The following is a 56,249-nucleotide window of genomic DNA, read 5'->3' on the forward strand; positions in this document are numbered from 1 at the left end:
CGTCCTGTCGGTCACCGGACGACTCGTCCTCACCGGGGCCCGGCGCCGGCTCCCGGTCACCACCGTCGTCGCCGCCGTGTTCGCGATCCAGGCCGTCGCCGTCCTCGCCATGCCCGTGGCCGCCTCGACCCGGGCCGGGGCAGTCGTCACCGTCATCGGATTCGGGCTCGGCTTCGGCATCGTCAGCCTCGCCACGCCCGCCCTGCTCGCCGACCGCTACGGCTCCGTCGCCTACGCCACCATCGCCGGACGACTCGCCGCGCCCGTCACCACGGCCAAGGCCGCCGCACCCCTGGGTGCCGCCGCGCTCGTGCACCACGGCGGCTACCACGTCCTGCTGGCGTGCGTCGCCACCGCCTGCCTCCTCGCCGCCGCCGGCATGGTCGCCGTGCGAGGGAGCACCCGCCGCGAACCGATTGACTTTCGATAGGTAGCGAGCGAGAATCGATGCATGGTCACAGCGCAGCGGGCGGTGCTTCCGCTCAGGGTCTTTCTGGTGGTGTTGTTCGGGGTGTTGGTCATGTTGCAGACCTTCTCGTTGCCCGGGCAGTTCGCGTACATGGCGCAGGAGTCGCCGGAGCAGGCGTACCTGCGGTGGCCGCTGACGGCGGTGTCGGTGTTCTGGGTGGTGTGCGTACAGGTGGTGATCGTGTGCACCTGGAAGTTGTTGACGTTGGTCAGGGACGACCGGATCTTCAGTGAGGTGTCGCTGAAGTGGGTGGACGTGATCGTGTGGGCCATCGCCGCCGCGTGGGTGGTGCTGGTGGGGGTGTTCCTCTACGTCGGGTTCAACGCCGACGACCCGGGAGGGCCGCTGCTGCTGTTCCTGATCGTGGTGGGTGTGGCGGTGTTCGGGCTGTTGATGGTGGTGATGCGTGCCCTGCTGCGGCAGGCCACGACGCTGCGCACCGACATGGAGGCGGTGATCTGATGCCCATCGTCGTGCGCATCGACGTGGAGTTGGCCAAACGCAAGATGAGCGTGGGGGAGTTCGCCGAACGGGTCGGGCTCACCCCGGCGAACGTGGCCGTGCTGAAGAACGGCCGCGCCAAGGCCGTCCGTTTCAGCACCCTGGAAGCGATGTGCCGGGTCCTCGACTGCCAACCCGGAGACCTCCTCGAATGGGTCGACGAATGATCGAGGTCCGTGGGCTCACGAAGCGCTACGGCGACGTCCTGGCCGTCGACGATCTGAGCTTCGACGTCGAGCCGGGGAAGGTCACCGGCTTCCTCGGGCCGAACGGGGCGGGGAAGTCCACGACGATGAGGATGATCCTCGGTCTCGACCGACCCACCTCGGGACAGGCCCTGGTGAACGGCCGGACGTTCGCGACGCTCACCGAACCACTACGGGAGGTCGGCGCGCTTCTCGACCCCGGCTCCGTGCATCCCGGCCGTACCGGACGCAGCCACCTCCGGGTGGCCGCCCGGACGAACGGCATCCCGGAGCTGCGGGTGGAGGAGGTGATCGAGCAGGCCGGCCTCGGCGGCGCCGCCCGCCGTCGGATCAAGGGCTACTCGCTCGGGATGCGCCAGCGTCTCGGGATCGCCGCGGCACTCCTCGCGGACCCCCGCGTGCTGCTGTTCGACGAGCCGGTCAACGGGCTCGACCTCGACGGCGTCCGCTGGATCCGCGCGCTCCTGCGACAACTCGCCGACGAGGGACGCACCGTGCTGGTCTCCAGCCATCTGCTCAGCGAGATGCAGCAGACCGCGGACCGTCTGGTCGTCATCGGCCGCGGTCGTCTGATCGCCGACGCCACGACGGAGGACATCCTGCGCGGCCTGGGGCACCGTCAGGTGCGGGTCCTCAGCACGCAGGCGGATGCGCTTCGCACCCGGCTCCAGGAACGCGGCCTCACCGTCGAGCGCGTCGACACCCACGAGTTGCAGGTCCGTGACACCACCGCCGAGGACGTGGGTGCTGTCGCCCACTCCTTCCACCTCCCGCTGCACCACCTCTCCGAGGGCCAGCAGTCCCTCGAGCACGCCTACATCGAGCTCACCAGCAACCACGTGGAGTTCCGCGGCCAGGCGGGCCATTCCCGGACGAGGACGGAGGCAGCGACGTGACGGCTCTGTCGACCACCCCTGCCCTGCGCGGTACGGCCGGGGACGCCTCCACCGGCCGCGCGTTCACCCGCACCTGCGCTGCCGAGTGGACCCGGCTGTGGACCGTCAGGACGACCTGGTGGTTCCTGGCGGCGGCAGCCGTGGTGATGGTGGGGCTCGGAGCCGTCGCCGGCTTCGACGCGGCCGCGGACCCCGTACCTCCCCAGGGCGACCCGGCCTGGCTGGTGTCGAGGATCAGCGCCATGCCGGCGCAGTTCGCCCTGCTCGGTCTCGCCCTGATCACGGTCACGTCCGACTACGCCACCGGCGGGATCGTCCCGAGCCTGCAGTGGACGCCACGCCGCACAGTTCTCTTCCTCGCCCGCGCCATCGTGACGGCCGCAGCCGCCACGAGCTTCGGTGTGCTGCTGGGGCTCGCCTCCGCGCTCGCGGCCTTCGCCGCGGCCCGACCGGGACTCAGCCTGCCCCTGGACGAGGGTCTCGAGGTGTTGGGCACCGTCGCCTTCGTCTTCGCGGCCGGCACCCTCCTCGCCGTCGGGCTCGGCTTCCTGCTGCGCAACACGGCCGGCGCCCTGGTCACGGTGTTCCTTCTGATGCTGGTCCTGCCGGTGCTGCTCCCGCAGTTCGGCTACGAGTGGATGTCCGAGCTGGCCCGGATCCTGCCCGGGACCGGCGCGGCGTTCCTCCTGCTCGGGGAGGTGCCACGGATGACGACGGTGTCATCGGTGACCGTCCTGCTCCTCTGGGCTGCCGGCACTCTCCTGCTGGGCTGGCTGCGACTGATGCGCGACGACGCGTCCCGGTAGCCCGCACGCGAACGGTCGCGGCACTCCGAAGATGCGCCCACGTCGATTACCCGACGTAGTCATCTTGGAGATATTGCCTGGTCACGTTGCTACTTAGCGTGAGTCCGTTATCAAGTCGGCCCCCGGTGCCGGCACCGGTCGAACGCCTCCAGGTGGTCGGCGGGCGTCGCGCCGGGGCCACGGACAGGAGAGCGACATGCGTGATCAGAAGAATTCCCGGCGGTTCGGCGCCCGTGCCTGCGGGCTCGTGCTCGGTCTTGCGGTGGCCGCTGCGGTGGTCGTCCCGGCGAGCCCGGCGGCCGCCGCGGTCCCCGGCCTGGTGCGGATCTCCGCGACCAGCGCCAGCACCTCGAACGACTTCCATAGCGTCACGGCGACGTGCCCGGCCGGGAAGGTGTTGACCGGGGCGGGCTACGAGGTGAACGGGGCGACCGGTGAGGCGGTGGTCGACGACTTCCGGCCCAACGGGGGAGTGGCCGCCGCGCCGACCGCCGTGACGGTGGGCGCGTACGAGGCGGAGGCATTCGCCGGGAACTGGTCGGTGACGGCGTACGCCGTCTGCGCGAATCCGCTGGCCGGCCTGGTGCGGATCTCCGCGACGGGCGCCAGCACCTCCAACGACTTCCGGAGCGTCACCGCGGCCTGTCCCGCCGGGAAGGTGCTGACCGGCACCGGGTTCGAGCTGAACGGGGCGACCGGTGAGGGAGTGGTCGACGACTTCCGGCCCAACGGGGGAGTGGCCGCCGCGCCGACCGCCGTCACGGTGGGCGCGTACGAGGCGGAGGCATTCGCCGGGAACTGGTCGGTGACGGCGTACGCCATCTGCGCGAATCCGCTCGCCGGCCTGGTGCGGGCCTCCGCGACCAGCGCCAGCACCTCGAACGACTTCCGGACCGTCACCGCGGCCTGTCCCGCCGGGAAGGTGCTGACCGGCACCGGGTTCGAGCTGAACGGGGCGACCGGTGAGGCGGTGGTCGACGACTTCCGGCCCAACGGCGGTCCGGCGGCCGCCCCGTCGACCGTGAACGTCGGCGCGTACGAGGAGGACGCCTTCGCCGGCAACTGGAGCAGCACCTCGTACGGCATCTGCGCCACGGCGTAGTCGTCCCCGACGACCGGTGGACCCTGCCCGCTCCCGTCGGGTGGGGTCCACCGGACCGCGTCCACGTCGTGGTTGGATGGCGGAGTGCAGTTCACCGTGACAGACGTGCCGGAGCGGGAGCGTTTCGAGGCGCGGGAGGAGACCGGGTCGCTGGCCGGCGTGGTCACCTACCAGCTGACCGGCAGCGTCATCGTCTACACGCACACGGAGGTCGGTGCGGAGTTCGAGGGTCGCGGGGTCGGCTCGACCCTGGCCCGTGCCGTGATGGACGACGCCCGGGCCAGAAGGCGCACGGTGGTGCCGATCTGTCCGTTCCTCAGCGGATGGCTGGAGAAGCACCCCGAGTACGACGCCATCGTGGCCCGGTCGACGCGCAAGGTGAAGTAGCGCGCGGCCGGGCAGTGCGACGAGGCGAGGGAACCCCGCGCGGGCTGCGGACGGTGGTGGCGGCAGCGGTCGTCGTCGCCGTCACGGCGGTCCCGGCCCGGGCCGGCGCGACCCCGTCGCCCGCGCCGAGCCCCCCGACGCGGGTGTGCGACGTGCGGGGAGGCCCGCTGACCGAGATCTCCGGCATGGTCGCCACGGACGACGGGTTCGTCGTGGTCAATGACGGCGTCGACGACTCCGACGGTCGCCGGATCTTCTTCCTGGACTCCGAGTGCTCCGTCGTACGGTCGGTGCCCTACCCCTCCCGGCCCCGGGACACCGAGGATCTCGCCATCGGCGCCGACGGTACGGTCTGGGTGGCGGACATCGGCGACAACGGCCGCTCCCGGACGACGATCGCGGTGTGGAAGCTCCCGCCGGGCGCCGAACGGCCGGTGCTGTACCGCATGGCCTATCCGGACGGTCCGCACGACGCCGAGGCGTTGCTCGTGACCGGCGACGGCCGGCCGCTCATCGTGACCAAGTACTCGGCCGCCCTGTACGCCCCGACCGCCGCCCTGCGACCGGGAACCACGGTGCCCCTGGCGAGGGTGGGACAGGTCCGCCTCCCGGCGTCGACGACCAGCAACCCGTTCGCGGGGGTCGGCCGGACCGCGGTCACCGGCGCCGCCACCGCCCCGGACGGACGCAGGGTGGTGCTGCGCACGTACGCCGACGCCTTCGAGTTCGACGTCGTCGGCGGCGACGTGGTGGCGGCGCTGACCAGCGGGGTCCCGCGGGTCACGGCCCTGCCCGACGAGCCGCAGGGGGAGTCGATCACCTACAGCCGCGACGGGCGGTCCCTGCTCACGGTGTCCGAGACCGCCAACCAGCCGGCGGGCACGCGACCCGGCATCCTGCGCTACCCGCTCGCCGCGGCCGTCGCGTCCACGGCACCGCCGGCCACGCCCGCGTCGAGCGCCGCGGCCGACGACATCGACCGCGGCGGCGGCGTTCCCGTTCCGCTCGTGCTGGCCGGAGCATCCGGACTGGCTCTGCTCGCCATCGGTCTGCTCGTCGTGACTCGGATCCGGCGGGCCAGGTCGCGGTAGCCGTCCGACGGCACCTCCCGCGCCTGCGGCCGTCGGCGGCGCTCCGGGGGTCGGTTCAGTCGGCGAGACGGATGCGTACCCGGCGGTTCTGCTTGCCCTTGCTCTCCACCTTGACGACCTGCAGCCGCCCCACCTGACCGATGGAGGCGACGTGCGTGCCGCCGTCGGCCTGCACGTCGAGGCCCTCGATGTCGACGATGCGGACCTCCTCCTCGTCCGGCGGGATCAGATTGGTCTGGGTGCGCACGATGTCGGGGATGGCCAGCGCCTCCGCGCGCGGAAGCACCCGGACCGACACCCGCCGGTCGGTCACCAGTTCCTTGTTGACCGCCTCCTCCAGCAGCGACTTGAAGCCCTCCGGGACCTGCGGCAGGTTGAAGTCCATCCGGGCCTCGCCCGGCTCCATGTTGCCGCCGGTGACCAGCGCGCCGAAGTCGCGGAACACCACGCCGCAGAGGACGTGCAGCCCGGAGTGGGTGCGCATCAGCATGGTCCGCCGGTCGTCCTCGACCGCGCCCTGCACCTCCGTGCCGACCGGGGGCACCGGATCGCCCTCGGCGGGGATCAGGTAGAGGTCGTCACCCTTGTGGGTGCCCAGGATCCGGGTCTGCACCCCCTGCCACAGCAGGACGCCGTGGTCCGGCGGCTGACCGCCGCCCCCCGGGTAGAAGGCGGACCGGTCCAGCACGATGCCGCGGTCGGGGTCGACGTGCACGACCCGGCACGTCCACTCGCGCAGCGACGGGTCGGTGAGATCGAGACGTTCCGTGCGTCCATGGTGGGAGATGCCCATGAAGGCGCAGCGTACTACCGGCCGTCGCTGCCGGTGAGCCACCAGCCGCCGCGTCGCCGGCCGGTGTTCGCTCAGAACAGCGTCGACTGCCCGACCGGCGTCGGCTCGGGCAGCGGCTCGACCCCGGGCAGGCGCGCCCGGACCTCCCGGTGGAAGCCGCGGGCGAGGTCGGGCGCGTCCGCGTTGTCCGGGGTGTGCACGAAGACCGTGGGGGAGCGGCCCTCACGCAGCCAGCCGCTCACCACGTCGAGCCACCGTTGCCAGCCCTCGACCGTCCGCGCGGGATCGTCCCGGCCCAGGTACCGGACGATCGGCCGGTCGGTCAGCGCATCGGTCCGCAGCGGCGTACGCGGCTTCCTGGTCCAGGCCTCCCGTTCCGCGTCGCTGGTCGGCGGGGCGCGGAAGAACGCGGTGGTGTCGAAGGGGATCCACTCCGCGCCGACCGTGGCGAGCGTCTCCTCGAGTGTCCGCACCGCCCGGGGGTCGTCGAAGAAGGCGGGATGGCGCACCTCCACCGCGTACCGGTGGTCGGTGGGCAGCCCGCGCAGGAATCGGGCCAGCGCCGGCACGTCGGCGGGGGCGAACGAGCCCGGAAGCTGGATCCAGAGGGCGTGGGCGCGCGGGCCGAGGGGTTCGATCGCGTCCAGGAAGACGCGGAGTTCCTCGTCGGCGCCGGTGAGCCGACGTTCGTGCGTGACGACCTTCGGCAGCTTGAGCACGAAGCGGAAGTCCGGGTCGGTCTGCCGCGCCCACGACGCCACCGTCTCCCGGGACGGGGTCGCGTAGAAGGTGGTGTTGCCCTCGACCGCGGTGCACCAGGCGGCATAGGCACGCAGCCGTTCGTGCGCGGGCAGCGGGTGCGCCAGGAAGCGTCCCTGCCAGGACCGGTGCGTCCACATCGCGCACCCCACATGCAGGCGCATCACCTCTCCCACCGCTCGACGGATTCACCCGCCGCACGACGGAGCGAGCGGTGCCGGGCGAGGTCCTCGCGGGCCGGCCCACCCGGCCGGAGGCGCTCGGCCGACCGCGCCGCCGGCTGGGCGGGGACCCGGGGTGCCTCCCCGGTCTCCGTGACCAGGTCCTCGGTCTCCTGGACCAGGTAGTGCGGGCGGCGCTTCGTCTCGTAGTAGATCCGGCCGATGTACTCCCCGATCACGCCGAGGATCGTCATCTGGATGCCGCCGAGGCCGATCACGCTGATGATGGTGGTGGTGTAGCCGGGAACGTCGATCCCCCGGCTGATCGCGTCCTCGACCACCCAGGCCATGTAGACCACCGCGAGCAGGGTGAGGAACAGGCCGCCGTAGATCGCCAACCGCAGCGGCCGGTTGTTGAACGACAGCAGCCCGTCGAACGCGTAGTTGAAGAGCTTGCCGAACGTCCACCTGCTCCGCCCCGACTGTCGGCTCTCGTTGCGGTGCGCGACCACCACCGTCCGGAACCCGATCCACGAGAACAACCCCTTGGAGAACCGGTTGTACTCCGGCATCGCCAGGACCGCGTCCACGGCCAGTCGGGACAGCAGCCGGAAGTCACCCGCCCCGTCCAGCAGCCGTACGTCGATCCACCAGTTGACCACCCGGTAGAAGGACCGCGAGGCCACCATCCGCAGGAACCGGTCCCCACGACGGTCCCGGCGGGCGATCACCTGGTCGAAGCCCTGGCGGTACAACGCCACCATCTCGGGCAGCAACCGCGGCGGATGCTGGAGGTCGGCGTCCATGATGATGACCGCGTCCCCGACGGCCCGCTCGAGGCCGGCCAGCATCGCCGCCTCCTTGCCGAAGTTCCGGCTCAGCGACGTGTACCGCACGGACGGGTCGGCGGCGGCGAGCCGGCGCAGCGCCACGAGGGTCCCGTCCACGCTGCCGTCGTCGACGTAGACCACCTCGACGTCGACGTCCGACAGCTCCGCGGTCGCGGCGGTCACCGCCGCGTGCAGGCGTTCCACCGACGCTTCCTCGTTGAAGCAGGGCACCACCACGGACAGGAGCATGGCGCTCACCCCGCCCGACCCGCGCCGCGACGCCCCGCGTCCGCCGCGTCACAGGTGATAGACCAGCACACCGTCGATCTCCTCCCGGGTGATGCCCAGGCCGTCGACCGGCCGGGCCGCGATGCCCTCCCACGGCGTCCCGGCGGCCCAGCCCGGCAGGGCCACCACCGAGCGCACTCCGATGCTCCGCAGGTACGCTACGCTGCCCGGATCGGGAAAGGCAGCCGTCGCGGCCTTGGTCTGCGCCTGGGTGGCGGGCTCGAACCCGGCCAGCCCGTTCGTCACGCGGGGGAAGCCGTCGGTCGTCCACAGCATGAAGATCAGGTCGTACGCGCCGCCGGTGGCGGGAAGCACCACCATCGGTTCCTCCGCCGCCCGCATGGCGGCCGGCGGTGGCGGCACCACCGGATGCGGCGTCCGGTTGACGCCCTCCAGCGCGACCATGGCCAGCGGCACCAGGAGGACCACCGACGCCAGGAACCGCAGCCGGCCCCGGGTCGACCACCGCCGTACCGCCTCGGCGAGCACCGTCACCGTGCCCGCCGCCAGTACCGCCAGCAACAGGCTGGTCCAGTGCATCATCCGGCCCGGCGTGCGCAGCGCGTCCCACCCCGGCAGGTGACGGGACAGCGTCAGGTAGCCCGGATCGCCGTCACCCAGGGTGGCGCCGAGGCCCAGCAGCACCGTGCCGAGTACGCCGAGTCCCAACGCGACGCGGTGCCGGACCGGGTACACCGAGACGACGAGCCCCGTGACGGCCAACCAGAGCAGGGTCATCCCGGGCAGCAACGCCATCTCCGGCGGCCAGGACAACTGCTCCCGGGCCGCCGCGTGCCGCTCACCCCACAACCACGAATCCGCCGGAGCCGTGATGAAGCCGATCAGCGGCGGTGACAGGCTCTCCGTCCACGCCAGCGACCGCTCGGCCTGGGGGTTGAGGTCGACGACACGCAGGTAGACCAGGCCCAGCAGCAGCGTCACCGCGCCGAAGACAGCCCCACCGGCGAGATCCGCGGCCAGCAACCGCCGCCCGAACGGGGGCCGCTCCCGTCGCCGCCACCACGACAGGCCGTAGGCGCCGATCCCGACCAGGACCGCGACCAGCAGGACGTACACCAGCGGCAGGCCGATGCCGAAGCCCAGGCTGATCTGCCAGGCGGCGACCAGCCACCCGGCCAGCGCCCAGCCCGGCCGCCGGCGCTCCGGACGGTATCCGTGCCGCAAGGACCAACCGTGACCGCGGGCCAGCATCGCCAGGCACAGCGCGATCCCACCGCTGGACAGGATGTTCAGGTGACCGGCGTGCGCCAGGCGCCACGGCGCGAACGCCCACGCGACCCCGGCGACCACGCCACCCCACCGGCCCGCACCGAGTTGCCGGACCAACGCGTACGCCCCGACGAACGCCAGCGCGTGCACCAGCACGTACATCACGTTGTACCGGACCAGGGCGGCCTCGAAGCCCGAGCCGAGCATTCCCGCCGGGGCGTACCCGAGGAGGGTGTCGCTGTAGGCGTACGTGTACGTCTCGGGGAAGAACGTGTTCGAGTTCCAGAGGCCGAACGGATTGCCGAGCACGGCGTGCCCGGCCCAGGCCATCTGCCACGCCTGCAGCGTCGGATCACCGATGTCGCCGGGGATCGTGCTCGCCGGATGCCGCATCGTCGGCCAGGTCAGCGCCACCGCCAGCAGGAGTCCACCGAGCACGGCCAGCGTCCACTCGTGCCGCAGCCAACGCCATCGGCCCCGCCGGGAGTGGACCCGGGCGGCGGGCGCCCGGTCATGGTCGGTGACCTCGGCAGGTGGCAGGGCGTTCGTGGACCCGGTGGACATGAAGATAGAGGATTCCCGATGTGAACCGCCGTGTCGATCCCGGTCCGGGATGTGGGCGCGTACCCGGGTCACCTGAGCGCGGACAGTCACGCGTACCGCCCGCTCAGGTGACCCGGGAGGGGCCGCCCGGCACCCGCTCCCAACCGCGTCGTTCGGCGAGGTCGCGCAGCCGGCTCATGGCGTCCCACACGTCCACGTGGCGGGTGTAGAGGGGCGCGGCGCCGAGGCGCAGCCGGTCCGGCGTGCGGTAGTCGGCGACCACCCGCCCGTCACCCGCCAGCGCCCGCGAGATCCGCAGCGCCTCCGGGTGGTGCAGCGAGACGTGGTTGCCGCGCCGGTCCGGGTCGCGGGGGGAGGCGACCCGGAAACCGTACGGGGTGAGCCAGGCGTCGGTCAGGTCCACGATCATCTGCCCGAGGCGGCGGCCCTTCGCGCGTACCCGGTCGATCCCGGCCTCGGCGAGCACGTCCAGGGACGGGTCGAGCGCGGCGAGGGCGAGGATCGGTGGCGTACCGACCAGGAACCGGTCCAGGTCCGGCGCCGGCTCGTAGCCGGCGCCCATCGTGAACTGGTCGCGCTGGCCGAACCAGCCCTGGATGGGCTGGCGCAGCGTCGCCTGCAGCTCCTGCCGCACGTACAGGAAGGCGGGGGCGCCGGGGCCCGCGTTGAGGTACTTGTAGGTGCAGCCGACGGCGAGGTCGGCGCCGGTGGCGGTCAGCTCGATCGGTACGGCGCCGACGGCGTGCGACAGGTCCCACAGCACCACGGTGCCCGCGCGGCGGGCGGCGTCGTTGACCGCCGCCATGTCCTGGAGCGCCCCGGAGCGGTAGGCGACGGAGGAGAGCACCACCAGCGCGACGTCGTCGTCCAGGGCCGCCCGCAGCTCGTCGGTCCGCAACCCCTCGTCGAGGTCGGACGGCAGCGTCCGCACGGTCAGCCCCCGCGCCTCGGCCAGGCCCTGGAGGATGTACCGGTCGGTGGGGAACTCCTCGGCGTCGACCAGCACGGTGCGGCGGTCGCCGGCGGCGTCGAGTGCGGCGGCGGCGAGCTTGTACAGGTTCACCGAGGTCGAGTCGGAGACCACCACCTCCCCGGGTCGGGCGCCGAGGGCGTGGGTGGCGAGCCGGTCGCCGAGCCGGCGGCCCCAGTCGATCCAGGTCGACCAGGAGCGGATGAGCTGCTCACCCCACCCCTGGCGGACGAGCCGGTCGAGGTGCTCCGGGGTGGCCGCGGGGAGCCGCCCCAGGGAGTTGCCGTCGAGGCAGATGAGGTCGTCGTCGGCGATCACGAACCGGTCGCGCAGGTGCGCGAGCGGGTCGGCCGCGTCGAGTTCCTTGGCCTCGGACCGCGGGAAGTCCTCGCGCACGTGCCGCTCCCTTCCGTCCGGTCGGACGATCCAGTCGCCGAAGGTAGCCGACCGACCGCCGGGCCGACCGCGCGCGTGCCGCCGGCCCGGCGGTCGGTCAGACCGGCGCCCGGTGGTCCGCCTCGAAACGGGCCCGGGTCAGGAACGCCAACCGGGCCCGCTTGTCCGGCATGTCGATCTCCTCGTCGAGGGTGAAGCCCTCCCGCTGGAGCCGGCGCAGCGCGCGGTCGTTGCGGACGTCCGGCTCGGCGACGATCCGCCGCGCGGCCGGGTCGCGGAACAGGGAGCGGAACAGGGCGGGGGCGATGGCGGTGGTGAGTCCCCGGGGCGGGTCGTCGCCGGGGGCGAGGAGCAGGTGCATCCCGACGTCGCCGGGCTGCACCTCGTAGCGTTCGCCGACCGGGTCGGCCTCCGGCTGGTAGCTCTGGAACAGGCCGATCGGCGCCCCGTCGAGCATGATCAGGAACGCGTGGTGCGTGGGCAGTCCGTCGACGAACTCGTAGATCTCGCGTACCTGCTCGACCGTCCACGAGCCCATGCCCCAGAACGTCGCCCGGGGTTGGGTGACCCAGCCGTGCACCAGGTCGGCGTGGGCGCCGGGGTCGAGCACGACGAGCGACAGCTCGCCGAAGCCGGGGATCGCCTCGCGGTAGGTCATGGTGCCTCGTCTCCGGTCGTCGGGGTGAGCTGTCGCGCGTCGGTGACCACGGGGATCAGCCGGCCGTCGGCCCACAGGGGGAGTTGGTCGTCGAAGTGCGGGTCGCCGGGGCGTCCGGACGCGCCGAAGGGGACGATCCAGCGGCTGGCCCCGCGATCGGTGAGGTCCCACACGTACCGGGCGACCGGCCCGCGCCAGCACTCGTCGGACACGCCCGGTGTGCTGCTGGTGGCGAGCACGCAGTCGGTGTCACCGGACAGGTCGACGCGCGCCCGCATCGCCGCCACCGCCGCCTCGACCTCCGGCGCCACGCCGAGGTGGACCGGCCGCAGCAGGTGCCGCCGTCCCCACACCGACGGCGGTCCGCCCGCCGCCACCTCCTCCAGCGCCGCGGCGGCGACCGGCGCGACGTCGCCGTCGAGGCGGTCCAGGCCGGCGACCACACCGTCGAGGGCGTAGCCGATGCGGGCCGCCGGGTCCGTCCACGGGGCGAACAGCTCGTCGTGGGCGCGGGCGCCGAAGAGGGGCCGCAGGCGCGGGTGGTCGTGCAGCCGGCGGGCCAGGGCGGCCCGCCAGGCGGCGTACGCGCCGGCGTCGGCGTCGCCGGCCCGCATCCGCCCGTCCCAGGCCGCGAGCCGCTCCCGCAGCGCCCGCGCCGGCCCGCCGAGGCCGTCGGGGTCGAGCCGGTCGAGCAGGCCGCGCAGCGCCGTCGCGGGCAGCCGGCTGTCCATGTGTACGACGTCCGGCTCGACGCCGTCGGCCACGAGACCCGCGATGCGGCGCGCGCGGTGCGGCGGGGCGAAGTCCGTACCCAGGTCGGCCACGTCGGGGCGCCGGTCGTTGGCGCACACGGTGGGACCCTCCACCGGGGCGTCGGCCAGGGGCGCGTACCCGCCCCGCCACCGGTAGCGCGGGTCCCAGCCGGGCACCGGCTCCCGCCGACACCGGTCGTCGCGGACGGGCACCAGCCCGGCGACGAGCCGGCGTACCCGCCCGCGCCGGTCGGCGGTGAGCACGCTGTTGACGGGCTCGACCCAGACCCGCAGCGCCTCGACGACGTCGTCGGTGGTGCGGGCCCGTAGCAGCGGCAGCAGCGCGCCGAAGCCGAGGTTCCCCTCGACCCGGCTCGGCGTACGCAGGCTGATCGCCTCACCGGTGCGGCGGTCGTGGTCGACGACCGGGCCGCGGGGCGTCTCGATCACCTCCACGGATTCCGGCTCGCCGCCGCGGACGTCGATCCGCTCGACGTGGCGCCGCGCCGGCACCCAGCCGTCGGCGTCCCGGACCAGCAGCCGTTCGCCCTCGCGGCGCAGCTCCTCCCGGTAGAGGTCCTGGTAGTCGGCCATCGCGTTGGTGATCGCCCAGGCGACCTCTCCGGCGTGTCCGAAGTGGGGGAGCCCCGGGACGCCCGGGAACGCGAGGCCGACCACGTCGAACTCGGGGCAGGCGAGCCGCACCTGCTGGTAGACGCCGGGCAGCTCCAGCATGCGGTGCGGGTCGCCGGCGATGACCGGTGCCCGGCCGGTGGCGGGGTCGCCCGGCACCGCCCAGGCGTTGCTGCCCGATCCTCCCGGGTCCTCGGTCGCGAACAGGTCCACCGCCTCCGGGCCCAGGGTCGCGGCGACGTGCGCGCGCCACAGCTTGGTGGGGAACGTGCCGAAGAGGATGTGCTGGACGAGGAAGACCCCCAGCGGTGACCACGGTTGCCACCGGCCCGGCCCACGGCTGATCGCGGCGAACTCCGGCGCCCCGGCGGCGCCCTCCGCGAGCCCGTCGTTGACGCCGTCGACGTACGCGGTGACCCATCGGCGGGTGGGCGCGTCGAGCCGGTCGAAGCACCGGCGTGCGGTGTCGTCGAGACGTGCCCGTCGGGCGAACCGGTCCCAGGCCACCGCATCGGGGCCGAGGTGTTCGGCGAGCCGGCCCTCCGACCGCCACCGCTCGGTCTCGATCTGCCAGGCCCGGTCGGTGGCCGCGACCCGCCCCTGGAGGCGGGCCAGGTCGTCCACCGTGTCGGCCCGCAGGTGCGGGATCCCCCACGGGTCCCGGTGCACGCCGTTCATCATGCCTCCTTGACTTCGCTTTAGGTTAGGCTAACCTAAGCCCCGTTGTGATCAAGCGACACGGTCGCGTCACGGGGCGTGCCCGTCCCGGTCCACCGTGTCCTCCCGTGACCGAGAAGGACTGCCATGAGCCTGCCCGGAACCGCCGTCGGGGCACCACCCCCCGGCCCGACCACCGGCTCGGCCGCCGCCCGCGCCCACCTGTTCCACGCCGGCTCCGCCGAGCGGTACCGGCGGGTGCTGGCCGACGGCATCGACCGGGTGGCGACCCGGGTGGCCACCGTCGACCGCCCCGGCACCGGCGTCACGCCGGACGACCTCGCCCCGCGTGTCGCCGGCATCGACCTGGACCGGCCGCTCGCCGACACCGGCGCCGCCCTCGACGAACTCGGCGAGGTCTACCTGCGGGACGCGGTCTGGTTCCACCACCCCCGGTACCTGGCCCACCTCAACTGCCCGGTGGTGATCCCCGCCCTGCTCGGCGAGGCGGTGCTCAGCGCCGTGAACTCCTCCCTGGACACCTGGGACCAGAGCGCCGGCGCCACCCTGATCGAACGCCGGCTGGTCGACTGGACCGCCGCGCGGATCGGCCTCGGCCCGGACGCCGACGGTGTCTTCACCAGCGGCGGCACCCAGTCCAACCTCCAGGCGATGCTGCTGGCCCGCGAGGAGACCTGCGCCCGCCTCGGCCGTCCGGCCGATCGGCCGTCCCGCCCGGAGATGTTGTCCCGGCTGCGCGTCATCACCTCCGCCGCCGGCCACTTCAGCGTCCAGAAGGCCGCCACGCTGCTCGGCCTCGACGCGGACGCGGTGATCACCGTGGCGACCGACGCCGACCGGCGGATGCGGACCGACGACCTGGCCGCCGCACTCGACCGCTGCGAGCGGGCCGGCCTGGTGGTGATGGCCGTCGTCGCCACCGCCGGCACCACCGACTTCGGCAGCATCGACCCGCTGCCGGAGATCGCCGACCTCTGCGCCGCCGCCGGCGTGTGGCTGCACGTCGACGCCGCGTACGGCTGCGGGCTGCTGGTCTCGCCGACCCGCCGGCACCTCCTGCACGGCATCGAGCGGGCCGACTCGGTCACCGTCGACTACCACAAGTCGTTCTTCCAGCCGGTCAGCTCCAGCGCCCTGCTGGTCCGCGACCGCCGGACGCTGCGCCACGCCACGTTCCACGCCGACTACCTCAACCCGGCCCGCATGGTCGAGCGGCGCATCCCCAACCAGGTGGACAAGAGTCTCCAGACCACGCGCCGCTTCGACGCCTGCAAGCTCTGGCTGACCCTGCGCGTCATGGGCCCGGACGGGATCGGCGCCCTCTTCGACGAGGTGTGCGACCGCGCTACGGGCGCCTGGCGGATGCTCACCGAGGACCCCCGCTTCGAGGTGGTGACCCGGTCCCCGTTGAGCACCGTGGTCTTCCGCTACCTGCCGACCGGCCCGGACCGCGTCCTCGCCGACGACGCCAACCTGTACGCCCGCGAGGCCCTCGCCGCCTCCGGCGCCGCGCTCGTCGCCGGTACGACGGTGGACGGCGCACACCACCTCAAGTTCACCCTGCTCAACCCCGAGACCACCCTCGACGACGTCGCGTACGTCCTCGATCTCGTCGCGGCTCACGGGCGCGCCTACGTGGACGCCCGCACCGCCGCCCCGCTGTCCTGCCCGGTCGGCTGACACACCGGAGACCACCATGACGACGCACGACCTCATCGCCGTCGGGCTGGGCCCGTACAACCTGGGCCTGGCCTGCCTGACCGCGCCGATCACGGACCTCGACTGCCTGTTCCTCGAAGCGCGCGACAGCTTCGACTGGCATCCCGGCATGCTGCTGGAGTCGACCCGCCTCCAGACGCCGTTCATCGCCGACCTGGTCAGCCTCGCCGACCCCACCTCGCCGTACTCCTTCCTCAACTACCTTAAGGAGACCGGCCGGCTGTACCCGTTCTACATCCGGGAGAGCTTCTTCCCGCTGCGCGTCGAGTTCGACGACTACTGCCGCTGGGCCGCCGGCCAGCTGCCCAGCGTGCGCTTCGGCCACCGGGTCACCACCGTCGAATACGACGAGGCCGACGGCGCGTACGTGGTGCGGGCCGACACCGCCGACGGGACGGTCACCCACCGGGCCCGCCACCTGGTGCTCGGCACCGGCACCCCGCCGCACGTGCCGGACGCGTGCCGGGGGCTGGGCGGCGACGCCGTCCACAACTCGCGGTACCGGGAGAACCGGGCGGCGCTGCGTACCAGGCGCAGCGTCACCGTGATCGGGAGTGGGCAGAGCGCCGCCGAGATCTACCACGACCTGCTCACCGACATCGACACGTACGGCTACCAGCTGAACTGGGTCACCCGGTCACCGCGGTTCTTCCCGCTCGAGTACACCAAGCTGACGCTGGAGATGACCTCTCCGGACTACGTGGACTACTTCCACGCCCTGCCGGAGGAGACCCGCTACCGGCTGGAGGCCGAGCAGAAGCCGCTGTTCAAGGGCATCGACGCCGACCTCATCAACGACATCTACGACCTGCTGTACGCGCGCAGCGTCGCCGGCCCGGTCCGCACCCGGCTGCTGACCTGCACCGCCCTGCGCGCCGCCGCGTACGACGAGGCGAGCGGGACGTACACGCTGGGGCTGCACCACGTCGAGCAGGGACGGGACGCCACCCTGGAGACCGAGGGTCTGGTGCTGGCCACCGGTTACCGGTACCGGGTGCCCGAGTTCCTCGAACCGGTCCGGGACCGGATCCGCTGGGACGGCCACGGCCGGTTCGACGTCGCCCGCAACTACAGCATCGACCACACCGGCCGGGGGATCTTCCTCCAGAACGCCGCCACCCACGCGCACAGCGTCACCTCACCCGATCTCGGCATGGGCGCGTACCGCAACTCGTGGATCGTCCGCGAGGTGACCGGCCGCGAGCACTACCTGATCGAGAAGAGCATCGCCTTCCAGGAGTTCGGCGTGCCGGCGGGAGCCGTCTCGTGACCGTGTTCACCCGGGTCGACGACCGGCTCGGCGAGTTCGCCCTGCGTACGCTCGATCCCGACGCGGACGCCGCGCTGCTGCACGGCTGGGTGACCCACCCGAAGGCCGTCTTCTGGATGATGCAGGACGCCGACCTCGCGCGGGTCGCCGACGAGTACCGGCGGATCGCCGCCCACCCGCACCACGACGCCTACCTCGGACTCTGGCGCGGCACCCCGGCGTTCCTCGCCGAGCGCTACGACCCCGCCCACGTCGAGCTCGTCGGGCTGCACGCCGCGGCCGACGGCGACGTCGGCATGCACTTCCTGTGCGCGCCCACCGACACCCCGGTGCACGGCTTCACCCGGGCGGTGATCACCACCGTGCTCGACTGGATCTTCGCCGACCCCGCCGTGCGGCGGGTCGTGGTCGAGCCCGACGTGCGCAACACGGCCGTGCACGCGCTCAACGCGGCCGTCGGGTTCGCCGTCGTCGGCCCGATCCGCAAGCCCGAGAAGGACGCGCTGCTCAGCGTCTGCACCCGCGAGCAGTTCCGGACCGCCACCCGAGGAGACGTACCCGCGTGAACGCAGGAGCCGACCATCTGACGCCCGAGCGCTGGGCCCGCGCCAACCGGCTGCTGGTCCGCAAGGCCCTCGCCGAGTTCGCCCACGAACGTCTGATCGCCCCCGAGCACACCGGCGGCGGCCGGTGGCGCGTGCGCAGCGACGACGGCGCGGTCGAGTACCGCTTCGCCGCCCGGGTGCTCGCCCTCGACCACTGGCAGATCGACGCCGACACCGTCACCCGGCACTCCGGTGGCCGGGACCTGCCGCTCGACGCGGTCGACCTCTGCCTGGACCTGCGCGGCGCACTCGGCCTCAGCGACACGGTCCTGCCGGTCTACCTGGAGGAGATCAGCGCGACGCTGGCCGGCACCGCGTACAAGCTCGCCGCGCCGCCGATCAGCGCGGCCGACCTGGCCGAGGCCGACTTCCAGACCATCGAGACCCGGATGACCGAGGGCCACCCGTGCTTCGTCGCCAACAACGGCCGGATCGGCTTCGGGGTGGACGACCACCACCGGTACGCCCCGGAGTCCGCCGCCGGTGTCCGGCTGGTGTGGCTGGCCGCCCACCGCGACCACGCCACCTTCACCTGCGCCGCCGACCTGGACTACGACACCATGGTCCGCGCCGAACTCGACGACGACACCCGCACCCGCTTCGCGGCCACCCTCACCGGACTCGGCCTGGACCCCGGGGACTACCTGCTGCTGCCGGTGCACCCCTGGCAGTGGGAGAACAAGCTGGCCGTCACCTTCGCCGGCGAGGTCGCCCGGCGCCGGCTGGTCCACCTCGGCGAGGGACCCGACACCTACCTCGCCCAGCAGTCGATCCGCACCTTCTTCAACGTGACCCGGCCGGACCGGCACTACGTGAAGACCGCCCTGTCGGTGCTCAACATGGGCTTCATGCGGGGACTGTCGGCCGCGTACATGGAGGCCACCCCGGCGATCAACGACTGGCTCGCCGACCTCGTGCAGGGCGACCCGGTGCTCAAGGGTGCCGGGCTGTCGATCCTCCGGGAACGGGCCGCGATCGGCTACCGCCACGGCCAGTACGAGGCCGCCACCGACCGGTACTCCCCGTACCGGAAGATGCTGGCCGCGCTGTGGCGGGAGAGCCCGGTGCCCGGCCTGGAGCCGGGCCGGCGGCTGGCCACCATGGCGTCGCTGCTGCACACCGACCACGACGGCCGTTCCCTGGTCGCGGCGCTGATCGCGCGGTCCGGCCGGACGCCGGCCCAGTGGTTGCGCCGCTACCTCGACGCCTACCTGGTGCCGCTGCTGCACGCTCTCTACGCCCACGACCTGGCCTTCATGCCGCACGGCGAGAACGTCATCCTCGTCCTGCGCGACGCGACGGTCGAGCGGGTGATCTTCAAGGACATCGCCGAGGAGATCGTCGTCATGGACCCGGACGCCGACCTGCCGGAGCGGGTACGCCGGATCGCCGTCGCCGTGCCCGACGACGAGAAGATCCTGTGCATCTTCACCGACGTGGTCGACTGCTTCCTCCGCCACCTCGCGGCCGTCCTGGTCACCGAGGACGTCTGCGACGAGGACACCGTCTGGCGGACGGTCGCCGAGTGTGCCGCCGACTACGCCGACCGGGTGCCGCACCTGGCCGACCGCCTCGCGCGGTACGACCTGTTCGCACCCGAGTTCGCCCTGTCCTGCCTCAACCGGCTCCAACTGCGCAACAACCGGCAGATGGTCGACCTCGCCGACCCGTCCGCCGCGCTCCAGTTCGCCGGCACCCTGGCCAACCCGATCGCCGGCTTCCGACCGCCCCGCTGACCGGCCCACCGGCGGCCCGGCCGGGGTGCCGATCCGCGCCTCTGATCGACAAGCGTCGACGACCTCCATAGACTCCGGTCGCTTCCGTACCACGAGTCCAGGAGGTTGCCCGTGTCGTGTGAACCCCGACCGCAGTCCGCTCCGATCCCGCGTCGCCCCCTCCGTACGCTGACCCGCCTCGGTGGCGCGGCGCTGCTGGCCGGCGCGCTGCTCGCCACGGCCGGGACCGCCGCGGTGGCCGCGCCCGACGCCCCGGCGACCGTTCCGGTGGCCTCGGGCGAGCCGCGCGTCACCCCCGGCCCGTGCGCCTACACGGCGACCCCCGAGGAGCCGGCCGCCCGGCCGGTCCCGCTGCCACCCGACCCCCGCCGTACGCCGGACCAGGGGACCGTCCGGGTGACCCTGTGGACCAACCACGGCCCGATCGGGCTGCTGCTGGACCGGGAGGCGGCGCCGTGCACGGTGCAGAGCTTCCTGCACCTGACCCGGCACCGCTTCTACGACCGGACCTCCTGCCACCGGCTGACCGCGTATCCGACGCTGAGCGTGCTGCAGTGTGGCGACCCCTCCGGGACGGGTTCGGGCGGACCGGGCTACCGCTACGCCGACGAGCTGCCGACCGACCTGCCGCCGGCGCCCACCGACCCGACGGGGGTGCGGCGGCTCTACGCCCGGGGCACCCTCGCCATGGCCAACGCCGGTCCGGACACCAACGGCAGCCAGTTCTTCCTGGTCTACGCCGACTCGGCCCTGCGACCGAACTACACCGTCTTCGGCTCGGTGGACGCGGTCGGGCTCGCCACGCTGGACCGGATCGCCGCCGGGGGAGTGGCGCCGACCGACGAGGACCCGGCCCCGGTCGACGGCGCGCCCGCGCTGCCGGTGGGCATCTACAAGGCGTTCCGGCACCACGGCCGCTGACGGCGGACATCGCGGCACCACGCCGGGTCGGCGTCGTCCGGCCCGGCGTGGCTCGTCCCGACCCGCCGCCCTCGCCGTCCGCGGCCGGACAAAAGCGTAACCGATGGGTTACGCTTTCGGCGTGGACGAGGTGGCGGCGGCGATCGCGGATCCCGTACGACGGGAGATCCTCGTGCTGCTGCGCGACGGGCACCAGTCGGCAGGTGACATCGCCGACCGGTTCCCGATCAGCCGGCCGGCCGTGAGTCGCCACCTGCGGGTGCTGCGCGACAGTGGCCTGGTGCGCGACGAACTGGTGGGCCGGCAACGCTTCTACCGGCTCGACACCGCGCCCCTCGCCCGGCTCACGGAATGGCTCGCGCAGTTCGACGCGCCGTCCGGATGGGCGCACCGCCTGGACGCGCTGGAGACCGAGGTGTACCGCACGCGCCGCGAGCGCCAGGCCCGCGACGCGACGGACCGGACAGGAAAGAGGACGGCATGACGACGACGCCCGGCGGACGACTGGTCCGCACCGGAAAGGGCACCGACCTGGTGCTCACCCGCCGGTTCCGCGCGCCCGCGACCGACGTGTGGGCCAGCATCACCGACCCGGAGCGCAGCGCCCGCTGGTTCGGCCGGTGGGAGGGCGACGCGGCCCCGGACGCACCGTCAAGGTGCAGATGGCGTTCGAGGACGACGCGCCGTGGAGCGACCTGCTGATCGAGGAGTGCGAACCGCCCCGGCGCCTCGTCGTGTCGATGGTCGACGAGCACGGGTCCTGGCACGTGGAGATGCTGCTCGCCGAGGCGGGCGACGCGACCGAGTTGACGTTCACCCACCACCTCGACAGCGACGAGGGCGTCGGCGAGGTCGGCCCCGGCTGGGAGTACTACCTGGACCTGCTGGTCGCCGCGCACACCGGCGAGCCGAGGCGCGACTTCGACGACTACTACCCGGCCATGAAGCCGTACTACGAGGGACTCCGCCAGGGCTGACCGGTACGGCGGGTTCAGGCGACGAGCAGTCGGAGGCCGAGATCCGCCGCGTCGAGATCGACGAGGTCCCGGTTGCGTTCCGCCCACCGACCGGAGGCGAGGTCGGCGCGGAGGCGGTGCACCGCCCTCTGCTCGGCGTCCGGACCGACTCTGGCCCAGACCGACAGCCCGCGACGGACGGTCTGGTCCAGGTATGCCTCGGGCCGGCGCCAGTAGGCCTCGAAGAAGCCGTCGACGCAGTCCCACGGGACGGGCACCGGCTCCACGCGGGCTCCGATCGCACCGGCCAACCCGGTCAGCGAAGGCCGGCCGACCATGAGGTCGGCGACCTCGGGGAGGTAGTCGCGGGTGAGCCAGAACCGGCCGATCCAGCCGGCGTCCGTGGTGTCGTGCGTGAGCACCACCACGCGGCGGGCGACACGCCGCATCTCGCGCAGGCCCGCGATCGGGTCCTGCCAGTGATGGATGGTGGCGACAGCCATCGCCGCGTCGAAGGACCGGTCCTCGAACGGCAGGCTGTCCGCGGCGGCGGCCACGCACGGCGCGGCGCCGGCGGGGCGCTGATCCCGCATGAGCGCCGACGGTTCCACCGCGGTGACGGCACGGTCGGCGGGTTCGTAGGAGCCGGTACCGGCCCCGACATTCACCACCGTCCGCGCGTCGCCGAGCGCGGCCCAGATCTGTGCGGCGATCCGCGGCTCGGTGCGCCGCGTCACGGTGTACGTGGCTCCGATGGTGTCGTACAACTGGCCGCTGGACATGTCCGTCTCCCCGCCTTCACCGGGCCCGCGCCGCGCACGGGCCGGACGTCGCTGCCCTGGAGACTAGTTCCCCGGCGCACCAACTCACCACGACGTCACCCCCGTCGGAGCGGGGTCGGTGGGCCGTGACCACGTCCCACCGACCCCGTTCGCCTACGGCGTCGGGTACTCCGTCACGTACACGGGTGCGCCCACGCGGGTCGTGTCGGCGGGACCGCCCACACCGTTGACGACGTGGTCGATCGTGCCGGCGCTGAGGTTGACGGTCATGATGTGCCGCAGCCGGACACCGGGCGTCTCCGGGACCTCGAAGCCGTTCTCGGTGTGGATCGACGGGTTGTTCTGGTTGAACACGTAGACCCCGCCGCCGTGCAGGGTGTGCGTCCGCACGTGGTCGCCGACCTTGTAGCCGGCCCAGCCCTGCACGTCGCCGTTCATCCAGTCCGCCTGCGTCGGCGGGTCGTACGGCAGTTCGTTCTGGTAGAGCACGGTGGTGCCCCGTTCGCCGTTCCAGACGGTGTTGTGGCGCTGGAAGTGCTCGACGAAGAGCCCGGTGGCGGTCACGTCGTCGCCGTTGATCACCGCGCCGTACCGCCCGGTGTTGGTCCGCCAGCGGTCGGTGTCACCGTTGACGCCCTCGGTGAATCCCTCGACACCGTGGTCGCCGCGCCACACCCAGGTGTGGTCGATCAGCACGTGGTCGGCGTTGACCTGCAGCGCGGTGTCGGCCCGGCCGACGTGCGGACCGCCGACCCGGAAGTACACGTCGGACAGCGTGAGGGGGTTGACCGGCGTGCTGGCGTTGCGGCCGTGCTCGCGGCCCACCCGCAGCAGCACCGGCGACTCGGTGGCGCCGGCGTCGATCGTGACACCGGCGACGACCACGCCGGGGACCCCGGCGACGTCCAGCGGGATCGCGCCGTCGACGGCGGTCAGCGTGGCGTGCCCGAGGCCGAGGACCACCGTGTCCGGTCGCCGCACGTGGATGCTGCGGTCGACGTCGTAGACACCGGGGGTGAGCAGGAGATGCTTGCCGCGGGCCAGCTCCCGGTTGATCGTCTTCACCGGGTCCGACGGCCGTGCTACGTGGAAGTCCGACAGCGGGATGGTGCGTCCCGGGGTGATGCCACCGGACCAGCTGGTGCCGCGGGTGTCCCGCGCGGCGGCGGGAACCCGTACGGCGTACCGACCCCGCTCGTCGACGAACAGGTACGGCTTCTCGCGGCTCAGCGGGGTGGTGGGCAGCGTCGTGTACGGCGGGTCGGGGAAGGTGGCGTCGTCCGGGGCGCCGACCACGCCGGAGAAGACCTGGTTCCACACGCCGTTGGACCAGCCGGCGACCTCGCTGTTGCGGGTCAGCCACTGCTGCTGGGACCCGTTGACGGTGGACGGAAGTTTCGAGTCGGCGATGAAGCCGCCGCTGGCGTACTGCGGACCGGCGGTGCAGTAGTCCATCAGGGAGAACGTGCCGCCGCTGACCGCCACCCGGCGTACCGACACCGCCTGGGAGACGGCCCAGAAGTTCGCCGAGGACCGGCAGCCGTCCTGACCGGCGGCGTTGACGTTGATCGAGAGGTTCGACAGCGTGCGCCAGAAGTTGACCAGGGCGATGCAGTTGCCGGTGCCGCCGTCGGCCAGGCACCGGTTGTAGACCTCGACCTTGCCGTTGATGACGACGTCGGTGGGGGAGGCGCCGAGGCCGGAGATCTCGGTGTAGTAGCCGACCTTGATCTGGAGCGGCTGCTCGGGGGTGCCGTACGTGCCGGGCTTGAACAGGTACGCGTACCGCTCGGTGCCCATCTCGTTGTCGACCTGCCGGGCGTGGGTGGCGTCGAGGGTGGCCTGGATCTGGTCGACCGGCATGCTCGGGTCGAAGACGGTGACGTGCGGCCCGAGGTCGGTCGGCGCGCCGGGACGCGGGTACGCGCTCGCGGCCCCACCGACCGTCGGGGTGACGGCGGCGAGCACCAGGCCGAGCACGAGCGCGCGGGCCACGCGCCGTCGGGCGGGACCTCCCGGCGGGGAGGGGTGGTTCGTCATGGGTGGTGGGTCCTTTCGCTGGCGCGGGCGGCTGAGAGAGCGCTCTCTCGACGAGTCGGCCGCCGTCGGGACGGGGAGGAACGTGGATGGGGTCTTTCTACCCCGTCCGGCGGTCCCGCGCCAGGTCGGGGTGCCCCGATCCGACCGACCACACAGGCCATTGATTAATTGCCATTTAACAATTAATGTCCCCGACATGCCGCTCACCAGGGCGGACACTGTTGGGAGGAAACGTGACACGACCGCGTTCTGTCCTCGCCGTGGCGGGGGCAGCCGCAGCGGCCCTCGCGGCGACGACCGCGCTGACCGCACCGGCGTCGGCGGCCCCGGTGCCGTCGGCGGCGGCACCGTCCGCCGACAGCACCACCGGCGAGTACATCGTGAAGTTCCGGGCCGGTGCCGACCGCGGCGCCGCCCTCCGCCAGCTCGGCGGACGGTTCGGGATCAACCTGACCGAGGTCCGCCAGCTCGCGACCGGCGCCCACGTGGTCCGGGCCAGCGGGCGCACCACCGGCCTCCTCCGGGCGCTCGCCCTGCGCGGCGACGTCGAGTACGCCGAGCCGGACACCCCCATGTACGCGCTGTCCACCCCGAACGACCCGAGCTACCCCCAGCAGTGGCACTACTACGAGGCGACGGGCGGCATCAACGCCCCGACGGCCTGGGACACGGCCGCCGGCACCGGCGTGGTCGTGGCGGTCCTCGACACCGGCCGCACCGCCCACCCGGACCTGGACGCCAACACCGTGGCCGGGTACGACTTCATCAGCACCTCGACGAACTCCCGGGACGGCAACGGCCGGGACGCCAACCCGCAGGACGAGGGCGACTGGAACGCCACCGACGGCGAGTGCGGCCTCGGCTCGAAGGCCAAGAACTCCAGCTGGCACGGCACCCACGTGGCCGGCACGATCGCCGCGGTGAGCAACAACGGCGTCGGCGTGGCCGGTGTCGCCCCCAACGCCCGCGTCCAGCACGTCCGCGTGCTCGGCAAGTGCGGTGGCTCCACCTCTGACATCGCCGACGCCATCGTCTGGGCCTCCGGCGGTTCGGTTCGCGGCATCCCGGCCAACCCCACGCCGGCGAAGGTCATCAACATGAGCCTCGGCGGCAGCGGCGCCTGCAGCCGGACGTACCAGAGTGCCATCACGTCGGCGGTGCGCCGCGGCGCGACGGTCGTCGTCTCGGCCGGCAACAGCAACGCCAACGCCAGCGGCTTCAGCCCGGCCAGCTGCGCCGACGTCGTCACCGTGGGGGCGCTCGACCGGGAGGGCAACCGCGCCTTCTACTCCAACTACGGCACCGCCGTCGACGTCTCCGCGCCCGGTGGCGAGGTGCGGCGGGAGACCGACCCGGCCGGCACGAAGACCACGCCGGAGAACGGCGTGCTGTCCACGATGAACGCCGGCACGACCACGCCGGGCAGCGCCAGCTACACGGCGTACATGGGCACCAGCATGTCGGCGCCGCACGTGGCCGGCATCGCTGCGCTCATGCTCGGCAAGCGGCCGACGCTGACGCCGTCGGGCGTCGAGTCGGCCCTCAAGGCCAACGCCCGGGCGATCCCGGGCACCTGCTCCGGCGGATGCGGTGCGGGCCTGGTGGACGCCGCCGCCACCGTCGGCGCCGTCTGACCCCGCCGGCTCCTCCGGCGTACGCGTAGCGCACGGCACCCCTTCCGGCTCCACGACGGGCCGGGAGGGGTGCCGTGTCCGCGGTCAGCCCTGACGTGCCTTCTGGCGCCGGTCGCTCTTGTTGATGACGAAGGTGCGCCCACGGCGGCGTACCACGATCGAGTTCATCTTGTTCTTCAACCCCCGCAGGGAGTTCCTGACCTTCATCGCCTTCCGTCCCATCTCCGGTGATCCGGGCAGCGGTCGCCCCGTGCGGGACCCCGGCCGTCGGTGCCGGCGTCCGGTCCCCGCACGCCTACCCGCCGACGTCCGGGTCACACCGTCGGAGTCCCGACCGGATCCCGGTGGGGGACGGTCAGGCCGCAGCCGGTCGGATGACGGTGAACACCGCACCCGCCGGGTCGGCGAGCGCGGCCACCCGCCCGGTCGGCACGTCGTTCGGCGGCACCACCACCCGGCCACCGCGACTCCCGGCCCGCCCGGCCACCTCGTCCGGGTCGGCCACCGCGACGTAGACCATCCAACCGGTGGGCAGCACGCCCGCCAGCGGCGGGGGCAGCGCCAGCCGGCCGGCGACCGGCCGTCCACCGGCGACCAGCAGCGCGTACGAGTCGTCGGGCGCGCCGGGCGGCACGGTGGCGTGCAGGGCGAGGGCGTCGGCGAGGAACCGGTCGGCGTCGGCGGGGGCGGAGGTCATGTACTCGTACCAGGCGGGCCGTCCCGGTCCCGGCGCGACGACGGTGTCGCCGGCGTCGAGCCGGAAGGCGCCGCCGAGGGGGTCGTGCACCTCGTCGCCCTCGACGCGCGCCCCGGCGCGGGTCGCCGCCGCGCGTGCGGCCCGCGCGTCGTCGGTGGTGAACCGGGTCCACCAGCGGGCCGGACCGGCACCGGCGCGCAGCCCGGCCGCCGGTACGCCGTCGGCGTGGGCCGTGGACCCGTCGGCGTCGTACGTCCAGCCGAAGAGGTCGGTGTAGAACTCCCGGGCGGTGCCGAGGTCGGGCGTGACGAGGTCGATGCCAGAGGGGACGACGACCGGGGTGGGTGCTGCGTTCACCAGATCTCCAGGGGTCAGGGGTCGCGGGGACGGGGCACGGCGGCGGTGTGCCGCCGGTCGCGCAGGTGGTCGAGCAGGTCCTCCAGCGGGACCGGGCGGCCCAGGTGGAAGCCCTGGCCGGCGTCGACGCCCAGCCGCCGCAGCGCCGGCACGAGCTCGGCCCGCTCGACCGACTCGGCGACCGTGCGCATGCCCAACCCGTGCGCGGCGCGGACGACCGCGTCGATGAGCACCGGGTCCGCGCCGCCCCGGTCGGCCTGCCGGACGAAGTCGCCGGCGATCTTCACGGTGCTGAACGGCAGGTGCTTGAGGTAGGAGAACGAGCCGAACCCGGCCCCGAAGTCGTCCAGGCTCAGCCGGCAGCCCGCGTCCCGCAGGGCGCCGGCCAGGTTGCGGACGGCCGCCACGTTGGTGATGGCGGCCGTCTCGGTGACCTCGACCCCCAGCCGGCCCGGTTCGACGCCGGCCGCGCGCAGCACGCCCACCACCCAGTCGCCGAAACCCGGCGACTCCATCGACCGGGCGGAGATGTTGACGTCGAAGCAGGTACCGGCGGCGGCGACGGCCGGGTCGGCCAGCGCCGTCGTGGCGGTGGCGACCACCCACCGGTCGAGGTCGCCGATGAGGTCGTCCCGCTCCACCGTGGGCAGGAAGTCGGCCGGCGGCAGCGGCGGCTGCCGGCCGTCGTGCAGCCGGATGAGCAGCTCGTGGCTGACCACCGCGCCGGTCGTCAGGTCGACGATCGGCTGGGCGTCGAGGTGCATCCGGTGCTGGTCGAGCGCGTCGCGGACCCGGGTCACCACGTTGACCCGCTGCACGGCGTGCCGGTACTGCTCGGGCAGGTAGAGCCGGGCCCGGTTGCGGCCGGCGTCCTTGGCCTCGTACAGGGCCAGGTCGGCGTGGGCGAGCAGCGTGTCCCGGGTGACGCCGGGCCCGACCGGTGCGGCGCCGATGCTCAGGGTGACCCGCAGCCCCGCGCCGGCCAGCGGCACCGGCGTACGCGCGGCGACGTCGCACAGGCTCTCCGCGACGGCCAGAGCGTCACCGGCCGGGGTGCGGGGGAGGACGACCGCGAACTCGTCACCGCCCAGCCGGCCCAGCACGGTGCCCGTCGGCAGGTGGCGTACGAGCAGCCGCGCCAGGACGCGCAGCACGTCGTCGCCCACCACGTGCCCGTGGACGTCGTTGATGTCCTTGAAGTTGTCGATGTCGATGAGCAGCAGCGCACCGGGCGACTCCCCGGCCGCGCCGATGAGGTCGTCGAGGCGGGCGAGCAGGGCCCGCCGGTTCGGCAGGTCGGTCAGCGGGTCCCGCTCGGCCAGCCGGATCAGCTCGTCCTGGACCTGCCGCATCTCGGTGATGTCGTGCGCGGTGCCCAGCACCCGGACGGGAGCGCCGGACGGATCGGTGAACACCTCGCCGTAGCACTCGAAGACGCGCAGCGTGGTCCGGTCCGACAGGTACATCCGGTGCGTGTAGGCGAACGGCCCGCCGACGCCCAGCGCCGTCTCCAGTGTCCGTCCGATCAGGGCGACGTCGTCGGGGTGCAGCAGTTCCCGGTACGACGCGTAGTCCAAGGCGGTGCCCGGCGGGAAGCCGAACATCTGCAACAGCACGTCGGACCAGATGACGTGGCCGGTCGCCACGTCCCACTCCCAGGTGCCCACCTTGGCCAGTTGCTCGATGTGGGCCAGCCGCCACCGGTAGTTGCGTCCCCAGTCGCGCTCGCGCCGCTCCACGCTGACGTCGCGTACCTCGTACAGGCGCAGCGGCTGCCCGTCGTGACGCACGTCGTGGCAGCGCACGCGCAGCCACCGGGTGTCGCCGTCGGCGAGCGGCCACGGCACGTCGACCGCCGGGCCGTCGGGTTCCGCCCGGGACAGCGGCAGCTCCTCCGGCCGTACGCCGAGGCGACGGGTGGCCACGTTGGACCAGAGGCAACGACCGTCGGGGGCGATCACGGTCAGGGCGGTGGAGGTGACGTCGGCGGCGACGGCCGGCAGTGTGCTCACCTGTGGCCACCCCAATCTCCGCCGGTCGCGCGGCGCTGTCCCGACGTCGACGCACGGTCATCCGATCGCGACGCGGAGTCTACCCACGAGAACGGCCGGACGGCGTGCCGTGTGCCTGGCACAAACAACCACCGGCGTCCATCTCCGGCAACCCGCCATACGGGTGTCCGTCGGCGCGGTGGCGCATATGCGTCCGACACGTGGCGTCCGGTGGCGGCCCCGGGGGATCATCGGGGACAGCGAGGCGGCGGTCGAACGAATGAGGTGTGCCGTGGTTGTCGAACCGAACGACGCCCGTGCGGGACAGTCGTACGCGATGGAGGTCGCCGACGGCTCGTACCGGTGGTATCTGGTGGCAGCGAGGCGTTCCCGCCGCTCGCACCGGATATCCGAACTCACCACTGTGCTGTTCTCGGCGGCCATCCCGCTCGCGGCGCTGCTCGTGCCCACCCGCCCGCAGATTCCCGCGATTCTCGGATCGCTCCTGGTGGTCGTGGCCGGCTTCCGCGCGGTGTTCGGCTGGCACGAGAACTACCTGCGGTTCAGCCAGGCGCGGGAGGCGGTGGAGGAACAGCGCCGGCTCTACCGTGTCGGCGCGTCCCCGTACGACGATCCCGCCTCCCGTGACGCCGAACTGGTCAAGGCCGTCACACGCATTGAAGGCGATGAGATGGTGCGGTGGGCGCAGATCGCGCAGGAACGCATGGATCCGGGTCGGTCGCTGCCGAGCTGACCAGCGCAGTCGGATATCAGCAGTCGTCTTCCGAACAACCGTTTGTTTTAATCGAGGAAGTGAGGCTATTTCGCCGCGCCAGGGGGCTCCATGCCGGTCAGCGACGCGTCAGTTCACCCGACCCGCCCGACCACCGGATGTTCCGACGGCGCGACGGCCCCGACCCCACTCGATGACGAGGTGGGTCTCGATGTTCTCTCCCATCATCTGCGCGAGGCGGCTCGCCGCCGCCGTGAGCGGGTGCCGTTGGAGCCGGTGGCGCCGTGGGACTCGGCGATCTGAGTCGGCCGCTCCCGTTCCGGCAGTTCGTGGTGAAGATCCACGGCTGGTGTGACCTGGCCTGCGACTACTGCTACGTCTACGAGCACGTCGACCAGAGCTGGCGGGGCCGCCCGCGGGCGATGTCGGATGCCGTGGTCGACGCGACGGCGGAACGGATCGGCGCCCACGTCCGCGCCCACGACCTGCTCTCGGTCCGCGTCATCCTGCACGGCGGTGAGCCGCTGCTGGCCGGGGTGGCTCACCTGCGGCGCACCGTGGACGCCGTCCGCGCCGCCGTGCCGGCCGGCGTCGACGTCGGTGTCTCCGTCCAGACCAACGGGGTCCGGCTGGACCGTGAGTTCCTGGAGCTCTTCCGCGACCGGGGTGTGCGGGTGGGGGTGAGTCTCGACGGCGGGCTGCCCGCGCACAACCGGCGCCGCCGCTCCGCCGACGGTCGGGAGAGTTTTCCCCGGGTGGCGCGGGCCCTCACCCTGCTCGGTGCCGAGGAGTACCGGGCGGTCTTCGGCGGCATTCTCTGCACCATCGACCTCGCGAACGATCCGCTGGAGGTCTACCGCGGCCTCCTGGCGTTCGCCCCGCCGTTGATCGACCTCCGACTGCCGCACGGGAACTGGGCCCATCCGCCACCCGGCCACGACCCGCGCCGCATCGCGACGCCGTACGCCGACTGGTTGCTCCCGGTGTTCGACGAGTGGTACGCCGCGCCTCGGCGGACCGTCGGCATCCGTCTCTTCGACTCGATCATCCAGATGCTCCTCGGCGGACCCAGCGGCACCGAGGAGATCGGCACCACCCGCACCGGCGCCGTCGTGGTCGACACCGACGGCAGCATCCAGGGCAGCGACACGCTGAAGACCACCCTTCCCGGCGCGCCGGAGACCGGCCTGAACGTACTCGCCGACTCGTTCGACGACGCCCTGGTCGTGCCGTCCGTCCGCGCGGAGCAGCGCTCGACGCGGACCGTGCCCGCGGCGTGCGCCGGCTGCGACGTGGTGGACGTCTGCGGTGGGGGGCTGTACGCGCACCGCTTCCACCCGTCCAACGGATTCGCCAACCGGTCGGTCCACTGCCGGGACCTCCTGCGGGTCATCCGGTACGTGCGGGGGCGGGTGGGGGCGGACCTCGCCGCACGGTCCGCCCCGCCGACGCTCCGGCCGCTCACATGAGGAACGGCTCGATGTCGAGGTCGACCCGGCGCTTCTGCCGCCCGAGTTCGGTGATGGGATGCTCGGCGCCGAGCACCTGCGCCGCGTACGCCACGGCGTCGTTCCAACTCGTCTGGTCGTAGTCGCCGGCGGAGATCCGGCCCACGGCGACGTTGAGCATCGCGCCGATCAGGGCGATGTTCTCCGGACGCAGCGCCGCGTGCAGGATGTCGTACGCCCGCTCGTCGGTGCGCCTGGCGTACTCGAGGTCGCCGACGGCGTTCGCGGCGTTCGCCACGTTCACCAGGGCCAGCGCGGTGATGGTGTGCGCCGCGCCGAGCACCTCCTCGAAACCCGCCGCCGCCTGGTCGGCCATGCGCCGGCCGCCTGCCACGTCCCCGGTGCGGCGGGTGAAGACACCGAGGTTGTTGAGCGCGACCAGGTACAACGGATGCTTCGGGTGGAGCAACTCCCGGTAGGCCCGCTCCGCGTCGGCGGCCAGCCGTCGGGCGACGTCGTCCTGACCCAGGTCGGACGCCACGTTCGCGCGTTCCAGGCGGCACGCCACGGTCGACGGGTGCCCGGTGCCCAGCAACCGCTCGTAGCGCGGCAGCGCCGTGTCGAGCAGGGAGGCGGCGAACCGGGTCTCGCCCAGCCAGCGCAGGGTCGTGGCGAGGTTGCGCATCGACCGCAGGGTGTCACGGTGTTCCTCGCCGAGGACTGTCTCGCGGGCCTTCCAGGTCGCCTCCAGGGTCTGCCGGGATCCCTGGAGGTCGCCGGTGTCCCGCTGGTCGGTGCCGAAGGCGTCGGCGGAGGAGAGGGTGAACGGGTGCCGCTCGCCGAGCAGTCGCCGCCGCTTGTTCCACGTCCTGCGGTCCAGGCGCTCCGCTTCGGCGTAGTTGCCGGCCAGCCGCATGGTCAGGGCGTAGTTGTTCGCGGCCATCAGCGCGCGCGGGTGGTCCTCGCCGAGCACGACCGGGATGAGCGCGTACGTCTTCGCCTCGCGGTCCTTCGCCTCCGCCCATCGGCCCTGCTCCCGCAGGTCCTGTGCGTAGCTGCCGGCCACCATGAGCGTGTACGGGTGGTCGTCGCCCACGACCCGGGTGAACCGCTGGAGCACGTCGTGGTCGATCTCGTACGCGCTGCCCATCCGTCCCAGGTCCCGAATGATGTTGGCGTACTGGAAGCGCAGGAGCAGCGTCGGCACGTCGTCGGGGTCGTCGAACAGGTCGGCCCAGGAGGCCAGGGCGCGGTCGGCGAGATGCTCGCCGCCGGCGTAGTAGCCGCGGAGTCGCAGGTAGCGGACCAGATCGACGATGAGCTGACGGACCGCCGGGGCCTTCGACGTCACCGCGTCGAGCGCGTCGACGTGCGGTCGTAAGGCCTCGTACAGGGGCCAGTTGTCGGCGTTGTCGGCGTCACCCGGGTTCACGTCCGCGAGCGCCTCCTGGGCGATGCGCCGGCTCGCGGCGCGTTCGTCGGGACTGAGACCGTGCCGGATCACCTGCTGCGTGAGCACGTGCATGCTGATGCTGTGGTTGGCCGGGTCGGACTTGATCAGGCCGAACCGGCCGATGTGCTGGATCAGCCTGCTGAGCAGCAGAGGATCGCGCAGCGCGGCGTCATGCTCGGCGAGCAGCGCGCCGATCCGCTCGGACTTCAGGATGGCGGTCGGGATCGGGTTCGGCGCGAGGAAGGCGATCAACTCGACGAGCCGAGCGGCTGCCGGGCTGCGCCGCCGCAGGGACTCCATCGCCACCGAGAACGTCGCGGTGATCGGCGCGTCGTACCCGGGCACCTGGAGTGCCTCGGCGACGTGCTCGTCCAGCAGCCGAAGGTACTCCGGGAGCGTGCCGGCGGTGCTCGCCAGCCAGTAACCGGCCGTCTCCACCGCCGCGGGCAGGTCACCGAGCCGCTTCGCCAGCGCGCCGGCCTCGGCCGGGGTCAGCTCGGCCCCGCGCCGGGCCAGCAACGCGACGCTCTCCTCGCGGTCGAAGACATCGACCGGGATCTCGCTCGTCGTCCGGGACCAGGCCTGGTCCCGCGTCGTCACGATGGTGTCGCCCGGACCGGTCGGCACCATGTCCAGCAGCTCGCCCGGGTCCTCGGCGTTGTCCAGCACGACGAGCCAGCGGGACTCGGAGTCCCGATCGCGCAGGGCGCGCAGGACCGTCTCGACCCGGTCGATCCCCTCCTGGCGCGGCGGCAGCTCCAGCACCTCGCCCAGCGCCTCGAAGCCGGCGGTGACCTGCTCGACGCTGCCCGCCGAGATCCACCACACGACGTCGTACGTCGCGGCGAAGCGGTAGACGTACTCCAGCGCGATCTGGGTCTTGCCGACGCCGCTCATGCCGACCAGGGCGACGGCCGTCGACCCGTTGAGGTCGAGCAGGCGGTCGCGCAGGTCCTCGACGGTCGCCTCGCGCCCCACGAACGCCGTGTTGCGCCGGCTGGGCACCCGCCAGTGCCGGGTGTGCTCCGCGGGGTAGCGGATCCGGAAGGTCTTCCCGCCGGCCGTCCCCGGTGGGGTGTAGCGGATTCCGAGCGCGGTGAAGGCGGCCGGTACCGCGTCCTCGGCACGGAGGCTGGGAAAGTCGACGGAGCCGGCGACCGAGGCCGGCATCGGCAGGGCGGGGCCGTTGATCCGCATCGGCACGACGAGGTCACCCGGCCGCAGGTCGGCCCGGTCGATCTCGCGCCGCCAGTACCGCTCGGCGTCCTCGTAGGAGAGCCCGTCGTGGGAGAGCAGCACCACGACCCGGTCGACGCCGTCCAGCGGCGGTGCGTCCGGTCGCGCCGGCCCTACCAGGGTGCAGTCGTGGCCGATGCGGGTCAGCTCCTGGCCGATCCACTCGGCCCAGATCCGGTCGATCGCCGCGTAGTGCACCACCACCCGGATCGGCGCGGTGGTCGCCGTCCGCTCGAACCGCGCCAGCACGGACATCCGCTGCTTCGCCGGCGTGTCCGGTGTCTCCAGCTCCCGCCCGGCGAGGAGCTGGGTGAGCGACACGAACGCCGACAGCGGCGAGTTGGGCTCGCTCGGCCGGTCACCGAAGACCGCCAGGATCTCCTCGTACGCGTAGTACGGCTTGTACGGGACCTCGACGAGCCTCCAGTACTGCTCGGCGTCCAGGCCGAGGGCGTCCGTGTAGGTGCGGAACTTGCGTTGCGCGTAGTCCCGGCCACGTTGGAGCTTGGCCTGCTCGCCCGGCTCGACGCGGCCCGGGAGCGGGTAGACCCGGATCGTGGGGTCCGCCCGGGTGATCGACCGGGCCACGCTCACCGCCCCGTCGACACCCTGGGTGTTGAGGGCGAAGCAGTCGACGACGGTGTCCGGCAGGGCGATGGTGCAGACGCCCGCGCTGTCGCTCAGACCGGTCCGGCTGTCGATGAGGACGAAGTCGTAGTCGCGGCGCATCCGCGCGGCGAGGGCGTCGATGAAACCCTTGCCGTTGAGGCGCTGCCAGAAGTTGTCCCAGTCGAACTTGGCGACCTTCGCCGAGTAGCGCTGGTCCTGTTTGCCGCAGGGCAGGAAGTCCAGGACACCGTCGTGCGGGAAGACCCAGTTCAGCGACATCGTCGCGCTGTCCAGCCGGGTGACGTCCTCGAACCAGGACGGCGAGCTGTCCTCGGTGACCGTGGCGGCGCTGTACCGCTGGAGCAGCTCGATCAGGCCCTCGGTGCGGCGCAGCTCGTCGTCGAGCAGGAAGGGGTGGAAGTAGCGGTGCAGCCCGGGCGACTCCAGGTCCCAGTCGACGGCGAGCACCCGGTATCCGTTGCTCGCCAGGATCCAGGCGGCGTTGGCGAGGGCCATCGTCCGCCCGCTGCCACCCTTGTAGGAGTAGAACGTGATGATGCGCCCCTGCCGTGGCTCACCGGCGGCGGGTTGCGGAACGGTACCGGACACGCCGTGGACCTCCTTGAGGATGCTGTCACGGGTCAGTTCGGGTGCAGGCGGGGCAGCTCGTGCCCGCCGCCGAGGTCCGGCGGATGCAGCGGCTCACCGTCGGACCCGGTACGCCGGTCGTCGGTGTGCCCCGTGGCGCGCTGCCGGGGAATCGGCTCCGGCGGCGGTGGGTGGGGAAAGGCCTGGGGCAGGCGGTAGAAGTCGGGGCCGGGCGTCGAGGGCGGGACGTCGTATTCGTGCGCGGTCTGCACGATCAGATCCGCGAAACGGGTCACGAACCTATGGTAGGCGTCGCGGTGTCCATCGAGCAGCATCACCTGGCGCAGACCCTCGTCGAACACGGCCGGCGACAATTCACGGTCGACGTACTGGATCGAGTCGAGCTGCTCGGGAATGCGCGTCGGCCGCCAGCGCACCGGAAACAGCGACGGGGCGGAGCGACCCGTCGAGCGTCGGTATTCCGACAGTCGGTCGGCGAATGCCTGCCATTCCCGCCCGCAGGATTCGCTGCCGAAGTACGTCGGTGAACACACGGCCACGAAGACGCGACACGTTCCCAACGCGATCCTGATCTCCTCCGACCAGTCCGCGCCGAGGCGCAGGCTCGCGATGCTGAGGAAGCCGATCGGGGCCGGGTCGCCGCGGCGCGTTCCGCGGACCGCTCGTACCTCGTCGCACAGTCGCCGGAAGAAGGCCACGACCATCGCGTCCTCGTCGTCGTTCGACTCGGCGAAACTCAGGAAGAAGACGATGCCGGAACCGGCCGTGCGCCCGGACCGGGCGACCTGACGGGACGTGGAGTTCACGGCGCGTCGAGCAACGGGCGGTTGCCCGCCGGGGCCCCCGGGGCGACCCTGCGGACGTGCGCGGAACGGAAGGTGAGGCTGCGGGCGGCCTCCAGGACCCCGCCCAGGGCCTGCCCGAACTCCTCGGTGGAGTCCGGACCGATGCGCAGCAGCGGGTCCCGCCGCCCGGACCGGCTGGCCAGCAGCCGGCCCAGCGCCACCGTCAACTGCTCCCGGGCCCGGACGGTCTCCGTGTCGGTGGCGTTGAGCGGCACGACGACCGCGATCGCCGTGCCCGGCCGCCGCTCGACCTCGGCCAGGGCGCGCCGGCCCGCGGCCAGGTGCACCAGCCAGGCGTCGACCAGCATCACGACCAGCTCGTCGTCGGCGTCGGCCTGCTCCAGCACCGCGACGATGCTCTCGATGTCGTCGACGACCTCGGCGTCGAAGAGATGGTCCGCGGCGACGGCCCGCGCCCGCACGGCGAGGGCCTGCGGATCCTCGGGAAGGTACGGTCGCCAGTCCGCACGCCGGGCGCCGTAGTAGGTGACGTCGTTCCGGACCGGCGCCATCTCGTCACGTCGACCCGCCGCCACCACGAACCGTACGGCCGGCGGAGGCGACCCACCGCCCACCACCGCGGCGTACGCGTGGTGCCCGCCGGCCGCGCGGAACGCGTCCGGCGTGGCCCGGTAGGGCAGCCGCGTCACCGCGGGGAGCACCGGATCGTCGCGGCTGACGTCGACGACGTGCCGGGCGAGCCGGTCGAGCAGTCGCCGGTAAGGGGCCCGGTTGCTCCTCAGCCGGGCCAGCGCCCGTACGTCCGAGCGGGAGGCGATGTCGGTGGTGAACTCGGCGGCGGGCAGGTCGCCGTGCAGGCCGTTCTCGCCCCACGCCACCGGCACGATGGCCGCCGGCCGGCGACCGGTGACGGTCTCGTGGTGGAGGAGTCGATTCTGGAACGTCCACCACTCGCGTCCGCAGCGCTCGGTCAGAAAGTAGCGCGGAGAGCAGATCGCGAGGAGAATCGCGCATTCGGCGAGCGCCCCGTGCGCCCGTGGTGTCCACTCGTCACCGACGATGTCGTCGTCCGTGGCGAGGTGGACCCGCCACGACGACCGGCCCCCGTCCACCCGCCGTACGGCGTCGCAGAGTTCGCCGAGGAACGCCTCGACGTAATCCGCGTCGTCGTCTGGCCGGTAGCTGAGAAGAATGGTTGCCACAGCCCCTCCGGATACGCTCGATCGGACGCGGAGGCGCGGTCTCGGCGTAGGCGCAGGACCTCCAGAGCTACATACATACAGGCATGTCCGGTGACCGCGCAATCAACCCCGTTGCCAGTTGTGGCGTACGGATACGGACCGTTCACGGATTGTCGCGTACCCGTCAGCGGCCGTCCACCGGTCCCGCCGGCCCTGCCCCCGTACCCGGGTGCGACGACCGCGCATGCGGTCGAGTCACGCGACGATGGTCACCGTCCGGGCCGGTCACTGTACTGGAGGCATGACCGACAGCGCGCATTCCGATCCGCAGCACCCCGTCCTCGTCCTCGGCGCCACCGGCCGGACCGGCCGCCGCGTGGTGCGCCGACTGGCGGCGCGGAGCCGGCCCGTGCGGGCCGGCTCCCGCACCGCCCCCGTGCCCTTCGACTGGGACGACCGGCGCACCTGGGGACCGGTCCTCGACGGGGTACGGGCCGTCTACCTCTGCTACCACCCGGACCTCGGCTTCCCCGGCGCCGCCGACGCCGTCGGCTCCTTCTCCCGACAGGCCGTCGACATGGGGGTGCGGCGGCTGGTCCTGCTGTCCGGGCGCGGCGAGGAGGAAGCCCGTGCCGGCGAGGAAGCGGTACGGGCGGCCGACCCCACCTGCACCGTCGTCCGGGCGAGCTGGTTCCACCAGAACTTCAGCGAGAACTTCCTGCTCGACCCCGTGCGAGCCGGTGAGATCGTCCTGCCCGCGGGCGACGCGGCCGAGCCGTTCGTGGACGCCGACGACATCGCCGACGTCGCCGTCGCGGCGCTCACCGGGGACGGGCACGGCGGCGAGGTGTACGAGCTGACCGGCCCGCGCCTGCTGACGTTCCACGACGTCGCCAAGGAGATCAGCCAGGCCACCGGGCGGGAGGTGAGCTACGTGCCGGTCACCGCCGAGCGGTACGCCGACGTGCTGCGCCGGGAAGGCCTGCCGGTGGAGTTCGTCGACCTGTTCACGAAGATCCTCGACGGGCGCAACGCCCACCTGGCCGACGGCGTCCGGCGTGCGCTCGGCCGGGAACCCCGCGATTTCCGCGACTACGCTCGGGACACCGCCGCCACCGGCGTCTGGGGCTGACCACCCGCCGGTCGGCGTCGAGCCCGCACCGCGGGTCCGGCGCCGACCGGCGCACCGGTCAGGCCACCGAGAGCGCCACGCAGAGACAGCCGAAGGCGAGCACACAGACGGACGTACGCAGGGTGTGCCAGCGGACCCACGGCCGCTCGAAGTCCTGCCGCGTCGCGCGCGGGTCGGCCAGCCGTTCGACCGGCCCGGCCCGGTCCAGGCGGTTGTTCAGCGGGACGTTCGCCGCGACCGTGACCGCCACCGTGACCGCGTACCCGACGGCGCCGGCGAGGACCCACCAGCGCATGTCGCCGCGGTCGAGGTGCCACCAGGCGGCGGCGCCGCCGGCGACCAGCGCGCCGACGAAGACCAGACCGAACAGCGGGTTCTGGATGGCGTCGTTGACCCGCTGCATGACCCGGACGAAGGTCGCGTCGTCGACCCGGGCCAGCGCGGGAATCACCGCGACGGAGAACCCGAGGTAGAGCCCGGCCATCAGGCCCGTCGTCACCGTCGCGAGAACCAGTACCGCCGTCGCCATGTGTCTCCTCCTCCGACCAGCACCACCGTGTCGAGCCGTACGGTAGGCCGCCGGCACGGCCGGGGCCATGTCCGGGCGACTCGGTCGCATGCGTGAGCGTGCCGCGTGCCGGTGGGCGGGGTCCGCGCCCGTCTAGCATGTGGCGATGGACGCACTCGCCGCGTTGCTCGACCAGCCGAGGGCGCGGGGAGCCTTCCTGCTCCGTTCGATCCTCACCCCGCCGTGGTCGGTCCGGATCGAGGACCGGGCGCCCCTGTCGCTGGTCACGATGGTCCGTGGGCACGCCTGGATCGTGCCCGACGGCGGCGAACCGGCGCGGATCGAGCCGGGCGATGTCGCCCTGCTGCGCGGGCCCGACTGCTACACCCTCGCCGACGAGCCGGGCCGCCCGGTACGGGTCGTCGTGCACCCCGACCAACGGTGCACGAGCCCGCAGGGGCGGGACCTGGCCGAGGCGATGCGGCTGGGCATCCGGACCTGGGGAGAGGAGGACGGGGACGTCGTCATGCTCAGCGGGACGTACCAGGTCGACAGCGAGCTGAGCCGCCGGCTGCTGCGGCTGCTGCCCCCGGTCCTCACCCGTACGACGGAGGCGGCCGACGCGCCCCTGGTCGAGCTGCTGGGCCGGCACCTCGGCCGCGACGAGCCGGGTCAGGAGCTGATCCTGGACCGCCTGCTCGACCTGCTCCTGATAAGCGTCCTGCGGTCCTGGCTGTCCGGTGCGGGAGCGCCCGCCGCCGGCTGGTACCACGCGCAGCACGACCCCGTCGTGGGCCCGGCGATCCGGCTGCTGCACGCTCGGCCGTCGTACCCGTGGACGGTGGTGAACCTGGCGTCGAAGGTCGGGGTCTCCCGCGCGGCCCTGTCCCGGCGCTTCACCGCCCTGCTCGGCGAGGGCCCGATGACCTACCTGACCAACTGGCGGCTGGACCTCGCCGCCGACCTGCTGCGCGAGGACGACACCACGGTGGCGGCGGTGGCGCGGCAGGTCGGCTACGGCAGCGCGTTCGCGTTGAGCACCGCCTTCAAGCGTGTCCGGGGGGTGAGCCCGCGGGAGCACCGGCTGGCCGCCGAGACATCCGGCCACCCGGTCGCCCTCGGTGTGTGGTAGCGGCTGGTAAGGATCAGCAGCCGAGCCGCTGGCGGGCGAGGAACTTCGGTACGACCATCCGCCACGCCTCGGTGACGAGATCCGTCATGCGGTCGTGCGGCAGCGGGGTGAGACGGCAGCACACCCAGTTGAAGCGCAGGTCGGACGGGCCGGGCACGAAGAACAGGTGCGGTTCGGTGGCGACGAGGGCGTCGCGCTCCTCCTTCGGGTAACCGAAGCCCATCGTGGTCTCGTCCCGGGAGAAGGCGACGTACACGATCGACCCGACCCGGAACTTCACCCGGTCCCGGATCAGGTGTTCGCTGCTGCGGGGCAGGGTCCGCGCCAGGGCACGAACGTCCTCGACGGTGACCATGCCCCGACCGTAGCCTCCGGTGGGTGCCGCGCGGCGGTCGTCAGCGCCCGACCGGGACCGGCGCCGCGGCCGGCTCGACGGGCCGGTCCTCCGCCGGCACCACCGCCGCCTCCACCGGCACCACGGCCTCCGGCACCGCCGCCTCCGCCGGCGTCTCCGGCGGCGTCTCCGGCGTCTCGGTGGGGGTGGGGGCCGTCGGTTCGGCCGGTGCCTCGGCGGCCGGATCGGTCGAGCGGTGCGCCCCGGCCCGCCCGTCCTCCGCGCGGGCCGCTTCGGAACGCGTCGCCACCTGCGGGTACTCCGCGGTCTCGCCGCCGCCCGCGGCGGCCGCCATCACCGCCGCGGCGGCCAGGTCGGCCACCCGCTTCGCCTCCCGCTTGACCCTGGCCCGGACCTCCTTGGCGTGCTTCTCGGCGAACTCGGCGGAGCGCCGCGCCTCGTCCAGGCGGTGCAGCTCCTCGGTCAGCTCCTGCCGGGTCCGGTTGAGCCGCTGCTGCACCTGCACCAGCTCGCGCTCGGTGGTGTCGCCCTCCTGTCGTACCTGGTCCAACTGCTGCTGCGAGGTCTCCAGCTCGGACTGCAACCGGGTCAACGCCTCCCGGCGGTCCCGGAGGCCGTGCTGCACCGTGGTGAGCTGCTGCTGATGGGTGGCCGCCTGCTCCTCGGCGCGCTGCCGCACCTTCACCGCGTACTGCTGTGCCTCCGCGATCAGCGTCGCGATCTCCTGCTCGGCCGCGGTGCGCTGCGCGGCAAGCTCCCGCTCCGCCGACGCGCGCTGCTCGGCGATCTCCTGCTCGCTGGCGGCCCGCCGGTCGTTCAGCTCCCGCTCCACCGTGGCCTGCCAGCGGGTCAGCTCCTCCTGCGTCCGGGCCCGCGCGGCCTGGACCTCCTGCTGGATCTGGGTACGCGCGGAGCTGAGGAACGCCTCGGCCTCGGCGCGGGCCTGCTCGACCCTCTGCGCGCTCTGCTCGTCGATCCGGTTGGCCTCCAGGCGGGCCCGCTCGTGGGCGGCCTCGCCGGCCTCCCGCAGCTGCTCGGCCGCCGCGCGGATCTCGGCGAGCTCGGCCTGGGCGGCGGTCCGGCGCTCCTCGTCCGCCTTCTGCTGCTCCGTGCGCCGGGCGGTGAGCTCCTCCTCGAACTCGCGCGTCGTCCGGACGGCCTCCTCGCGGGCGTCGGCGAGGGTCTTCTCCGCCTCGGCCTGCAACTCGGCGGCGCGCTGTGCGGCGGTGTCACCGATCAGCTCGGCCTGCCGTTCGGCCAGGGCCAGGATCTGCTCGACCATCGGACCGAGGTCGCGGAAGGAGGCCCGGTCGACCTGCGTCGGCCGGTCACGCAGCTCGGTCGTCTCGGCTTCGAGCTGCTGGTACTCGGCGGTGAGCGTCCGCAGTCGCTCGACGGCCCGGTCCCGCTCGGCCGTCAGCGTCGACCGTTCGTTGCGCAGCTGCTCGACATAGCGGTCCACCTGCCGTTTGTCGTAGCCGCGCAGCATCGTGTCGAAGCTCGGCCGTGACGCCACGTCGTCACGTGCCGTGAACGGCTCCTCGCTGTGGGACATGAACCATCCTCCGTACGATCGCGGGCGCCCCGCCGGCGGGAGAACCGCCCCCGCAGGTCATGACGTGGCGACACGCTACCGCCGGAGTTCCGGCGATCATAGGGCCGGTCCCGTCCCTCCCGCGAGAGGCGTTCTCACGCGAGCCGGACGTCGTCCCCGTCGACGGCCACCGGGGTCTCCGGCAGCGCCACCTTGGCCGGACCGCTGCGGACCGAGCCGTCGGCGATGTCGAAGACGCTGTTGTGGCAGGCGCAGACGATCGTGCCGTCGTCGACCGAGGTGACGGTGCAGCCCTGGTGGGTGCACCGCGCGGAGAACCCCTTGATGGTCCCGGCCGCCGGTTGGGTCAGCACGACCCCCTGGTCGGCGAAGATCCGTCCACCACCGACCGGGATGTCGGCCACCCGGGCCAGCACCGGGCCCGCCCCGCCGGCCGGTGGCGCGGCGCCCTCGGCCGGCGGCGCGGTGCCGTCCGGTGTACCGGCGGCGGCGGGCGGGGGAGCCGCCGGGGCGGGCGCCGACGCCGCCCCGTACGTCTGGCAGCCGGCCAGCAGCGCCGTGACGCCGGCCGCGCCGCCGCCGGCCAGGACCGCCCGCCGGCAGGGCCGGGCGTCCCGTGGGTCGTCGCTCATCCCGTTGTCCCTCCCGGCGCGCGTCACCGCTGCACGCCGAACGTCGTGAAGTACCAGACCGACGAGGTCAACCACACCCCGATGAGTGCGGTGAAGACGACACCACCGACGACCGGCAGCACCCAGCCGGCCAGGCCGGGCTTCGGCAGGGCGAGCATCTTCGTGGTGAACACCCCGAAGAAGAAGCACCCGAGCGCCGAGTGCAGCAGCGTCCGCAGGTCGGCGTCGGCGAAGCCCAGCGCGTAGAGGCAGTGCACCGCGACCGGAACGGTCAGCAGGAACGCGATGCGTCCCGACCAGCGGTGTGTGAGGCCGGCCCAGGACGGCGAGAACCTACCCAGCCGGCCGTACATCGCCAGCGCGGAGAGCACCTGGAGGACCGCGAAGAACGCCGCCCCGGTGCCCAGCCACACCTTGACCGTCTGCGGGCTGGAGAAGCCGGCGAGGTTGACCGCGATCCCGGTCGGCGGGTGCGTGCGGCCGTAGGCGCCCAGCGCCACCGCCACGCCCGCACCGACCAGCAGGGGCACGAGGAGCGACGCCCGGCCGGCGCGGGCCGGCCCCGGGTCGGCGACGGGATCGGCGAACGGGTCGGGCAGCATCGCCACCCGTACGGTCGGCCCCGGGTCCATGGTGGCCCGCGGCCCGTTGCGGCGGTGGTCCGCCATCACCCACCGGTCCCGGTGCCCGGCACGACCGGCTCGGCGGTGATCCGGACACCGTTGACGATCGTGGTGCCGAAGGCCGGATCCAGCGGCGGCGCCGACACCGGACGGCCGTTCCAGGTCACCACGCCGGTCTGCGTGCCGTCGGGCAGCAGGATCCAGCCACCGTCCACCCCCGCGTCGCGGACCTGCGCGGTGGCCCGGTAGAGCGCCGGAGCGTTTCCGCCGGTCGCGGTGGCCGTGAACGCCCACGTCCTTCCGCGGCCCGTCACCTCACCGGTGGCCCGGTCGCCGTCGATCCGCCCGGTCAACCGGGCGCCGTCCTTCCCGGACAGATCGAGCGCGCCGCCGGTCACCGTGCCGCGCAGCCAGATCTCCAGGCTCCGGCCGTCGCAGACGTACGCCGACGCCTTGTCGCCCTTGACGGTGACGGCGATGGTCGCGCCACCGTCGAGGCGGCCGGTCCAGGTGCCGTCCACCGCCGGTGCGGGTGCCGCCGCCGACGGCGGTGCCGGTTCGGACGGCGCCGGCGGGGTGGCCGCCGGCTGCGCGCCGGGGCTCGCCGCGTCGTCGGCCGGTGGCGGGGCCTCCGGTGTCGCCCCCGACGACGGCGGACCGGCGGGCGACGCGGGGGCGGCCGTCCCCCCGACCTGGGACTGCGGCGCCGGTGGGGCGGCCTGGGCGCTCATCGTGAACAGCACGGCCGCCAGCGCGCTCCCGGTCAGCAGCGTGAGCAACGGGGTCATCCGCTTCATGGGCATCTCCCTTCCTACGGACGTACGGGTGGGAGGCCCCGGTCGTTCAACCGATTGTCGGAACCCTTTCGAACCGTGGTCGTCACGGCTCCGTGTCTATGATCGACAACTCCTGACCGTGGACATGACAAGAGCTGCCGTCCGGTTCGCCCGGACGGGGAAGTGGGGGAGCGGTGACGCGCGAGGCCCGGGCCTTCTGGCTGCGTACGCCCGGCGTCGGCGAGATCCGGCCCTGCCTCCTGCCCACCCCCGGGCCGGACGAGGTGCTGGTCCGCACCCTCTTCTCGGCGGTCAGCCGGGGTACCGAGACGCTGGTCTTCGGTGGCCACGTGCCCGCCGACCAGTACGCCGCGATGCGCGCCCCGTTCCAGGAGGGCGACTTCCCGGCCCCGGTCAAGTACGGCTACCTCAACGTCGGCCTCGTCGAGGAGGGCCCGGAGCGGCTGCGCGGCCGGACGGTGTTCTGCCTGTACCCGCACCAGAGCGCGTACGTGGTCCCCGCCGACGCGGTGGTCGTCGTACCCGATGGCGTGCCGGCGGCCCGCGCGGTCCTCGCCGGGACGGTGGAGACGGCGGTCAACGCGCTCTGGGACGCCGCGCCCCTGGTCGGCGACCGGGTCACCGTCGTCGGTGCCGGCATGGTGGGCTGCGCGGTCGCCGCGCTGCTGGCCCGCTTCCCCGGCGTACGCGTCGAGCTGGTCGACGTCGACCCGGCCCGCGCCGCCGTCGCCGCCGCCCTCGGCGTCGACTTCGCGGCCCCGGACGACGCCACCGGCGGGCGGGACCTCGTGGTGCACGCCAGCGCCAGCTCCGCGGGCCTGCAAAGGTCGGTGGACCTGCTCGCCGCCGAGGGCACCGTCGTCGAGCTGAGCTGGTACGGCGACCGCCCGGTGACGGTGGCGCTGGGCGGCGCGTTCCACTCCCGACGGCTGACGGTCCGGGCCAGCCAGGTGGGGATGGTCGCGCCGGCCCGCCGGGGCAGCCGCAGCTTCGCCGACCGGGTGGCCCTCGCCCTGGACCTGCTGGCCGACCCGGTCTTCGACGCCCTGGTCACCGGGGAGTCCCGTTTCGCGGACCTGCCCGACGTGCTGGCCCGACTGCACGCGGGCGACCTGTCCGCGCTCTGCCACCGCATCAGCTACGACGAGGAGTGAGCCGTGTTCAGCGTGACGGTCCGGGACCACATGATGATCGCCCACAGTTTCCGGGGGGACGTGTTCGGTCCGGCGCAGCGCCTGCACGGCGCGACGTTCGTCGTGGACGCGACGTTCCGCCGGGCCGACCTGGACGCCGACGGCATCGTCGTGGACATCGGGCGGGCCACCGAGCAGTTGCGGGCCGTGCTCGGTGAGCTGACCTACCGCAACCTGGACGAGGACCCGGCCTTCGCCGGCGTGAACACCACCACCGAGGTGCTCGCGCGTACCGTCGCCGACCGCCTCGCCGACCGGGTGCACGCCGGTGACCTGGGCGACGGCGCGCACGGGCTGGCCGGGATCACCGTCACGTTGCACGAGTCGCACGTCGCCTGGGCCAGCTACGAACGGTCCCTGTGACGGGGCGCCGAGACGGTCCCACGGTGCACGTGGTGCTGCCGGGGGACATCGACGATCCGGCGTCGCCGAGCGGCGGCAACCACTACGACCGGCGGGTCCTCGACGGGCTCGCCGCGCTCGGCTGGGCCGTCCGCGAGCACCCGCTGCCCGGCGACTGGCCGCACCCGGACACGGCAGCCCGCGTCGGCCTGGCGTGGATGCTCGCCGCCCTGCCCGACCGGAGTGCGGTGCTCGTGGACGGTCTCGTCGCCTCGGCCGTGCCGGGGGAGCTGACGGCGAACGCCGCCCGGCTGGGCCTGGTCGTCCTGGTGCACATGCCGCTGGAGAACGACGCCGAGCGGGTGGCGCTGGCGGCGGCGTCGGCGGTCGTCGCCACCAGCGAGTGGACCCGGCGGCGGCTGCGCGAGCTATACGGAATGCCGGTGGTGCACGTCGCCGCGCCCGGTGTGGACCCCGCGCCGCCGACCACCGGCTCGGACCGCGGCGGCAACCTGCTCTGCGTCGCCGCCGTCACCGGGCACAAGGGGCACGACGTGCTGGTGGACGCCCTGGCGGCGGTCGCCGAACGGTCCTGGCGCTGCGTCTGCCTCGGCCCGCTCGACCGGGACCCGGCGTTCGTGGCGGGGCTGCGCCGCCGGTTGACCCGGCACGGGCTGGCCGACCGGGTCCACCTGACCGGCCCCCGCACCGGGGACGCTCTGGACTCCGCGTACGCCGCCGCCGACCTGCTGGTGCTGGCCTCGCGCGGGGAGACGTACGGGATGGTCGTCACCGAGGCGCTCGCCCGCGCGACGCCGGTGCTGGCGACGGCGGCCGGCGGCCTGCCGGAGACGCTCGGCCGGGCGTCCGACGGCACCCGACCCGGCCTGCTGGTGCCGCCGGACGACCCGGCCGCCCTGGCCGGTGCGCTGGCCCGCTGGCTCGACGACGCCGACCTGCGCGACCGGCTGCGGCGCGCGGCGGCGGACCGCCGCCACACCCTCGACGACTGGACGGGCACCACCGCCACCCTGGCGCGGGTGCTGGAAGGGGCGATCACAGCATGAGCGTTGACCTGCCGGCGGACTTCGCGGACTGGCTGGCCCTGCGCGAGCCCGCCGACGGCGCGGCCCGCCGTGCCGACCTGGCGGACGCGGTGCGCCGCCGGCTCCCCGACGGCCCGCTGACCGTCCACGACCTGGGCAGCGGCACCGGCTCGATGGCGCGCTGGCTGGCCCCGCGCCTGCCCGGGCCGCAGCACTGGGTCCTGCACGACCAGGACGCCGACCTGCTGACGCGGGCGGCCGCCACGATGCCCCGGGCCGCCGCCGACGGCGCGCCGGTGACCGTGGCAACCCGTCGGGGCGACCTGACCCGGCTCACCGTCGCCGACCTGGCCGACGCCACGCTGGTCACCGCCTCGGCGCTGCTGGACATGCTCACCGCCGAGGAGGTGGACCGCCTCGTCGCCGCCTGCGCCGGTCGCCCCACCCTGCTGGCGCTGTCGGTGACCGGCCGGGTCGCGGTGACCCCCGCCGACCCGCTCGACGCCGAGATCGCCGCGGCCTTCAACGACCACCAGCGCCGCACCGTCGGCGGCCGGACCCTGCTCGGCCCGGACGCGGTCGACGCCGCCGCCACGGCCTTCGCCCGCCACGGCGTCGACGTCGACGTCCAGCCGAGCCCGTGGCGGCTCGGCGGGGACCGGGCCGCGCTGATCGCCGAGTGGTTCACCGGCTGGCTCGGCGCCGCCCGGGAGCAGCGGCCCGAGCTGGTCGAGGCGACCCGGGAGTACGCCGCACGCCGCCGCGCCCAGCTTGCCGCCGGGGAGCTGCGCGTCCTGGTCGACCACTGTGACCTCCTGGCCGGGGCGTGAGTGAACCGGTGACGCCCGGCGTACGTGCCTTCAGACGGGAAGATCGTCGAGGGAGGGCGTGGATGGACGCGGAGACGACCGGGACGGCGGCGCGGCGGCGGTTCGGGCCGTTGGCCCGGACACTGGTCGGCGTGGCTCTGCTCGCCGCGCTGCTCGCCACGGTGGGCACCGGCCCGGTCCTCGACGGGCTGCGGCTGATCGACGCCCCGGCACTGGCCGCCGCGCTGGGCATCGGGGTCCTCACCACCGTGTGCTGCGCCTGGCGGTGGAGTCTCGTCGCCGGTGGCCTCGGCGTGCGGCTGCCGCTGGGCACCGCCGTCGCCCACTGCTACCGGGCGGTGTTCCTCAACGCGACCCTGCCCGGTGGCGTCCTCGGCGACGTGCACCGGGCCGTACGACACGGTCGCGACTCCGGTGACGTCGGGCGCGGTGTGCGCGCGGTGGTCTGGGAGCGTACGGTCGGGCAGGTGGTGCTGGCCGTGGTCGCGCTCGTCGTCCTGGCCGCGTTTCCGTCCCCCGTCCGGCCCTTCCTCCCGGCGGCGACCGGCGTGCTGCTCGCCGTGGGTCTCGGCGTGGTCCTGGTGGCCCGGGTGACGCCCGTGGCGGGGGCGTCGCGCGTCGCGCGGGTGCTGCGGGCCGCGACGGCCGACGTCCGCGCCGGCCTGCTCGCCCGCCGCGCCTGGTGCGGGGTGCTGCTGGCCTCGGCCGTGGCGGTCGCCGGGCACCTGGCGACGTTCGTCGTCGCCGCGCGCACCGCCGGCTCGGACGCGCCGTTGTCCCTGCTCGTCCCGCTGACGCTGCTGGCGCTGCTGGCCATGGCGGTCCCGGCGAACGTCGCCGGGTTCGGCCCCCGGGAGGGCGTCGCCGCGTGGGCGTTCGCCGCCGCCGGCCTCACCGCCGCCGAGGGCGTCACCACCGCGATGGTCTACGGCGCCCTGGTACTGGTGGCGAGCCTGCCCGGTGCCGCCGTCCTGCTGGTCCGCCGTGTACCCGTGCCCGCCGGCACCGTCTGACGAGGAGTCCGATGTCCGAACACCGCCCTGACGCCACGGTCCGCAACCAGGTCACGGTCCCGCTGCGTTTCCCCGACGGCTACGCCACCCGCGCCCGTGTCTTCTCCTTCACGGGCCTGGTCGACGGCCGCGAGCACCTCGCCCTCGGCCTCGGCGACCGCGCCGAGGCGGACCCGCCGGCCGGTGGGCTGCCGCTGGTCCGCCCGCACAGCGAGTGCCTGACCGGCGACGTGTTCGGCAGCCAGCGCTGCGACTGCGGTCCCCAACTGCGTGAGGCGGTGGAGCGCATCGCCACCGTCGGCGGCTACCTGCTCTACCTGCGTCAGGAGGGCCGCGGCATCGGCCTGTACGCCAAGCTCGACGCGTACGCGCTCCAGGACGCCGGCCTGGACACCTACGAGGCCAACGTCGCCCTCGGGCGCCGGGAGGACGAGCGGGACTACACCGTCGCCGCGCAGATGCTCGCCGCGCTGGGTGTGGACCGGGTCGCGCTGCTGAGCAACAACCCGGACAAGGCCGCCCAGCTCGACCGGCTCGGCGTACGCGTCGCGGAGCGTGTGTCCACCGGCCTGTTCCTGTCCCCGGCGAACGCCGACTACCTGGCGGCCAAGGCCAGTCGCGGCGAGCACGTCCTCGACCTTCCGTTCGTCCCGTGACCACCCGCCCGTACGTGCTGCTGAGCTGCGCCACGTCGCTCGACGGCTACCTCGACGACGCCACCGACGAGCGGCTGCTGCTGTCCAACTCGGACGACCTGGACCGGGTCGACGAGGTACGGGCGGGCTGCGACGCGATCCTGGTCGGTGCGACCACCGTCCGCCGCGACGACCCCCGGTTGCTGGTGCGGTCCGCCCGACGGCGGGCCGAGCGGGTCGCCGCCGGCCGTCCGGCCTCGCCGACGCGGGTCACCCTGACCGGCTGCGGCGACCTCGACCCGACGGCCCGGTTCTTCACCGTCGGCGACACCGAGCGGATCGTCTACTGCGCCTCGTCGGCGGTGGAGAAGACCCGGGACCGGCTCGCCGGCCTCGCCGTCGTCGTCGACGCGGGCGAGCCGGTCGACCCGGCGCGGACGCTGGACGACCTCGCCGCCCGAGGCGTACGCCGGTTGATGGTGGAGGGTGGCGTCAGCGTGCACGCCCAGTTCCTCACCGCGGGGCTCGCCGACGAGCTGCACCTCGTGGTCGCCCCGTTCTTCGTCGGCGACCACCGGGCTCCCCGGTTCGCCGGGGAGGGCCGTTTCCCCTGGCACGCGGAGCGACGGGCCCGGTTGGCGGAGGTCCGCCAGATCGGCGACGTGGTGCTGCTGCGCTACGCGCTCTCCGACCGCTGCCCCGGCTGACCGCCTCCGGACCGGTGTTGTCGGCTCACCGCTCGTCGGCGGCCGGGGGTCCCGCCGCCGCCGGCGGCGTTCACGCCGGGGCCAGGCCGAGCGCGTCGTCCACCCGGTCCAGCACCGCGACGTCGTCCTGGCCGACGCCGCGCAGCAGGTCGATCGCCGTCGCCCGGATCTGGCCGACGATCATGGTCAGCGGCAGTGGCGGGTCCGACCGCAGGAGTCGCGCGGCGATCCGCACCGCCTCCAGGGCCGCCGCGTCGGCCCGTGCGGCGTGCCGTTCGGCGTCGTGCCCGCTCACGCCCGTGGCCAGCGCCTCACCCGCGGCCCGTACGGCGACCGTGAGGGCGTCGATCGCGGTGGCCAGCTCCGGCGGCGTGGCGGTGTGCCGGCGGGTCAGGGTGGACCCGGCCCGGGCCAGCACGCGGACGTTGCGGGCGGCGTAGTCGAGCTGCCGTACGGTCGCCTCGACCTCGGCGAGCCGGCCGAGGTGCCGGCGACGCAGGCCCAGCCGGAGCGTCTCGCCGGTGGCCAGCGCCGCCGCCTGCAACCGGCCCACGCAGTCGTCCACCTCGCGGGCCCGGCCCAGCGCCGCCCGGGCGGCCGCCTCGTCGCACGCCCGCAGCGCCGCGTTCACCTCGTCGAGCAGGTCGGCGAGGTCCGCGTAGCTGCGCCGGGCCTGCGCGACGAGCGGCGCGAGCGGATCGCGGGCGGCCATGAGCTGACTGGCCGCGAGTGCCACGGCCCCGCCGATCAGCGCGTCGACGAAGCGGAACGGCATCAGCGTCCCGTTCGGCGCGGCGACCGCGACCAGGTACATGGCGGAGACCGCCGCCTGCACGACCAGGGCGCGGCGTGCCCCGGCGACCACCAGCGGCGTGGTGGTCAGCAGCAGCACCAGCAGGACGGTGCCGGTACCCGGACCGAGCGCGTACACCAGCAGTTCCGCGACCAGGACGGCGGCGGCGACCGCGAGCAGGATCTCGACGGTCTGCCGCAGCCGCCGGCCCCGCGACTCGCCGAGCACGACCAGCGCGGCGGTCGGCGCGAAGAAGGGATCCGGGTGACCGATCACCACCGCCGCGAGGATCCACGCGACCGCCGCCGCGGCGGTCAGCTCGACGACCGCCGTCCCGTCGCTCCGCAGCCGCCCGACGGCCTCGCGCCACCAGTCCCGCACGGGACGCACCTCCGTTGCCGGGCGGACCGGGGCTGGTCGCCGATGATCATTGTGGAGTCGCCACTACCCGGTCCGGGACCTCGTCAACCGCCGTCCGGCCTCAGGGGACCGAGGTCGGCCCCCGGTCCGCTGCGACCGTGGGCCGGGTCTCCGGGACGCGACGCCGCGCGGGCACGACCAGCGGGGTGCCGGTCTCCGGGTCGTCGATCACCCGGCAGGGCAGGCCGAACACCTCCTCGACCAGCGCGGCGGTGACCACTTCCCGGGGCGGGCCGGCGGCCACCACCCGGCCGTCGCGCATGGCGATCAGGTGGGTGGCGTACCGGGCGGCGTGGTTGAGGTCGTGCAGCACCGCCACCAGCGTCCGCCCCTGCTCCTCGTGCAGCCGGGCGCACAGGTCGAGGATCTCGATCTGGTGGGCGATGTCCAGGTAGGTGGTCGGCTCGTCCAGCAGCAGCAGCGGCGTCTGCTGGGCCAGGGCCATGGCGAGCCAGACCCGTTGCCGCTGCCCGCCGGACAGCTCGTCGACCGGGCGGTCGGCGAGGTCGTCGACACCGGTCGCGGCCATCGACTCGGCGACCACCCGCTCGTCCTCGCGGGACCACTGCCGCAGCAGCCCCTGGTGCGGGTACCGGCCCCGGGCGACCAGTTCGGCGACGCCGATGCCCTCCGGCGCGACCGACGACTGCGGCAGCAACCCGAGGGTCCGGGCGACGGCCCGCGCCGGGCGACGGTGGATGTCCTCGCCGTCGAGCAGCACCGCCCCGGCGGTCGGTCGCAGCAGCCGGGACAGCGCCCGCAGCAGGGTGGACTTGCCGCACGCGTTGGGTCCGATGACCACCGTGAACGAGCCGTCGGGGACGGCGACGGTCAGGTCCTCGGCGATGGTCCGCCGCTCGTAGGCGAGGGTCATCGCCGTGCCGCTCAACCGGGACATGGGTGCTCCGTTCTCGTCGGCGGCCGGTGCCGCCGACTCAGGATGGTGGCCGGCGCCGCCGGCCCGGGGGTCGTGGCCGTCACAGCCGGCCGGCCCGGCGCTCGGTGGCGAGCAGCCAGACCAGGTACCCGCCGCCAAGGACGCCGGTCACCACGCCGACGGGCAGTTGGTGGCTGGGAACGGCCCGCTGCGCGATCTGGTCGGCGGCGACCATCAGCAGCGCGCCCACGGCCGCCGAGGGCAGCAGGTTCGGTCCGGGCGCGCGGGTCAGCCGGCGCGCCAGGTGGGGCGCGGTCAGCGCCAGGAAGGAGACCGGCCCGGCGGCGGCCGCGGCGAGGGAGACCAGCAGGACCGCCGCGGCCAGCACGACCAGCCGCAGGCGCTGCACGCGTACGCCGAGCGCGCTCGCGGCGTCGTCGCCCATCTCCACCAGTCGCAGGGCGGGACCGTTGGCGAGCAGCACCACCGGCACCAGCACGGCCAGCGCGGCCAGCAGGGGCACCGCGTTCGACCAGCCGCGCCCGTCCAGGCTGCCGGTGAGCCAGAGCACCGCCCGGGCGGCGTCCATCAGCGGGGCACGGGTCAGCAGCCACCCGTTGACGCCGGTGAGGATGGCCGCCACGCCGATGCCGACCAGGATCAGCCGGTAGCCGTGCACGCCCCGCCGCCAGGCCAGCGCGTACACCAGCACGCCGGTGGCCAGCCCGCCGGTCAGCGCGGCGCCGGCCAGCATCGCGCTGCCACCGCCGAGCACCACCACGACGAGCGCGCCGGTCGCCGCTCCCTGGGTGAAACCGAGGATGTCGGGGGTGCCCAGCGGGTTGCGGACCAGCGACTGGAAGACCGCGCCGGCCAGGGCGAGCGCGGCGCCCACCGCGACGGCGGTGACCAGCCGGGGCAGCCGTAGCTCGGTCACGATGAAGTCCTCGGCGGGGGAGCCCCCACCGGCCAGGGTGCGGAGCACGTCGGCGGCGCTCATCGGGTAGTCACCGCTGCCGATCGCGACGACGCCCAGCGCCACGGTCAGCAGCGCGCACGCCACGCCGACCGCGAGTGCGCGGGGGCGCAGCCGCAGGGACAACCCGCCGGGGGTACGCAGGACGATCACGGGTGGGCCACCGGTCGACGCAGCACCAGCCAGAGGAAGAGCGGCCCGCCGAGCACGGCGGTGACCATGCCGACCTGGAGTTCGCCCGGCCGGCTCAGCACCCGGCCGAGCACGTCCGCGCCGAGCAGCAGCACCGGGGCGAGCACCGCGCAGTACGGCAGCAGCCACCGCAGGTCCGGCCCGGTGAGGGCGCGGACGAGGTGCGGTACCAACAGGCCGACGAAGACGATCGGTCCGCAGGCCGCGGTGGCCGCGCCGCAGAGCAGGGTGACCGCCACGATCACCGCGCCGCGTACCAGGGCCGGCCGGGCACCGAGGGCCCGCGCCGCGTCGTCGCCGAGCGCCAGCGCGTTGAGCGGACGCGCGACGGCCAGCGCGACCAGCAGCCCCACCGCCAGGAAGGGCGCGACCGTCCGTACGGTGCCGATGTCCGCGCCGGCCAGGGAGCCGACCGTCCAGAACCGTAGCCGTTCCAGCGACGCGGCGTCGAGCAGCATCACCGCGCTGACGTACGAGTAGAGGGTGGCGTTCAGCGCCGCGCCGGCCAGCGCCAGCCGGGCGGGAGTGGCCCCCCGGCCGCCCCCGACGACGTAGACGGCGGCGGTGACGGCGGCCGCGCCGAGCATCGCGAACCAGACCTGCCCGCCGACCGACCCGACGCCGACCAGGGCCGCCCCGGTGGCGACCGCCGCCGAGGCTCCGGCGTTGATGCCGAGCAGTCCGGGATCGGCGAGCGGGTTGCGGGTGAGCGCCTGCATCACCGCGCCGGCCACGCCGAGTGCGGCGCCGGCGAGCAGGCCGAGCAGCGTACGCGGCAGGCGCATCCGGTGCACGACGGCGTACTCGGCGGCGTCGCGGTGCAGCAGGCCCTGCCACACGTCGGTGAGCGGAAGCTGCTTCGCGCCGACCGCGATGCTGAACACCGCCACCGTGCCGAGCAGCAGCACGGACAGGGCCAGCCCGGCGGCCCGCCCGGCGGCACGGCGCCGTGGACGCGGCGGCATGGGCGCCCGGACGAGAGCCGTGGGTGAGGGATGCGTGACGGACAGTGTGGGCTCCGATGTGGTGCGGGATCGCCGAACGGGTCTTGACAGCGACTTAGGTTAGGTTAACCTAACCGCTGCTGTCCATGGTCATCCCGGACCCTGATCGAAAGACGACACCATGCCGCATCCCGTACCCGCCCGCCGACTCACCCGCCGTGGCCTCCTCGCCGCCGGTGGGGCCGCCACCCTGGCCACCCTGCTCGGCGCCTGCGGCCGTGACGACACCTCTTCCACCCCGTCGGCCGGCAGCTCGGGCGGTCCGTGGTCGTTCACCGACGACCGGGGCACGAAGGTCGACGCGGCGGCCGGCCCGACCCGGGTTGTGGCCTTCACCGGGGTCGCCGCCGCCCTGGTCGACTTCGGACTCGACAAGCAGATCGTCGGCGTCTTCGGCGAGACGAAGCGCGCCGACGGCACCAGGGACCCGCAGGCCGGTGACCTGAACGTCGAGGGCGTGGAGATCCTGGGCAACGTCTGGGGCGAGTTCAACCTGGAGAAGTACGCCGCCCTGCGCCCCGAACTGCTGGTCACGCACATGTACGACCCGGGTGCCCTGTGGTACGTGCCGGACGAGAGCAAGGACAAGATCCTCCCGCTCGCGCCCAGCGTGGCCGTCACCACCGCCCGGGTGCCGATGACCAAGCCGATCGAGCGGTACGCGCAGCTCGCCGAGTCCCTCGGCGCCGACCTGTCGGCGAAGAAGGTGACCGACGCGCGGGCCCGGTTCGACGCCGCCGCCGAGTCGGTGCGGCAGGCCGTGAAGGCGAACCCCGGCATCAAGGTCATGGCCTGCTCCGGCAGTCCCGACCTGTTCTATGTCTCCAACCCGAAGGTGAGCACCGACCTCATGTACTTCGCCGAGCTCGGCGTCGACATCGTGGTTCCCACCAAGCTGGAGGCCGGCGACTACTTCGAGGCGCTGAGCTGGGAGAACGCCGGCAAGTTCCCGGCCGACCTGATCCTGCTGGACAACCGCAGCACCGCCCTGCAGCCCAAGGACCTCGCCGCGCGGCCCACCTGGGCCCAGCTTCCGGCGGTCCGGGCCAACCAGGTCACCCCGTGGGACGCCGTGCCCCGCTTCTCGTATGCCGGGGCCGCCCCGCTGCTCGAGAACCTGGCCAAGGCCATCCGGGGCGCCCGGAAGGTCAGCTGATGGCGACCAGCAGCACCGCCGAGCCGGTCGCCCTCCAGTACCGCCTCTTCGCCGCGCAGGTCGTCGCCGTGCGTACCGTCGGCACCTCGCTGGTGCGGGTCACCCTCGGCGGGCCGGAGCTGGCCGGCTTCGCCGGCGGCGGCCGGGACCAGAGCGTGTCGGTCTTCCTCCCGCACCCGGGCCAGAGTGAGCCGCTGCTGCCGGGGGAGGCGGAGGAGGACTGGTTCACCGCGTACCGGACGATGGACCCCGCCGTGCGGGCGGTGATGCGCTCCTACACGATCCGGGAGCAGCGGCCCGAGGTGTCCGAGGTGGACATCGACTTCGTCCGGCACGGCGACATCGGTCCGGCCACCCGCTGGGCCGGCCGGGCCCGCCCCGGCGACCGCGTCGTCCTGCTCGGACCGGCCGTGCACGACAACCGCAGCGTCTGCTTCCGGCCGCCGGACGACACCGACCACGTGCTGCTGGTGGCCGACGAGACCGCGCTCCCGGCGGTCGGCGGCATCCTCGCCTGGCTGCCCGCCGGGACCCGGGTCCGTGCCTTCGTCGAGGTCCCCGACCCGGGCGACATCCAGGACCTGCCCACCGACGCCCACGCCGAGGTGAGCTGGATCGTGCGCGGTGGCACCCCCGCCGGTAGCACCCTGCTCGCCGACGCCGTGCGCGCCGCGCGACTGCCGACCGGCAGCCCGTACGCCTGGATCGCCGGCGAATCGTCGATGGTCCGCGCGGTCCGGCGCCACCTCGTCGCCGACCGCGGCCTGGACCGCCGCTGGGTCACCTTCTCCGGTTACTGGCGTCGCGGCCTGTCCGAGGAGGACGTCCGCAACGAGGCGCTGGCCGCCGCCGCCTGACGCTCCGCCGGACGCGCCGTGCGGTTCGGGTCGCCGACGCGCCCGGCCCCCGTGTGCCGGGCGCGTCGGGGCTGTGGTGCCCGGTCAGCGCAGCGCCTTGCCGCCGCGGGTGTGTGGCACGTCGTCCAGCAGGGCGAGGAGCTGACCGTGCAATCCCGGATTGGCCGCGACCACCGTCCCGTTCCCACCCAGCACCGGGTGGCCGTCCAGGTCGGACACCCGCCCGCCGGCTTCGGCGAGGATCACCGGCAACGGTGCGACGTCGTCGTAGCCCTGACCGACCAGGACGGCCGCGTCCACCCGCCCGGTGACGACGTGCACCACGGCGTGGTGGATGCCGCCCACCAGGTTGACCCGCCGGTGCAGGACGGCCAGCGCGTCCTCGGACCACGCGTGCTGGTTGGCGCCGAGCACCAACGCCCCGTCCAACCGGTCCCGGTCACCCACCCAGGTCCGACGGGCGGCACGCACCGGTTCGTCGAGGTCGGTCAGCAGCCGACATCCCCGGCCGCGCGCCGCGA

55 protein-coding genes and 1 pseudogene (2 of these 56 cut by a window edge) are annotated in these 56,249 nt (G+C 73.6%); 30 read left to right on the forward strand and 26 right to left on the reverse strand.

The features are described from left to right. The 8 genes from ACIBR0_RS11425 to ACIBR0_RS11460 all read left to right on the forward strand — a co-directional run. Positions 1–430 carry the 3' end of an MFS transporter gene (locus ACIBR0_RS11425; protein ID WP_396714545.1) on the forward strand. Its footprint begins 824 nt before the window's first position, so only the last 430 of its 1,254 coding nucleotides appear in the window; its start codon lies off the left edge, out of view; the stop codon is at positions 428–430. Between the two features lie 21 nt (positions 431–451). Then, a complete protein-coding gene (locus ACIBR0_RS11430; protein WP_357039411.1) occupies positions 452–931 on the forward strand; it encodes a DUF2975 domain-containing protein in 480 nt (159 codons plus the stop codon). Beyond that, positions 931–1,137, forward strand: a complete 207-nt coding sequence (locus ACIBR0_RS11435; RefSeq protein ID WP_026874506.1) for a helix-turn-helix transcriptional regulator — start codon at positions 931–933, stop codon at positions 1,135–1,137. The genes ACIBR0_RS11430 and ACIBR0_RS11435 overlap by 1 nt, the downstream gene beginning before the upstream one ends. Then, positions 1,134–2,072 carry an ABC transporter ATP-binding protein gene (locus ACIBR0_RS11440; RefSeq protein ID WP_396714548.1) on the forward strand — a complete coding sequence of 313 codons (939 nt, stop codon included), beginning with the start codon at positions 1,134–1,136 and terminating at the stop codon, positions 2,070–2,072. The genes ACIBR0_RS11435 and ACIBR0_RS11440 overlap by 4 nt, the downstream gene beginning before the upstream one ends. Beyond that, on the forward strand, positions 2,069–2,878 hold the full coding sequence (locus ACIBR0_RS11445) for a hypothetical protein (protein ID WP_396714550.1): 810 nt from the start codon (positions 2,069–2,071) through the stop codon (positions 2,876–2,878). Before ACIBR0_RS11440 ends, ACIBR0_RS11445 begins: the two co-directional genes overlap by 4 nt. Before the next feature lie 196 nt (positions 2,879–3,074). Beyond that, positions 3,075–3,980, forward strand: a complete 906-nt coding sequence (locus ACIBR0_RS11450) for a hypothetical protein (protein WP_396714552.1) — start codon at positions 3,075–3,077, stop codon at positions 3,978–3,980. A gap of 84 nt (positions 3,981–4,064) precedes the next feature. Beyond that, on the forward strand, positions 4,065–4,367 hold the full coding sequence (locus ACIBR0_RS11455) for a GNAT family N-acetyltransferase (protein ID WP_357039398.1): 303 nt from the start codon (positions 4,065–4,067) through the stop codon (positions 4,365–4,367). A gap of 14 nt (positions 4,368–4,381) precedes the next feature. Further along, positions 4,382–5,458 (forward strand): hypothetical protein, encoded by a 1,077-nt coding sequence (locus ACIBR0_RS11460; protein WP_396714554.1) that lies wholly within the window; start codon positions 4,382–4,384, stop codon positions 5,456–5,458. A gap of 55 nt (positions 5,459–5,513) precedes the next feature. Here the strand turns inward: ACIBR0_RS11460 and ACIBR0_RS11465 are convergent, their stop codons facing one another. The 7 genes from ACIBR0_RS11465 to ACIBR0_RS11495 form a co-directional block, all read right to left on the reverse strand. Beyond that, positions 5,514–6,251 (reverse strand): alanyl-tRNA editing protein, encoded by a 738-nt coding sequence (locus tag ACIBR0_RS11465; RefSeq protein WP_396714556.1) that lies wholly within the window; start codon positions 6,249–6,251, stop codon positions 5,514–5,516. Between the two features lie 71 nt (positions 6,252–6,322). Beyond that, positions 6,323–7,150, reverse strand: a complete 828-nt coding sequence (locus tag ACIBR0_RS11470) for a DUF72 domain-containing protein (protein ID WP_396714897.1) — start codon at positions 7,148–7,150, stop codon at positions 6,323–6,325. 23 nt (positions 7,151–7,173) lie between these two features. Next, the gene (locus ACIBR0_RS11475) at positions 7,174–8,259 is read right to left on the reverse strand and encodes a glycosyltransferase family 2 protein (protein WP_396714558.1); all 1,086 of its coding nucleotides are present in this window, start codon (positions 8,257–8,259) and stop codon (positions 7,174–7,176) included. A 39-nt stretch (positions 8,260–8,298) separates the two neighbouring features. Continuing rightward, entirely contained in the window at positions 8,299–10,083 is a 1,785-nt protein-coding gene (locus ACIBR0_RS11480) for a hypothetical protein (RefSeq protein ID WP_396714560.1), read from the reverse strand. A gap of 103 nt (positions 10,084–10,186) precedes the next feature. Then, positions 10,187–11,449 (reverse strand): kynureninase, encoded by a 1,263-nt coding sequence (gene kynU, locus ACIBR0_RS11485; protein WP_396714562.1) that lies wholly within the window; start codon positions 11,447–11,449, stop codon positions 10,187–10,189. Between the two features lie 97 nt (positions 11,450–11,546). Further along, positions 11,547–12,107, reverse strand: coding sequence for a GNAT family N-acetyltransferase (locus ACIBR0_RS11490; protein ID WP_396714564.1), 561 nt, complete (start codon positions 12,105–12,107; stop codon positions 11,547–11,549). Further along, the gene (locus ACIBR0_RS11495) at positions 12,104–14,170 is read right to left on the reverse strand and encodes a penicillin acylase family protein (protein ID WP_396714566.1); all 2,067 of its coding nucleotides are present in this window, start codon (positions 14,168–14,170) and stop codon (positions 12,104–12,106) included. The genes ACIBR0_RS11490 and ACIBR0_RS11495 overlap by 4 nt, the downstream gene beginning before the upstream one ends. Before the next feature lie 126 nt (positions 14,171–14,296). Here ACIBR0_RS11495 and ACIBR0_RS11500 point away from each other — a divergent pair, with 126 nt between their 5' ends. The 8 genes from ACIBR0_RS11500 (at position 14,297) to ACIBR0_RS11535 (ending at position 21,398) form a co-directional block, all read left to right on the forward strand. Then, entirely contained in the window at positions 14,297–15,850 is a 1,554-nt protein-coding gene (locus ACIBR0_RS11500; RefSeq protein WP_396714568.1) for a pyridoxal phosphate-dependent decarboxylase family protein, read from the forward strand. 16 nt (positions 15,851–15,866) lie between these two features. Continuing rightward, complete coding sequence (locus ACIBR0_RS11505) at positions 15,867–17,159, forward strand: lysine N(6)-hydroxylase/L-ornithine N(5)-oxygenase family protein (RefSeq protein ID WP_396714570.1); 1,293 nt, start codon at positions 15,867–15,869, stop codon at positions 17,157–17,159. Beyond that, entirely contained in the window at positions 17,156–17,725 is a 570-nt protein-coding gene (locus ACIBR0_RS11510; RefSeq protein ID WP_396714572.1) for a GNAT family N-acetyltransferase, read from the forward strand. Before ACIBR0_RS11505 ends, ACIBR0_RS11510 begins: the two co-directional genes overlap by 4 nt. After that, positions 17,722–19,500, forward strand: a complete 1,779-nt coding sequence (locus ACIBR0_RS11515) for an IucA/IucC family protein (RefSeq protein ID WP_396714574.1) — start codon at positions 17,722–17,724, stop codon at positions 19,498–19,500. Before ACIBR0_RS11510 ends, ACIBR0_RS11515 begins: the two co-directional genes overlap by 4 nt. Before the next feature lie 111 nt (positions 19,501–19,611). Continuing rightward, positions 19,612–20,421, forward strand: a complete 810-nt coding sequence (locus tag ACIBR0_RS11520; protein ID WP_396714576.1) for a peptidylprolyl isomerase — start codon at positions 19,612–19,614, stop codon at positions 20,419–20,421. A gap of 121 nt (positions 20,422–20,542) precedes the next feature. Next, positions 20,543–20,905 (forward strand): metalloregulator ArsR/SmtB family transcription factor, encoded by a 363-nt coding sequence (locus ACIBR0_RS11525; RefSeq protein ID WP_396714578.1) that lies wholly within the window; start codon positions 20,543–20,545, stop codon positions 20,903–20,905. Beyond that, a complete protein-coding gene (locus tag ACIBR0_RS11530) occupies positions 20,902–21,123 on the forward strand; it encodes a hypothetical protein (protein ID WP_396714580.1) in 222 nt (73 codons plus the stop codon). Before ACIBR0_RS11525 ends, ACIBR0_RS11530 begins: the two co-directional genes overlap by 4 nt. Further along, positions 21,084–21,398, forward strand: a complete 315-nt coding sequence (locus ACIBR0_RS11535) for an SRPBCC domain-containing protein (protein WP_396714582.1) — start codon at positions 21,084–21,086, stop codon at positions 21,396–21,398. Before ACIBR0_RS11530 ends, ACIBR0_RS11535 begins: the two co-directional genes overlap by 40 nt. A gap of 14 nt (positions 21,399–21,412) precedes the next feature. Here the strand turns inward: ACIBR0_RS11535 and ACIBR0_RS11540 are convergent. Next, positions 21,413–22,150 (reverse strand): annotated as a pseudogene (locus ACIBR0_RS11540) (class I SAM-dependent methyltransferase); the annotation flags it as partial. A 162-nt stretch (positions 22,151–22,312) separates the two neighbouring features. Further along, entirely contained in the window at positions 22,313–24,199 is a 1,887-nt protein-coding gene (locus ACIBR0_RS11545; protein WP_396714584.1) for an adenylyl cyclase, read from the reverse strand. 233 nt (positions 24,200–24,432) lie between these two features. On the opposite strand from ACIBR0_RS11545, the gene ACIBR0_RS11550 reads away from it, so the two are divergent. Next, on the forward strand, positions 24,433–25,833 hold the full coding sequence (locus tag ACIBR0_RS11550; protein ID WP_396714586.1) for a S8 family peptidase: 1,401 nt from the start codon (positions 24,433–24,435) through the stop codon (positions 25,831–25,833). Between the two features lie 84 nt (positions 25,834–25,917). On the opposite strand, the gene ACIBR0_RS11555 is transcribed toward ACIBR0_RS11550, so the two are convergent. The 3 genes from ACIBR0_RS11555 to ACIBR0_RS11565 form a co-directional block, all read right to left on the reverse strand. Further along, positions 25,918–26,040 carry a ribosomal protein bL36 gene (locus ACIBR0_RS11555; protein ID WP_074311439.1) on the reverse strand — a complete coding sequence of 41 codons (123 nt, stop codon included), beginning with the start codon at positions 26,038–26,040 and terminating at the stop codon, positions 25,918–25,920. 148 nt (positions 26,041–26,188) lie between these two features. Further along, positions 26,189–26,887 (reverse strand): VOC family protein, encoded by a 699-nt coding sequence (locus tag ACIBR0_RS11560; protein WP_396714588.1) that lies wholly within the window; start codon positions 26,885–26,887, stop codon positions 26,189–26,191. Between the two features lie 14 nt (positions 26,888–26,901). Further along, complete coding sequence (locus ACIBR0_RS11565) at positions 26,902–28,899, reverse strand: putative bifunctional diguanylate cyclase/phosphodiesterase (RefSeq protein ID WP_396714590.1); 1,998 nt, start codon at positions 28,897–28,899, stop codon at positions 26,902–26,904. 316 nt (positions 28,900–29,215) lie between these two features. Between ACIBR0_RS11565 and ACIBR0_RS11570 the strand changes: the two genes are divergently transcribed. Both ACIBR0_RS11570 and ACIBR0_RS11575 read left to right on the forward strand, forming a co-directional pair. After that, positions 29,216–29,632 carry a DUF4231 domain-containing protein gene (locus tag ACIBR0_RS11570; protein ID WP_396714592.1) on the forward strand — a complete coding sequence of 139 codons (417 nt, stop codon included), beginning with the start codon at positions 29,216–29,218 and terminating at the stop codon, positions 29,630–29,632. A gap of 263 nt (positions 29,633–29,895) precedes the next feature. Then, on the forward strand, positions 29,896–31,080 hold the full coding sequence (locus tag ACIBR0_RS11575) for an FxsB family cyclophane-forming radical SAM/SPASM peptide maturase (RefSeq protein ID WP_396714594.1): 1,185 nt from the start codon (positions 29,896–29,898) through the stop codon (positions 31,078–31,080). Here the strand turns inward: ACIBR0_RS11575 and fxsT are convergent. Genes fxsT through fsxC form a run of 3 tightly spaced genes read right to left on the reverse strand, consistent with a single transcriptional unit; the run spans position 31,073 to position 36,974 of the window. Continuing rightward, positions 31,073–34,966 carry an FxSxx-COOH system tetratricopeptide repeat protein gene (gene fxsT, locus ACIBR0_RS11580; RefSeq protein ID WP_396714596.1) on the reverse strand — a complete coding sequence of 1,298 codons (3,894 nt, stop codon included), beginning with the start codon at positions 34,964–34,966 and terminating at the stop codon, positions 31,073–31,075. The genes ACIBR0_RS11575 and fxsT overlap by 8 nt on opposite strands. Positions 34,967–34,998: 32 nt before the next feature. Then, the gene (locus ACIBR0_RS11585; RefSeq protein WP_396714598.1) at positions 34,999–35,772 is read right to left on the reverse strand and encodes a TIR-like protein FxsC; all 774 of its coding nucleotides are present in this window, start codon (positions 35,770–35,772) and stop codon (positions 34,999–35,001) included. Continuing rightward, a complete protein-coding gene (gene fsxC, locus ACIBR0_RS11590; protein ID WP_396714600.1) occupies positions 35,769–36,974 on the reverse strand; it encodes an FxsC protein in 1,206 nt (401 codons plus the stop codon). Before fsxC ends, ACIBR0_RS11585 begins: the two co-directional genes overlap by 4 nt. A gap of 280 nt (positions 36,975–37,254) precedes the next feature. Here fsxC and ACIBR0_RS11595 point away from each other — a divergent pair, with 280 nt between their 5' ends. Continuing rightward, entirely contained in the window at positions 37,255–38,085 is an 831-nt protein-coding gene (locus ACIBR0_RS11595; RefSeq protein WP_396714602.1) for a sugar nucleotide-binding protein, read from the forward strand. Between the two features lie 58 nt (positions 38,086–38,143). Here ACIBR0_RS11595 and ACIBR0_RS11600 read toward each other — a convergent pair whose 3' ends face one another. Further along, on the reverse strand, positions 38,144–38,614 hold the full coding sequence (locus tag ACIBR0_RS11600) for a DUF1772 domain-containing protein (RefSeq protein ID WP_396714604.1): 471 nt from the start codon (positions 38,612–38,614) through the stop codon (positions 38,144–38,146). 145 nt (positions 38,615–38,759) lie between these two features. On the opposite strand from ACIBR0_RS11600, the gene ACIBR0_RS11605 reads away from it, so the two are divergent. Beyond that, positions 38,760–39,725 carry an AraC family transcriptional regulator gene (locus tag ACIBR0_RS11605; RefSeq protein WP_396714606.1) on the forward strand — a complete coding sequence of 322 codons (966 nt, stop codon included), beginning with the start codon at positions 38,760–38,762 and terminating at the stop codon, positions 39,723–39,725. A 13-nt stretch (positions 39,726–39,738) separates the two neighbouring features. On the opposite strand, the gene ACIBR0_RS11610 is transcribed toward ACIBR0_RS11605, so the two are convergent. From ACIBR0_RS11610 to ACIBR0_RS11630, 5 genes are all read right to left on the reverse strand, one after another. After that, complete coding sequence (locus ACIBR0_RS11610) at positions 39,739–40,080, reverse strand: MmcQ/YjbR family DNA-binding protein (protein WP_396714608.1); 342 nt, start codon at positions 40,078–40,080, stop codon at positions 39,739–39,741. Between the two features lie 40 nt (positions 40,081–40,120). Then, positions 40,121–41,635 carry a DivIVA domain-containing protein gene (locus tag ACIBR0_RS11615; protein ID WP_396714610.1) on the reverse strand — a complete coding sequence of 505 codons (1,515 nt, stop codon included), beginning with the start codon at positions 41,633–41,635 and terminating at the stop codon, positions 40,121–40,123. 134 nt (positions 41,636–41,769) lie between these two features. Then, positions 41,770–42,267 (reverse strand): Rieske (2Fe-2S) protein, encoded by a 498-nt coding sequence (locus ACIBR0_RS11620; protein WP_396714612.1) that lies wholly within the window; start codon positions 42,265–42,267, stop codon positions 41,770–41,772. Between the two features lie 23 nt (positions 42,268–42,290). Next, positions 42,291–42,869, reverse strand: a complete 579-nt coding sequence (locus ACIBR0_RS11625) for a DUF6529 family protein (RefSeq protein WP_396714899.1) — start codon at positions 42,867–42,869, stop codon at positions 42,291–42,293. 65 nt (positions 42,870–42,934) lie between these two features. After that, on the reverse strand, positions 42,935–43,687 hold the full coding sequence (locus ACIBR0_RS11630; protein ID WP_396714614.1) for a hypothetical protein: 753 nt from the start codon (positions 43,685–43,687) through the stop codon (positions 42,935–42,937). Between the two features lie 173 nt (positions 43,688–43,860). Between ACIBR0_RS11630 and ACIBR0_RS11635 the strand changes: the two genes are divergently transcribed. The 7 genes from ACIBR0_RS11635 to ACIBR0_RS11665 all read left to right on the forward strand — a co-directional run bounded on the left by ACIBR0_RS11635 (position 43,861) and on the right by ACIBR0_RS11665 (position 49,453). Beyond that, a complete protein-coding gene (locus ACIBR0_RS11635; RefSeq protein ID WP_396714616.1) occupies positions 43,861–44,841 on the forward strand; it encodes a zinc-binding alcohol dehydrogenase in 981 nt (326 codons plus the stop codon). Positions 44,842–44,844: 3 nt separating this feature from the next. Further along, positions 44,845–45,243: a 6-pyruvoyl trahydropterin synthase family protein gene (locus ACIBR0_RS11640; RefSeq protein WP_396714618.1), complete on the forward strand. Its 399-nt coding sequence runs from the start codon at positions 44,845–44,847 to the stop codon at positions 45,241–45,243. Further along, positions 45,240–46,289 (forward strand): glycosyltransferase family 4 protein, encoded by a 1,050-nt coding sequence (locus tag ACIBR0_RS11645; protein WP_396714620.1) that lies wholly within the window; start codon positions 45,240–45,242, stop codon positions 46,287–46,289. The genes ACIBR0_RS11640 and ACIBR0_RS11645 overlap by 4 nt, the downstream gene beginning before the upstream one ends. Next, complete coding sequence (locus tag ACIBR0_RS11650) at positions 46,286–47,098, forward strand: methyltransferase domain-containing protein (RefSeq protein ID WP_396714622.1); 813 nt, start codon at positions 46,286–46,288, stop codon at positions 47,096–47,098. The genes ACIBR0_RS11645 and ACIBR0_RS11650 overlap by 4 nt, the downstream gene beginning before the upstream one ends. Positions 47,099–47,160: 62 nt before the next feature. Next, entirely contained in the window at positions 47,161–48,111 is a 951-nt protein-coding gene (locus tag ACIBR0_RS11655; protein ID WP_396714624.1) for a lysylphosphatidylglycerol synthase domain-containing protein, read from the forward strand. Between the two features lie 11 nt (positions 48,112–48,122). Beyond that, positions 48,123–48,767 carry a GTP cyclohydrolase II gene (ribA, locus tag ACIBR0_RS11660; protein ID WP_396714626.1) on the forward strand — a complete coding sequence of 215 codons (645 nt, stop codon included), beginning with the start codon at positions 48,123–48,125 and terminating at the stop codon, positions 48,765–48,767. Then, entirely contained in the window at positions 48,764–49,453 is a 690-nt protein-coding gene (locus ACIBR0_RS11665; RefSeq protein WP_396714628.1) for a RibD family protein, read from the forward strand. Before ribA ends, ACIBR0_RS11665 begins: the two co-directional genes overlap by 4 nt. A gap of 70 nt (positions 49,454–49,523) precedes the next feature. Here the strand turns inward: ACIBR0_RS11665 and ACIBR0_RS11670 are convergent, their stop codons facing one another. From ACIBR0_RS11670 to ACIBR0_RS11685, 4 genes are all read right to left on the reverse strand, one after another. Further along, positions 49,524–50,627, reverse strand: coding sequence for an FUSC family protein (locus tag ACIBR0_RS11670; protein ID WP_396714630.1), 1,104 nt, complete (start codon positions 50,625–50,627; stop codon positions 49,524–49,526). Positions 50,628–50,727: 100 nt separating this feature from the next. Continuing rightward, a complete protein-coding gene (locus ACIBR0_RS11675; RefSeq protein WP_396714901.1) occupies positions 50,728–51,540 on the reverse strand; it encodes an ABC transporter ATP-binding protein in 813 nt (270 codons plus the stop codon). Between the two features lie 103 nt (positions 51,541–51,643). After that, positions 51,644–52,672, reverse strand: a complete 1,029-nt coding sequence (locus tag ACIBR0_RS11680) for a FecCD family ABC transporter permease (RefSeq protein WP_396714631.1) — start codon at positions 52,670–52,672, stop codon at positions 51,644–51,646. Next, positions 52,669–53,619 (reverse strand): FecCD family ABC transporter permease, encoded by a 951-nt coding sequence (locus ACIBR0_RS11685; RefSeq protein WP_396714903.1) that lies wholly within the window; start codon positions 53,617–53,619, stop codon positions 52,669–52,671. The genes ACIBR0_RS11680 and ACIBR0_RS11685 overlap by 4 nt, the downstream gene beginning before the upstream one ends. 217 nt (positions 53,620–53,836) lie before the next feature. Between ACIBR0_RS11685 and ACIBR0_RS11690 the strand changes: the two genes are divergently transcribed. Both ACIBR0_RS11690 and ACIBR0_RS11695 read left to right on the forward strand, forming a co-directional pair. Then, positions 53,837–54,871, forward strand: coding sequence for an ABC transporter substrate-binding protein (locus tag ACIBR0_RS11690; RefSeq protein WP_396714633.1), 1,035 nt, complete (start codon positions 53,837–53,839; stop codon positions 54,869–54,871). Then, positions 54,871–55,728 (forward strand): siderophore-interacting protein, encoded by an 858-nt coding sequence (locus tag ACIBR0_RS11695; RefSeq protein WP_396714635.1) that lies wholly within the window; start codon positions 54,871–54,873, stop codon positions 55,726–55,728. Before ACIBR0_RS11690 ends, ACIBR0_RS11695 begins: the two co-directional genes overlap by 1 nt. An 84-nt stretch (positions 55,729–55,812) precedes the next feature. Here ACIBR0_RS11695 and ACIBR0_RS11700 read toward each other — a convergent pair whose 3' ends face one another. Continuing rightward, a protein-coding gene (locus tag ACIBR0_RS11700; RefSeq protein ID WP_396714637.1) for an inositol monophosphatase family protein crosses the window boundary here: on the reverse strand, positions 55,813–56,249 show its 3' portion. 373 nt of this gene lie beyond the right edge of the window; only the last 437 of its 810 coding nucleotides appear in the window; the start codon falls outside the window, past its right edge; it ends in the stop codon at positions 55,813–55,815.

Origin of the sequence: Micromonospora sp. NPDC049497, from assembly GCF_044465805.1 — a bacterium.
Classification (GTDB): Bacteria; Actinomycetota; Actinomycetes; order Mycobacteriales; family Micromonosporaceae; genus Micromonospora.

What these genes read in the sequence shown, in the direction of transcription:
- ACIBR0_RS11430 (WP_357039411.1), top strand. Translation starts at nt 452, where the DNA reads ATGGTCACAGCGCAGCGGGCGGTGCTTCCGCTCAGGGTCTTTCTGGTG.
- ACIBR0_RS11435 (WP_026874506.1), top strand. Translation starts at nt 931, where the DNA reads ATGCCCATCGTCGTGCGCATCGACGTGGAGTTGGCCAAACGCAAGATG.
- ACIBR0_RS11440 (WP_396714548.1), top strand. Translation starts at nt 1,134, where the DNA reads ATGATCGAGGTCCGTGGGCTCACGAAGCGCTACGGCGACGTCCTGGCC.
- ACIBR0_RS11450 (WP_396714552.1), top strand. Translation starts at nt 3,075, where the DNA reads ATGCGTGATCAGAAGAATTCCCGGCGGTTCGGCGCCCGTGCCTGCGGG.
- ACIBR0_RS11465 (WP_396714556.1), bottom strand. Translation starts at nt 6,251, where the DNA reads ATGGGCATCTCCCACCATGGACGCACGGAACGTCTCGATCTCACCGAC.
- ACIBR0_RS11470 (WP_396714897.1), bottom strand. Translation starts at nt 7,150, where the DNA reads ATGTGGACGCACCGGTCCTGGCAGGGACGCTTCCTGGCGCACCCGCTG.
- ACIBR0_RS11480 (WP_396714560.1), bottom strand. Translation starts at nt 10,083, where the DNA reads ATGTCCACCGGGTCCACGAACGCCCTGCCACCTGCCGAGGTCACCGAC.
- ACIBR0_RS11490 (WP_396714564.1), bottom strand. Translation starts at nt 12,107, where the DNA reads ATGACCTACCGCGAGGCGATCCCCGGCTTCGGCGAGCTGTCGCTCGTC.
- ACIBR0_RS11495 (WP_396714566.1), bottom strand. Translation starts at nt 14,170, where the DNA reads ATGAACGGCGTGCACCGGGACCCGTGGGGGATCCCGCACCTGCGGGCC.
- ACIBR0_RS11500 (WP_396714568.1), top strand. Translation starts at nt 14,297, where the DNA reads ATGAGCCTGCCCGGAACCGCCGTCGGGGCACCACCCCCCGGCCCGACC.
- ACIBR0_RS11505 (WP_396714570.1), top strand. Translation starts at nt 15,867, where the DNA reads ATGACGACGCACGACCTCATCGCCGTCGGGCTGGGCCCGTACAACCTG.
- ACIBR0_RS11530 (WP_396714580.1), top strand. Translation starts at nt 20,902, where the DNA reads ATGACGACGACGCCCGGCGGACGACTGGTCCGCACCGGAAAGGGCACC.
- ACIBR0_RS11535 (WP_396714582.1), top strand. Translation starts at nt 21,084, where the DNA reads ATGGCGTTCGAGGACGACGCGCCGTGGAGCGACCTGCTGATCGAGGAG.
- ACIBR0_RS11545 (WP_396714584.1), bottom strand. Translation starts at nt 24,199, where the DNA reads ATGACGAACCACCCCTCCCCGCCGGGAGGTCCCGCCCGACGGCGCGTG.
- ACIBR0_RS11555 (WP_074311439.1), bottom strand. Translation starts at nt 26,040, where the DNA reads ATGAAGGTCAGGAACTCCCTGCGGGGGTTGAAGAACAAGATGAACTCG.
- ACIBR0_RS11570 (WP_396714592.1), top strand. Translation starts at nt 29,216, where the DNA reads ATGGAGGTCGCCGACGGCTCGTACCGGTGGTATCTGGTGGCAGCGAGG.
- ACIBR0_RS11595 (WP_396714602.1), top strand. Translation starts at nt 37,255, where the DNA reads ATGACCGACAGCGCGCATTCCGATCCGCAGCACCCCGTCCTCGTCCTC.
- ACIBR0_RS11600 (WP_396714604.1), bottom strand. Translation starts at nt 38,614, where the DNA reads ATGGCGACGGCGGTACTGGTTCTCGCGACGGTGACGACGGGCCTGATG.
- ACIBR0_RS11605 (WP_396714606.1), top strand. Translation starts at nt 38,760, where the DNA reads ATGGACGCACTCGCCGCGTTGCTCGACCAGCCGAGGGCGCGGGGAGCC.
- ACIBR0_RS11610 (WP_396714608.1), bottom strand. Translation starts at nt 40,080, where the DNA reads ATGGTCACCGTCGAGGACGTTCGTGCCCTGGCGCGGACCCTGCCCCGC.
- ACIBR0_RS11615 (WP_396714610.1), bottom strand. Translation starts at nt 41,635, where the DNA reads ATGTCCCACAGCGAGGAGCCGTTCACGGCACGTGACGACGTGGCGTCA.
- ACIBR0_RS11620 (WP_396714612.1), bottom strand. Translation starts at nt 42,267, where the DNA reads ATGAGCGACGACCCACGGGACGCCCGGCCCTGCCGGCGGGCGGTCCTG.
- ACIBR0_RS11625 (WP_396714899.1), bottom strand. Translation starts at nt 42,869, where the DNA reads ATGCTGCCCGACCCGTTCGCCGATCCCGTCGCCGACCCGGGGCCGGCC.
- ACIBR0_RS11630 (WP_396714614.1), bottom strand. Translation starts at nt 43,687, where the DNA reads ATGAAGCGGATGACCCCGTTGCTCACGCTGCTGACCGGGAGCGCGCTG.
- ACIBR0_RS11650 (WP_396714622.1), top strand. Translation starts at nt 46,286, where the DNA reads ATGAGCGTTGACCTGCCGGCGGACTTCGCGGACTGGCTGGCCCTGCGC.
- ACIBR0_RS11655 (WP_396714624.1), top strand. Translation starts at nt 47,161, where the DNA reads ATGGACGCGGAGACGACCGGGACGGCGGCGCGGCGGCGGTTCGGGCCG.
- ribA (WP_396714626.1), top strand. Translation starts at nt 48,123, where the DNA reads ATGTCCGAACACCGCCCTGACGCCACGGTCCGCAACCAGGTCACGGTC.
- ACIBR0_RS11675 (WP_396714901.1), bottom strand. Translation starts at nt 51,540, where the DNA reads ATGACCCTCGCCTACGAGCGGCGGACCATCGCCGAGGACCTGACCGTC.
- ACIBR0_RS11690 (WP_396714633.1), top strand. Translation starts at nt 53,837, where the DNA reads ATGCCGCATCCCGTACCCGCCCGCCGACTCACCCGCCGTGGCCTCCTC.
- ACIBR0_RS11695 (WP_396714635.1), top strand. Translation starts at nt 54,871, where the DNA reads ATGGCGACCAGCAGCACCGCCGAGCCGGTCGCCCTCCAGTACCGCCTC.